40 protein-coding genes, 1 pseudogene and 1 riboswitch (1 of these 42 running past the window's edge) are annotated in these 51,446 nt (G+C 68.0%); of the genes and pseudogenes, 14 read left to right on the top strand and 27 right to left on the bottom strand.

Annotation, left to right across the window (positions count from 1 at the left end; all coding sequences use genetic code 11):
• A protein-coding gene (locus EX88_RS0101880; RefSeq protein WP_031370323.1) for an efflux RND transporter permease subunit crosses the window boundary here: on the top strand, positions 1–83 show its 3' end. Its footprint begins 3,082 nt before the window's first position; only the last 83 of its 3,165 coding nucleotides appear in the window; its start codon lies off the left edge, out of view; the stop codon is at positions 81–83.
• Positions 84–148: 65 nt separating this feature from the next.
• Here EX88_RS0101880 and glpK read toward each other — a convergent pair whose 3' ends face one another.
• From glpK to EX88_RS0101975, 18 genes are all read right to left on the bottom strand, one after another.
• Positions 149–1,654, bottom strand: a complete 1,506-nt coding sequence (gene glpK, locus EX88_RS0101885; protein ID WP_031370324.1) for a glycerol kinase GlpK — start codon at positions 1,652–1,654, stop codon at positions 149–151.
• A 185-nt stretch (positions 1,655–1,839) separates the two neighbouring features.
• Entirely contained in the window at positions 1,840–2,559 is a 720-nt protein-coding gene (locus tag EX88_RS0101890; protein ID WP_305067585.1) for an MIP/aquaporin family protein, read from the bottom strand.
• 63 nt (positions 2,560–2,622) lie between these two features.
• Entirely contained in the window at positions 2,623–4,194 is a 1,572-nt protein-coding gene (gene glpD, locus EX88_RS0101895) for a glycerol-3-phosphate dehydrogenase (RefSeq protein WP_081930547.1), read from the bottom strand.
• 265 nt (positions 4,195–4,459) lie between these two features.
• On the bottom strand, positions 4,460–5,548 hold the full coding sequence (gene leuB, locus EX88_RS0101900) for a 3-isopropylmalate dehydrogenase (protein WP_031370327.1): 1,089 nt from the start codon (positions 5,546–5,548) through the stop codon (positions 4,460–4,462).
• Positions 5,538–6,194: a 3-isopropylmalate dehydratase small subunit gene (gene leuD / locus EX88_RS0101905; RefSeq protein WP_051884316.1), complete on the bottom strand. Its 657-nt coding sequence runs from the start codon at positions 6,192–6,194 to the stop codon at positions 5,538–5,540. The genes leuB and leuD overlap by 11 nt, the downstream gene beginning before the upstream one ends.
• A complete protein-coding gene (gene leuC, locus EX88_RS0101910; protein ID WP_031370329.1) occupies positions 6,194–7,627 on the bottom strand; it encodes a 3-isopropylmalate dehydratase large subunit in 1,434 nt (477 codons plus the stop codon). Before leuC ends, leuD begins: the two co-directional genes overlap by 1 nt.
• 213 nt (positions 7,628–7,840) lie before the next feature.
• Positions 7,841–9,427: a 2-isopropylmalate synthase gene (locus EX88_RS0101915; protein WP_031370330.1), complete on the bottom strand. Its 1,587-nt coding sequence runs from the start codon at positions 9,425–9,427 to the stop codon at positions 7,841–7,843.
• On the bottom strand, positions 9,424–10,596 hold the full coding sequence (locus EX88_RS0101920; RefSeq protein ID WP_031370331.1) for a threonine dehydratase: 1,173 nt from the start codon (positions 10,594–10,596) through the stop codon (positions 9,424–9,426). Before EX88_RS0101920 ends, EX88_RS0101915 begins: the two co-directional genes overlap by 4 nt.
• 4 nt (positions 10,597–10,600) lie before the next feature.
• Complete coding sequence (locus EX88_RS0101925) at positions 10,601–11,389, bottom strand: aminotransferase class IV (protein WP_051884317.1); 789 nt, start codon at positions 11,387–11,389, stop codon at positions 10,601–10,603.
• A 323-nt stretch (positions 11,390–11,712) separates the two neighbouring features.
• Positions 11,713–11,949, bottom strand: a complete 237-nt coding sequence (locus EX88_RS0101930; protein WP_031370333.1) for an ACT domain-containing protein — start codon at positions 11,947–11,949, stop codon at positions 11,713–11,715.
• Complete coding sequence (gene ilvG, locus EX88_RS0101935; RefSeq protein ID WP_036147827.1) at positions 11,933–13,702, bottom strand: acetolactate synthase 2 catalytic subunit; 1,770 nt, start codon at positions 13,700–13,702, stop codon at positions 11,933–11,935. The genes EX88_RS0101930 and ilvG overlap by 17 nt, the downstream gene beginning before the upstream one ends.
• A complete protein-coding gene (gene ilvC, locus EX88_RS0101940) occupies positions 13,702–14,730 on the bottom strand; it encodes a ketol-acid reductoisomerase (protein ID WP_051884318.1) in 1,029 nt (342 codons plus the stop codon). Before ilvC ends, ilvG begins: the two co-directional genes overlap by 1 nt.
• A gap of 58 nt (positions 14,731–14,788) precedes the next feature.
• Complete coding sequence (locus EX88_RS0101945; RefSeq protein WP_036147829.1) at positions 14,789–16,519, bottom strand: dihydroxy-acid dehydratase; 1,731 nt, start codon at positions 16,517–16,519, stop codon at positions 14,789–14,791.
• A 576-nt stretch (positions 16,520–17,095) separates the two neighbouring features.
• Positions 17,096–18,391, bottom strand: a complete 1,296-nt coding sequence (gene thrC, locus EX88_RS0101955; RefSeq protein ID WP_031370337.1) for a threonine synthase — start codon at positions 18,389–18,391, stop codon at positions 17,096–17,098.
• Between the two features lie 190 nt (positions 18,392–18,581).
• Complete coding sequence (locus EX88_RS0101960; protein ID WP_031370338.1) at positions 18,582–19,574, bottom strand: homoserine kinase; 993 nt, start codon at positions 19,572–19,574, stop codon at positions 18,582–18,584.
• Positions 19,571–22,195, bottom strand: coding sequence for a bifunctional aspartate kinase/homoserine dehydrogenase I (gene thrA / locus EX88_RS0101965; protein ID WP_081930549.1), 2,625 nt, complete (start codon positions 22,193–22,195; stop codon positions 19,571–19,573). The genes EX88_RS0101960 and thrA overlap by 4 nt, the downstream gene beginning before the upstream one ends.
• A gap of 362 nt (positions 22,196–22,557) precedes the next feature.
• Positions 22,558–23,106, bottom strand: a complete 549-nt coding sequence (locus EX88_RS0101970) for a YbhB/YbcL family Raf kinase inhibitor-like protein (protein WP_031370340.1) — start codon at positions 23,104–23,106, stop codon at positions 22,558–22,560.
• Between the two features lie 142 nt (positions 23,107–23,248).
• A complete protein-coding gene (locus EX88_RS0101975) occupies positions 23,249–23,917 on the bottom strand; it encodes a hypothetical protein (RefSeq protein WP_051884319.1) in 669 nt (222 codons plus the stop codon).
• An 84-nt stretch (positions 23,918–24,001) separates the two neighbouring features.
• Positions 24,002–24,110: riboswitch (TPP riboswitch) on the top strand.
• 66 nt (positions 24,111–24,176) lie between these two features.
• Between EX88_RS0101975 and thiC the strand changes: the two genes are divergently transcribed.
• Positions 24,177–26,069: a phosphomethylpyrimidine synthase ThiC gene (gene thiC / locus EX88_RS0101985; protein WP_031370342.1), complete on the top strand. Its 1,893-nt coding sequence runs from the start codon at positions 24,177–24,179 to the stop codon at positions 26,067–26,069.
• A gap of 411 nt (positions 26,070–26,480) precedes the next feature.
• Complete coding sequence (locus EX88_RS0101990) at positions 26,481–27,167, top strand: ion channel (protein WP_031370343.1); 687 nt, start codon at positions 26,481–26,483, stop codon at positions 27,165–27,167.
• A gap of 96 nt (positions 27,168–27,263) precedes the next feature.
• Here EX88_RS0101990 and EX88_RS26405 read toward each other — a convergent pair whose 3' ends face one another.
• Complete coding sequence (locus EX88_RS26405) at positions 27,264–27,434, bottom strand: hypothetical protein (protein ID WP_161786062.1); 171 nt, start codon at positions 27,432–27,434, stop codon at positions 27,264–27,266.
• On the opposite strand from EX88_RS26405, the gene EX88_RS0101995 reads away from it, so the two are divergent.
• The 3 genes from EX88_RS0101995 (at position 27,433) to EX88_RS0102005 (ending at position 34,329) form a co-directional block, all read left to right on the top strand.
• A complete protein-coding gene (locus tag EX88_RS0101995; RefSeq protein WP_051884320.1) occupies positions 27,433–29,745 on the top strand; it encodes a winged helix-turn-helix domain-containing protein in 2,313 nt (770 codons plus the stop codon). The two genes, EX88_RS26405 and EX88_RS0101995, sit on opposite strands and share 2 nt — an antisense overlap.
• Before the next feature lie 143 nt (positions 29,746–29,888).
• A complete protein-coding gene (locus EX88_RS0102000) occupies positions 29,889–30,809 on the top strand; it encodes a helix-turn-helix domain-containing protein (protein ID WP_031370345.1) in 921 nt (306 codons plus the stop codon).
• 592 nt (positions 30,810–31,401) lie between these two features.
• The gene (locus tag EX88_RS0102005) at positions 31,402–34,329 is read left to right on the top strand and encodes a TonB-dependent receptor plug domain-containing protein (RefSeq protein ID WP_031370346.1); all 2,928 of its coding nucleotides are present in this window, start codon (positions 31,402–31,404) and stop codon (positions 34,327–34,329) included.
• Between the two features lie 163 nt (positions 34,330–34,492).
• On the opposite strand, the gene ppa is transcribed toward EX88_RS0102005, so the two are convergent.
• Positions 34,493–35,047 (bottom strand): inorganic diphosphatase, encoded by a 555-nt coding sequence (gene ppa / locus EX88_RS0102010; protein WP_031370347.1) that lies wholly within the window; start codon positions 35,045–35,047, stop codon positions 34,493–34,495.
• 340 nt (positions 35,048–35,387) lie between these two features.
• On the opposite strand from ppa, the gene EX88_RS0102015 reads away from it, so the two are divergent.
• The 4 genes from EX88_RS0102015 to EX88_RS0102030 all read left to right on the top strand — a co-directional run bounded on the left by EX88_RS0102015 (position 35,388) and on the right by EX88_RS0102030 (position 39,418).
• The gene (locus EX88_RS0102015; RefSeq protein ID WP_031370348.1) at positions 35,388–36,380 is read left to right on the top strand and encodes a sterol desaturase family protein; all 993 of its coding nucleotides are present in this window, start codon (positions 35,388–35,390) and stop codon (positions 36,378–36,380) included.
• Positions 36,377–36,877 carry a discoidin domain-containing protein gene (locus tag EX88_RS0102020; protein WP_031370349.1) on the top strand — a complete coding sequence of 167 codons (501 nt, stop codon included), beginning with the start codon at positions 36,377–36,379 and terminating at the stop codon, positions 36,875–36,877. Before EX88_RS0102015 ends, EX88_RS0102020 begins: the two co-directional genes overlap by 4 nt.
• 134 nt (positions 36,878–37,011) lie before the next feature.
• Positions 37,012–38,550 (top strand): M91 family zinc metallopeptidase, encoded by a 1,539-nt coding sequence (locus tag EX88_RS0102025; RefSeq protein WP_051884321.1) that lies wholly within the window; start codon positions 37,012–37,014, stop codon positions 38,548–38,550.
• Between the two features lie 313 nt (positions 38,551–38,863).
• On the top strand, positions 38,864–39,418 hold the full coding sequence (locus tag EX88_RS0102030) for a hypothetical protein (RefSeq protein ID WP_152566054.1): 555 nt from the start codon (positions 38,864–38,866) through the stop codon (positions 39,416–39,418).
• A gap of 99 nt (positions 39,419–39,517) precedes the next feature.
• Here the strand turns inward: EX88_RS0102030 and EX88_RS27010 are convergent, their stop codons facing one another.
• Together EX88_RS27010 and EX88_RS0102035 are read right to left on the bottom strand one after the other, a co-directional pair.
• Positions 39,518–39,976, bottom strand: a complete 459-nt coding sequence (locus EX88_RS27010; RefSeq protein WP_235186181.1) for an OmpA family protein — start codon at positions 39,974–39,976, stop codon at positions 39,518–39,520.
• A 12-nt stretch (positions 39,977–39,988) separates the two neighbouring features.
• A pseudogene (locus EX88_RS0102035) lies at positions 39,989–42,013 on the bottom strand (sodium-translocating pyrophosphatase); the annotation flags it as partial.
• Positions 42,014–42,620: 607 nt separating this feature from the next.
• On the opposite strand from EX88_RS0102035, the gene EX88_RS0102040 reads away from it, so the two are divergent.
• Together EX88_RS0102040 and EX88_RS0102045 are read left to right on the top strand one after the other, a co-directional pair.
• The gene (locus EX88_RS0102040) at positions 42,621–42,812 is read left to right on the top strand and encodes a hypothetical protein (RefSeq protein ID WP_152566055.1); all 192 of its coding nucleotides are present in this window, start codon (positions 42,621–42,623) and stop codon (positions 42,810–42,812) included.
• Between the two features lie 177 nt (positions 42,813–42,989).
• The gene (locus EX88_RS0102045; protein ID WP_031370354.1) at positions 42,990–43,514 is read left to right on the top strand and encodes a hypothetical protein; all 525 of its coding nucleotides are present in this window, start codon (positions 42,990–42,992) and stop codon (positions 43,512–43,514) included.
• Between the two features lie 135 nt (positions 43,515–43,649).
• On the opposite strand, the gene EX88_RS0102050 is transcribed toward EX88_RS0102045, so the two are convergent.
• The 5 genes from EX88_RS0102050 to EX88_RS0102070 all read right to left on the bottom strand — a co-directional run bounded on the left by EX88_RS0102050 (position 43,650) and on the right by EX88_RS0102070 (position 48,662).
• Positions 43,650–44,453: a hypothetical protein gene (locus EX88_RS0102050; RefSeq protein ID WP_031370355.1), complete on the bottom strand. Its 804-nt coding sequence runs from the start codon at positions 44,451–44,453 to the stop codon at positions 43,650–43,652.
• Between the two features lie 313 nt (positions 44,454–44,766).
• Entirely contained in the window at positions 44,767–45,207 is a 441-nt protein-coding gene (locus tag EX88_RS0102055; protein ID WP_031370356.1) for a VOC family protein, read from the bottom strand.
• Between the two features lie 99 nt (positions 45,208–45,306).
• Positions 45,307–46,137: a helix-turn-helix transcriptional regulator gene (locus tag EX88_RS0102060; protein ID WP_031370357.1), complete on the bottom strand. Its 831-nt coding sequence runs from the start codon at positions 46,135–46,137 to the stop codon at positions 45,307–45,309.
• A gap of 90 nt (positions 46,138–46,227) precedes the next feature.
• On the bottom strand, positions 46,228–47,286 hold the full coding sequence (locus EX88_RS0102065) for a hypothetical protein (protein ID WP_031370358.1): 1,059 nt from the start codon (positions 47,284–47,286) through the stop codon (positions 46,228–46,230).
• A gap of 119 nt (positions 47,287–47,405) precedes the next feature.
• On the bottom strand, positions 47,406–48,662 hold the full coding sequence (locus EX88_RS0102070) for a 6-phosphofructokinase (RefSeq protein WP_031370359.1): 1,257 nt from the start codon (positions 48,660–48,662) through the stop codon (positions 47,406–47,408).
• A 185-nt stretch (positions 48,663–48,847) separates the two neighbouring features.
• Between EX88_RS0102070 and EX88_RS0102075 the strand changes: the two genes are divergently transcribed.
• Positions 48,848–49,426 carry an adenylate kinase gene (locus tag EX88_RS0102075; RefSeq protein ID WP_031370360.1) on the top strand — a complete coding sequence of 193 codons (579 nt, stop codon included), beginning with the start codon at positions 48,848–48,850 and terminating at the stop codon, positions 49,424–49,426.
• Positions 49,427–49,682: 256 nt separating this feature from the next.
• Positions 49,683–51,071, top strand: a complete 1,389-nt coding sequence (gene mpl, locus EX88_RS0102080) for a UDP-N-acetylmuramate:L-alanyl-gamma-D-glutamyl-meso-diaminopimelate ligase (RefSeq protein ID WP_031370361.1) — start codon at positions 49,683–49,685, stop codon at positions 51,069–51,071.
• Positions 51,072–51,446: the final 375 nt, after the last annotated feature.

The raw sequence follows: 51,446 nt of genomic DNA on the forward strand, positions 1-51,446 counted from the left end.
TGGTCGCGACCGCGCTGACCTTGTTGTTCCTGCCGGCGCTGTACGCGGCGTGGTTCCGGATCAAGGTGCCGAACGAGGCGTGAGACCTGCCCTCACCCCAACCCCTCTCCCATGAATGGCAGAGGGGCCAAGGCAGAGCCGTATTGCCTCAGGCGTGCTCGACGCTGAAGGCCAAGGTCGCCTCGATCGCCCGCTTCCAACCCGCATACAAACGCTCGCGCTCGGCTTCCAGCATCTGCGGTTCGAAGCTGCGCTCGACCTGCCATTGCTGGGCGATCTGTTCGCGGCTTTCCCAGAATCCGACCGCCAAACCCGCCAGGTACGCCGCGCCGAGCGCGGTGGTCTCGCTGACCCGCGGGCGCTTCAAGGGCACGTCGAGAATGTCGGCCTGGAATTGGGCGGTGAAATCGTTGGCGATGGCGCCACCGTCGGCGCGCAGGGATTTCAGTTCGATGCCCGAATCGGCCTGCATCGCGCTGAGCACGTCGCGGGTCTGGTAGGCCAGCGATTCGAGCACGGCGCGGACGAAGTGCTCCTTGCTGGTGCCGCGGGTCAGGCCGAACATCGCGCCGCGCACGTCGCTGCGCCAGTACGGGGCGCCCAGGCCGACGAAGGCCGGCACGAAGTACACGCCTTCGGTGGAGCGCGCGCGTTCTGCATAGGCCTGCGAGTCCCCGGCCTTGCCGAGCATGCGCAAACCGTCGCGCAGCCACTGCACCGCCGAACCGGCGACGAAGATGCTGCCTTCGAGCGCGTACTCGACCTTGCCGTCGATGCCCCAGGCGATCGTCGTCAGCAGGCCGTTGTCGGAACGTACCGCCTTGTCGCCGGTGTTCATCAGCAGGAAACAGCCGGTGCCGTAGGTGTTCTTGGCCATGCCGGCCTCGAAGCAGGCCTGGCCGAACAGCGCCGACTGCTGGTCGCCGGCGACGCCGCAGATCGGTACCGAGTTGTTGAAGAAATGGCGAGCGCCAGTGTGGGCATAGACCTCGCTGCTGGAGCGTACCTCCGGCAGCATCGCCGCCGGCACGCCGAGCATCTTCAACAGGTCCGGGCACCATTGGCGCTTGTGGATGTCGTACATCAGCGTGCGCGAGGCGTTGCTGTAGTCGGTGACGTGGGCCTTGTTCTCCGACAGGTTCCAGATCAGCCAGGTGTCGATGGTGCCGAACAGCAGGTCGCCGCGTTCGGCGCGTTCGCGCGCGCCTTCGACGTGGTCGAGGATCCACTTGACCTTGGTGCCCGAGAAATACGCGTCGATCAGCAGCCCGGTGCGTTCGCGCACCAGTTCCTCATAGCCATCGGCCTTGAGCTGGTCGCAGATCGCCGCGGTCTGGCGCGACTGCCAGACGATGGCGTTGTGGATCGCCTGGCCGGTGTGGCGGTCCCAGACCACCGTGGTTTCGCGCTGGTTGGTGATGCCGATGCCGGCGATCTGCGAGGCGCTGATCTGGGCCTTGGTCATGACCTCGATGGCGGTGGTCTGCACGCTGGCGAGGATCTCCCGCGGGTCGTGTTCGACCCAACCCGGGCGCGGGAAGATCTGCTCGAATTCGCGCTGGGCCACGCCGACCACGGCGCCATTACGATCGAACAGCATCGCGCGCGAACTCGTGGTGCCCTGGTCGATGGCGAGGATGTAGGTTTTGGTCATGGCCTTGATGAGGAATGAGTGGAGAGGAGGGAGAAGCTAGGAACTAGTACAGAGGAGTGAGTAAGAGCGGCTCTCGGCTGGTTTGAAGATGGTGGCTGTGCGAATTGCGAAGGAACTCGGATGACGACGTCAGCCGCTTCTACTCATTCCTCACTCCTCTTCACTCGTTCCTGGTCCTCTTGCCATCAACCGTAAACCGCCTGGAACGCAAAGGCGCCGAGTAAGGCGCCGATCACCGGCGCGACCACCGGCACCCAGGCATAGCCCCAGTCGGAGCCGCCCTTGCCGGCAATGGGCAACAGCGCATGGGCGATGCGCGGGCCGAGGTCGCGCGCCGGATTGATCGCATAACCGGTCGGTCCGCCAAGCGACATGCCGACCACCACCACCAGCAATCCGACGCCGAGTGGGCCCATGCCGGGCGCGAGCGTGTTGGCGCCGATCGCGAGCGCGCCGAAGGTCAGGGCGAAGGTGCCGATCGTTTCGGTCAACAGGTTGGCCTTGGTGTCGCGCACCGCCGGTGCGGTGCAGAAGATCGCGAGTTTGGCCGCCGGGTCGTCGCTGATCCGCCAATGGGCGAGATAGGCCAGCCACACCAGCACCGCGCCGGCGAAGGCGCCGGCGATCTGCGCGGCGATGTAGCCCGGCACCACTGCCCACGAGAGCTTGCCGATGCTCGCCAGGGCGATGGTCAGCGCGGGATTCATGATCGCGCCGCTGGTCGGTCCGGCGATGAAGATGCCGATCAGCACCGCCAGGCCCCAGGCCGCGGTGATCACGCCCCAGCCGGCGCCTTGCGCCTTCGACCGATTGAGCAGTGCGCCGGCGACCACGCCGTTGCCGAGCAGGATCAACATGCCGGTGGCGATGAACTCGCTAAGGTATTGCGACATCGGTGTGACCATTGCGATGACTCTCCTGATGCTGGGCTGTCGCTGGTGGTGTCGTCCTGTTCGCTGGCCGTTGCCTTAGGTGCCGGCGACGCGGCGGGCGAGGTAATCCTGCAATCTCCGATGCCCCGCCGCATCGATGCGCAGCCCGAGCTTCGAGCGCCGCCACAGAATGTCGTCGGCGCTGCGCGCCCACTCGCAATCGATCAGGTAATCGACCTCGGCCGTGTACAGGTCGGCGCCGAAACATTCGCCCAGCTCTTCCAGATGCGAGCAGCTCTCGACGATGCGCAGCGCCCGGCTGCCGTAGTTGCGGCACAGGCGCAGGGCCAGCGCGTCCGGCAGCCACGGCCGGCGCAGGCCGAAGTCTTCGTGGAAGGCGTCGAAATCGGCATCGGGCAGATCGCCGCCCGGCAACGGCGCGGTGCCGGTCCAGGCCGGACGCAGTCCGCCGAACAGCGGTGCGAGCCGGTCGCAGGCTTCCTCGGCCAGCTTGCGCGCGGTGGTCAGTTTGCCGCCGAACACGTTGAGCAGCGGCGCGCCTTCGCGGTCGAGGGTGAGCAGGTAATCGCGGGTGATTTCCGAGGCGGCGTCGCTTTCGTCGTCGAGCAGGGGCCGCACGCCGCTGTAGGTCCAGACCACATCGCTCGCTTGGATGGCGCGCTTGAAATAGCGCGAGGCGGCCTCGCACAGGTATTGGGTTTCGGCCTCGTCGATGTGCGGCGCCGAAGGATCAGCGCGGTAGTCGACGTCGGTGGTGCCGATCAGGGTGTAGTCGTGTTCGTAGGGGATCGCGAACACGATGCGGCGATCGGGTTGTTGGAAGATGTAGGCGTGATCGTGTTCGAACAGCCGCGCAACGACGATGTGGCTGCCCTTGATCAGGCGCAGGTTGTGCCGGTGCGGCACCTGCGCGACTTCGTCGAGGAAGCGTACCGCCCACGGGCCGGTGGCATTGATCAGGACGCGCGCGCGCACTCGCCGCGACACGCCGTCGGCACTGCGCAGCTGCACGTCCCAGGCCTCGGCGCCGCGCTGCGCCGCGACGCAGGCGGTGCGGGTCAGCACGGTCGCGCCGCGTTCGGCCGCATCCATCGCATTGAGCACCGCCAGGCGCGCGTCCTGCACCCAGGCGTCGGAGTAGACGAAGCCGTGGACGAAGTCGTCGCGCAACGGCCGCCCGGTGATGTGCTTGCGCAGATTGACGGAGCGCGAACCGGGCAGTCCGCGTCCACGCCGGCCGCCGAGCCGGTCGTACAGAAACAGGCCGATGCGAATCATCCAGGCCGGGCGCAGATGCGGTTGATGCGGCAGGACGAAGCGCAGCGGCCAGATGATGTGCGGCGCCATGCGCAACAGGCGCTTGCGTTCGGCCAGGGCCTTGCCGACCAGGGCGAACTCGAACTGTTCGAGATAGCGCAGGCCACCGTGGATCAGCTTGGTGCTGGCGCTGGAGGTGTGCGAGGCGATGTCGTCGCGTTCGCACAGCAGCACCGACAAGCCGCGGCCGGCGGCGTCGCGGGCGATGGCGACGCCGTTGATGCCGCCGCCGACGACCAACAGATCGACGTCGGGCAGGACGGCATCGGACGGGTTCGCGACGGGCGATTCGTGGGCGGGTCGGTCGGGAGAGGATGCGGGTTCGGTCATGCGCTCTCGCGAATGCTGCGGGCCGCGGCGTCGACCCAGGACACGTCAGGATGATGGCATACGGTGACGAATCGATTGTGGCCGGGGTTCACATCAACGACGGGTGACGGCGGTGTTGCGGTGCGGCCGGGCGAAGGGCAAAAAAAACCCGATGCACGAGCATCGGGCTAGGAGTTACCAGAACTTTGGAGAGAGCGGTCTTGCGCTTGTCGCAGGCCGCCGGGGCGGCCTGCGGTGGATGGAGCTAGCCAGATGGAGCCAGGCGTCAGTCGCGCAGTTCGGGGATGTGACAGGGCAGTTCGAGTTGCGCCAGCACCGCGTCGGTGACCGCACGGGTGCCGACGGCTTGGCCGGCCGGGGCGAGGTCGGCGGTCAGCACGCCGGCTTCGAGCACCGCTGCGACCGCCTGCTCGATGCACTCGGCCTCCGCATTCAGGCCCAGCGAATGACGCAGCAACAGCGCTGCGCTGAGGATGGTGCCGCAGGGGTTGGCGATGCCGCGGCCGGCGATGTCGGGCGCCGAGCCATGGATCGGCTCGTACAGACCGACCTTGCCTTCGCCGAGCGAGGCCGACGGCAGCAGGCCCAGCGAGCCGGCCAGCATCGAGGCCTCGTCGGTGAGGATGTCGCCGAACATGTTTTCGGTGACGATGACGTCGAACGCGCGCGGCTTGGCGATCAGATGCATCGCCATCGAATCGACCAGTTGATGTTCCAGGGTGATGTCGGGGAACTCGTCGCGGGCGACGCGGCTGGCGACTTCGCGCCACAGCCGCGAGGTTTCCAGCACATTGGCCTTGTCGACCGAGACCACGTGCTGGCGGCGGCCGCGGGCGAGCTGGCAGGCGCGGCGCACGACGCGTTCGATTTCCTCGACGCTGTATTCGCACAGGTCGCTGGCGCTGGTCTCGCTGCGTTGCTTCTGGCCGAAATAGATGCCGCCGGTGAGCTCGCGCACCACGATCATGTCGACGCCGGCCAGCAGATGCGGCTTGATCGGCGAAGCGCCGAGGGTGGCCGAGTGCGGCTGCACCGGGCGCAGGTTGGCGTACAGGCCCAGGCCCTTGCGCAGCGCCAGCAGGCCCTGTTCGGGACGCACTTTCGCCTTCGGGTCCGACCACTTGGGGCCGCCGACCGCGCCGAGCAGCACCGCATCGGCGCGTTGGCAGGCGCTCAGGGTCGCGGCCGGCAAGGGCTCGCCGCTGGCGTCGATGGCGGCGCCGCCGATCAGGTGCTCGTTGAGGATGAACTGATGGCCGTAGCGGCGGCCGACCGCGCGCAGCACTTCGACCGCGGCGGCGGTGACTTCCGGACCGATGCCGTCGCCCGGCAGAACGACGATGTCAGCGCGCATGTTGATTCTCCTGGCGAGGGTTCAGCGCCGTCGCGCGGCGCTGTTCGTATTGGTTGATGGTGTCGAGTTGGCGCAGCAGATAACCGAGCTGGTCCACGCCTTCGATCAGACAGGTCTGGGCGAAGGCGTCGAGGGGGAACTCGATCGCGCGGCCGTCGGGCAGGTGCAGGCGGCGTGTGCGTACGTCGATGCGCAGCTCGATGCCGGGCTGTTCGAGCAGTTCGTCCAGCAGTTCCTGCGACACCACGATCGGCAGCAGGCCGTTCTTGAGCGAGTTGCTGCGGAAGATGTCGGCGATCTCGCTGCTGATGACCGCGCGCAGACCCAGGTCGGTCAGCGCCCACGGCGCGTGTTCGCGCGAGGAGCCGCAGCCGAAGTTGCGGCCGGCGACCAGGATCGCGGCACCGGCGTTCTCCGGACGGTTGAACACGAACTCCGGGTTCGGCGAGCCGTCCGGCAATGCGCGCCAATCGTTGAAGGCGAACCGGCCCAGGCCCTTGCGCTCGGTGGTGGTGAGAAAACGCGCGGGGATGATCTGGTCGGTGTCGATATTGCGTTCGCGCAGCACCACGGTGCGCGCGATCAACTCGACGAAGCCGTCGCCGGACTGCGGCGCGGCGTGGTTGGGGGACTGGGACGCGGACATTACGCGACCTCCTTCACGGCAGTGAGATAAGGACGCGGGTCGGTGACGTGGCCGGCTATGGCGCAGGCGGCGGCGGTCAGCGGCGAGGCCAGCAGGGTGCGCGAGCCCTTGCCCTGGCGGCCCTCGAAATTGCGGTTGCTGGTCGACACCGCGAGCTGGCCGGGACCGACCAGGTCGCCGTTCATGGCGATGCACATCGAGCAGCCCGGCTCGCGCCATTCGGCGCCGGCCTCGCGCACGATGCGGTCGATGCCTTCGGCTTCGGCGTCGCGCTTGACTTGCTCCGAGCCCGGCACCACCAGCATGCGCACGCGCGGATGGATGTGGCGGCCGCGCAGCACCTCGGCGGCTTCGCGCAGGTCCGACAAGCGCGAGTTGGTGCAACTGCCGACGAAGACCACGTCGACCGGCCGGCCGGCCATCGCCGCGCCGCCGTCGAAGCCCATGTAGGCCAGGGCCTTGGCTTCGTCGGTATCGCGCGCCTGCGGCAGGTGCGCATCGATCGCCGCGACCTGGCCGGGGTGGGTGCCCCAGGTCAGGGTCGGCTTGATCGCGCTGGCGTCGATATGCACTTCGCGATCGAATACCGCGCCGTCGTCGGTCTTGTAGGCGCTCCAGCGTTCGACGGCGCGATCGAAGTCGGCGCCGCGCGGCGCGCGCGGGGTCGCGGCGAGGTAATCGAAGGTGGTCTGGTCGGGCGCGATCAGGCCGGCGCGCGCGCCGGCTTCGATCGACATGTTGCACACGGTCATGCGCTGGTCCATCGACAGCGCGCGGATGGTCGAGCCGCGGTATTCGATGACCTGGCCGGTGCCGCCGTTGACGCCGATCTCGCCGATGACGTGCAAGATCAGGTCCTTGGCGCCGACACCCGGCGCCAGCTCGCCCTCGACGTTGATCGCCAGGGTCTTGGGCTTGCGTTGCAGCAGGCACTGGGTGGCCAGGACGTGGCCGACCTCGCTGGTGCCGATGCCGAAGGCGAGCGCTCCGAAGGCGCCGTGAGTGGCGGTGTGGCTGTCGCCGCAGACGATGGTCATGCCGGGCTGGGTCAGGCCGAGCTCCGGGCCGATCACGTGGACGATGCCGCGGTAGGCGCTGTCGAAATCGAACAGCTCGACGCCGTGGCGCGCGCAGTTGCGGCGCAGGGTGTCGACCTGGCTCTCGGCCTCGGCGGTGAAATAGGGCAGGCGGCCGTCGGCGCCGGCCGGCAGGGTCGGGGTGGAGTGGTCGAGCGTGCCCTTGGTCAGGTCCGGGCGGCGCGGCGCGAGCCCGCGCGATTCGAGTTCGGCGAACGCCTGCGGTGAGGTGACTTCGTGGATCAGGTGCAGGTCGATGTAGAGGACCGCGGGCACGGCATCGCTTTCGGGCGATACCAGGTGCGCGTCCCACAGTTTGTCGAACAAGGTGCTGGGAGGAGCCGAGGTGGTAGTCATGGAGTCCGGTGTTCTGTCTGGCTGCTATGGCTGGAGTGGTTCGTAGTGGCGCCGGAGTTCGGTGGTTTCGTCCCTAGCCGAGTCTTTCGGCTGTCGTCCCCGCGACGGCGGGGACCCAGGGCTCTATCGCAGCAGCACTCTGAAGTCTCTGGATCCCCGCCTTCGCGGGGATGACGACTTCGGGAAGACGCGACGGCCGGAGAGGGGCGAGATTCATGCCGTAGCCGTCAGCCGCTGCGGCGCCTGTTGCGTGCGGCGAATGCGATTGGCGACATCGAGCCAGGCCAGGGCGCTGGCCTCGATGATGTCGGTGCTGGTGCCCGAGCCGGTCATCTCGATGCCGTCGATGCGCGCGGTCACGCTGGCCTGGCCCTGGGCGTCGTCGCCGGTGGTTACGCTCGACACGTTGTAGCTGTCGATACGCAAGGCCACGCCGGTCGCGCGCGCGAGCGCGGCGAACAAGGCGTGCACCGGGCCGTCGCCGATCGCCGCCTCGCTGACCGCGGCGCCATCGGGGTCGAGCAACTGCACGCTCGCGGTCGGCAGGCTGCCGTCGGCGACGCCGGTGCTGACGTGGGCGCGCACCAGGCGATGGCCGCGGGCGGCCTTGGCGTCGGCGCCGAGCACCAGCGATTCCAGGTCGGCGTCGAACACCTCGCGCTTCTTCTCGGCCAGGGCCTTGAAGCCGGCGAACACCGCATTCAAGCGCGCCTCGTCCAGGGCGAAACCCAGGGTCTGCAGGCGGTCGCTCAAGGCGGCGCGGCCGCTGTGGCGGCCCATCACCATCTGCGACTGCGCCCAGCCCACGTCTTCCGGATGCATGATCTCGTAGGTGCCGCGGTGCTTCAGCATGCCGTGCTGGTGGATGCCGGATTCGTGGGCGAAGGCGTTCTGGCCGACGATGGCCTTGTTGCGCTGGACCACCATGCCGGTGATGCGCGACAGCAGGCGCGAGGTCGGCACCAGCCGGCGCGTGTCGATGCGGGTGCCGACGTTGTAATAGGCGTTGCGCACCCGCAGCGCCATCACCAGTTCTTCCAGGGCGCAGTTGCCGGCGCGCTCGCCGATGCCGTTGATGGTGCACTCGACCTGGCGCGCGCCGCCTTCGATCGCGGCCAGGCTGTTGGCCACGGCCAGTCCCAGGTCGTTATGGCAGTGGGCGCTGAACACGGCGCGGTCGGCATCGCGCACGTTCGCGCGCAGGTACTCGAACAGGCTGCGGATTTCGCTCGGCGTGGTGTAGCCGACGGTGTCGGGGATGTTCAGGGTACGCGCGCCGGCGGCGACGGCGGCGCTGCAGATCTGCGCCAGATAGTCGTGTTCGGTGCGCAGCGCGTCCTCGGCCGAGAATTCGACGTCGTCGACGTACTTGCGCGCCTGCTCGACCGCGGCGATCGCGCGTTCGATCACCTGCTCCTTGTCCAGGTTGAGCTTGTGCTGGCGGTGCAGCGGGCTGGTCGAGATGAACACGTGGATGCGCGGCCTGGCGGCGCCCTCCAGCGCGCGCGCGCAGGCTTCGATGTCGCCGGAATGGCAGCGCGCCAGGGTGGCGAGGGTGGAGCCGCGCACCTCGCGCACGATCGCGCGGGTGCCTTCGAGATCGGCTTCGGAGCTGGCCGGGAAGCCGGCTTCGATGACGTCGACGCCGAGTTCGGACAGGGCGTGGGCGAAACGGAGTTTTTGCGAGGCGGTCATGCTGCAACCGGGCGATTGCTCGCCGTCGCGCAGGCTGGTGTCGAAAATGGTGACGTGTTGAGGCGCGTCGGTAATCGCTACTACCGGTCCTGGCGAGTCGTTCATGCGGGGACTTCCTCTGTTACAGCTGAATGGCGGATGGAATACGGGGCGTCGGTGGCCGGGCGGGAGTCGGGGCCGCTCGGGCCCCGGCTAAGTCGCAGCGCGGGAGGAAGATTGGCCAGCGTATAAATGTCCGCCTCGATGGTTGCGGTCTCGCGACCGAGCGCTTCGCGAGTGCGGCGGCGCGGGCGCCGCGGCGCGCGCGGGCGCACTTCCGAGAGCAGGCGCGCCAGCACGCCGGCATCCAGGTTGCCGCCGGAGACGACCGCGCATTTGCGCTTGCCGACGATGCGGCGGCCCGCGGCCAGGGCCAGGGCGCCGGCGCCTTCGGCGATGATGTGTTCTTCCAGGGCCAGGCGGACCAGGGTCTCGCGCAGCTCGGCTTCGCGGACGATGACGATGTCGTCGAGCATGCTCTCGAGCACGCGTTCGGTCAGGCGGCCCGGGTCCTTGACCCGCACGCCGTCGGCCAGGGTCGCGACCGGTTCGATCAGGCGGCGGTCGCCCTTGAGCGCGCGCGCCATCGAGTCGACGCCTTCGACCTGGGCGCCGATCACGCGGATGCGCCGCGCCGCGGGGGTGCGCGCCAGCAGTTCGGACTTCAGCGCCAGGACCACGCCGGCGGCCAGGCCGCCGCCGCCGATCGGCACCATCACCACGTCGGGCGCGAACGCCGCCAGTTCCAGACCGACCGTGCCCTGGCCGGCGATCACGTCGGGGTCGTCGAAGGCCGACAGCAGGCGGTAATCGTGCTGGTCGGCCAGTTCGATCGCGAAGGCCTTGGCCTCGTCGTAGGTCTCGCCGTGCAGGCGCACGGTGGCGCCCCAGTGGGCGACGCCGGCGATCTTGGTCTGCGGCGCGCAGCGCGGCATCACCGTGATGACGTTGATGCCCAGGCGATAGGCCGCCCAGGCCAGGCCTTGCGCATGGTTGCCGGCGGAAGCGGCGATCACGGTGCGGTGATCGCCGCGTTCGCGCGCCGCCAACAACGCGTTGAGCGCGCCGCGCACCTTGTAGGAGCCGGTGCGCTGCAGGTTCTCCAGCTTCAGCCAGCAACCGAAACGTTCGGCGTGGTGCAGCGGGGTGGGTTCCAGATAACGCCGCAGCCGCGCCTGCGCCGCCAACAGATCGGCGGCGCTGACTTGGGCCAGGCTGGCTACGTCGCAGTCCACGGCGTCAGACCGGGGTCAGCCACGAGGCGTAGCGCGATTCCTCGCCCCGCACCACGCGTGCATACAGGGCGGCGAGCTCGCGCGTGACCGGGTTGTCGCCGAACTCGCGGCGGTCGAGCACGGCGATCGCGGTCGCTTCGGCGGCGGTGCCGCAGACGAAGACTTCGTCGGCGTCGAGCAGTTCGTGCAAGGTCACTTCGCGCGACTGCGCGCCCGACAGCTCGATCATGGTGTCGCGGGTGATGCCGGGCAGGGCGTCGCGATGGTCGACCGAGGTGATCGCGCCGTTCTTGACCATGAACACGTTGGCGCCGGTGCACTCGACGACATAGCCCTTGTCGTCGGTGAACAGTGCTTCGTCGAAGCCGCGTTGCTTGGCTTCGCGCTTGGCCAGGATCGAATTGACGTAGGCGCCGCTGAGTTTCAGCGCCGGCAGCGAGGTGGCCGGGTTGCGCTTCCACGGCGACACCGTCAGGCGGGTGCGCGCGCCGCCCAGGTGCACGACCTTGGCCAGAGTCGCGATCATCAAATGCTGGGTCAGCGGATCGACGTCCAGGCCGATGGTGCCGGTGCCCATCCAGGTCAACGGACGGATGTAGGCATCGCGATGGCCGTTGGCGCGCAGGGTCGCCAAGGTCGCCTCGCTCGCGCGTTCGACATCGAAGTCGATGCCGAACATCTGCGCGCCCTTGCGCATGCGCTCCATGTGCTCGGGCAGGCGGAACACCGCCGCGCCGCCGTCGGCGGTGGCGTAGCTGCGGATGCCCTCGAACACCGCGGTGCCGTAATGCATGGCGTGAGTGGTCAGCGGCGCTTCCGGAGTGTCGCCGGAGATGAAGTTACCGTCGAACCAAATGAGCGGTTGCTGCGAAGAAGTCGGGACTTCACTGCGAGCGCGGGACTCAGAGTTTTCAGCAGAGGTCGGCGCTTCGACTTCAGCACGGGGGACTTCGCTCCGAGCATGGGACTCAGAGCCACGAGCTGCGCTCGAACCATCGACTTCCGCGCTCGGGGCTTCGCTGCGAGCCGGCGCATAAGCCCGCTCGCGCATCGTCGAGGCGGCCTGTGCGGGCGATTGCGCCTCGGCTTGCGCCGGACGCTCCAGGATTTCGGCATTCAGGTGCATGGGGAAACCTCGACAGCAAGACAGTCGTAAAGCTTGGCGAGCTGGCTCTGCAGGGCGGAGTCGGCGCGGTCGCCCTCCACCGTCATGCGCAGATGCCAGCGATCGCCGTCGGGTTGCGCCTCGCCGTCCACAGACAGGGGACGGAAGCCGCGACGTTCGGCGGCGCCCAATACGCGAGCCAGCGCACCTTCGGCCTGGCGCAGGGTCAGTTCAAGCTGGTATCGCATGGGCGTCCTCCTTCTCGGCGGTGGTGGGGGGCGTCAGGCTGACGATCGCGTCGGCGTCGTTGGCCTCGGGGTCGAGCATCTGGGCGTTGTTGTGGTTCGGCGGCACCAGCGGCCAGACGTTGGCGGCCTGGTCGATGGCGACGTGCAGCAGCACCGGGCCCGGGGTGTCGAGCATGTAGGCCAGCGCCTCCTCGACCGAGTCGGCGCGGTCGACGTACATGGCCTTGATGCCGAACGCGGTGGCCAGGGCGCAGAAGTCCGGGTTGTCGGACAGGTCGATCTCGGAATAACGGCGTTCGAAGAACAGTTCCTGCCACTGCCGCACCATGCCCAGGGCCTGGTTGTCGAGCAGGACGATCTTCACCGGCAGGCGGTAACGCGCGGCGGTGGCCAGCTCCTGCACGTTCATCAGGAACGAGCCGTCGCCGCTGACGCAGATGACCTGCGGCTCCGGCTCGCCGTCGCGGCGCAGCGCCAGTTGCGCACCGATCGCCGCGGGCAGGCCGAAGCCCATCGCGCCGAGGGCGCCACTGGTCAGGTGCTTGCGCGGGTCGTCGAAGCGCCAATGCTGGGCGACCCACATCTGGTGCTGGCCGACGTCGCAGCTGACCACCGCTTCCGGTGCCAGCTCCGACAGACGCTTGAGCAGCGACGGCGCGTACACGCTTTCGCCGGGTGCGTCGTAGCGCGGCGTGCAGTCGCGCTTGCGTTGCAGGCAGGTGTCGCGCCAACTGCGGCGTGCGTTGCCGTTGCGGCCGCGCAGTTGCGCGGTGCACGGCGGGGTCAGCGCATCCAGCGCGCGGCGCAGGTCGCCGTTGACCGCGGCATCGGCGTGACGCAGCTTGCCGATTTCGCAGGCGTCCAGATCCATGTGGACCACGCGTGCGTTGGGTGCGAACTCGGCCAGCTTGCCGGTGGCGCGGTCGTCGAAGCGCGCACCGACCACGATCAGCAGATCGCATTCCTGCACCGACATATTGGCGGCGCGGTTGCCGTGCATGCCCAGCATGCCCAGGTTCAAGGGATGCGCGGCCGGCAGGGCGCCCAGGCCCTTCAGGGTCAGCACCGCCGGGATCTGGCAGCCGTCGACGAAGGCGCGGAAGGATTCGACCGCATCGCCCAGAGCGATGCCGCCGCCGCCGTAGATCAGCGGCTTCTGCGCATGTGCGATCAGCGCCGCGGCTTCGTGATACGCCGCGTCCGGCGCGCTAGGCACCGGATCGGTCGGCAGCGGCACGTGCGCGGCCAGATGGGTGGCGTCGGCGTTCTGCACGTCCTTGGGCAGATCGATCAACACCGGGCCCGGACGGCCCGAACGCGCCAGCCGGAAGGCTTCGGCGACCATGCCCGGCAGATCATCCACCCGGCGCACGATGAAGCTGTGCTTGACGATCGGCATGGTCATGCCGAACACGTCCAGTTCCTGGAACGCGTCGGTGCCCATCAGCGAGGTCGCGACCTGACCGGTGATGGCGACCATCGGCACCGAGTCCAGCATCGCGTCGGCGATGCCGGTGACCAGGTTCGACGCGCCCGGACCGGACGTGGCTACGCATACACCGACTCGCCCGCTGGCACGGGCATAGCCGTTGGCCGCGAAAGCCGCGCCTTGCTCGTGACGGACCAGCACATGCTTGAGGTCCGACCCGTGCAGGGCATCGTAGAAAGGCATGATCGTGCCGCCCGGATAACCGAACAGCGTGTCCACGCCTTCTGCGGCCAGTGCTTGCACCAGCCAGCGGGCACCGTTCATCAGGCGGCCTCTTCCTGTCGTTCGCCGCGGGGCGCGGCGGGTGCGGCGGTCTGCGCTTTGGGCGCGGTGTCCAGCCACTTCATGTTGGCGCGCAGCTTCTTGCCGACGGCTTCGATCGGATGATCGAGGTCGCCCTGCTTGAGCTTCTTGTAGTTGGCGTTGCCCGAGGCGTATTCGGCGATCCACTGGCGGGCGAAGGTGCCGTCCTGGATTTCCGCCAGCACCTTGCGCATCTGCGCCTTGGTGTTGTCGTCGACCACGTAGGTGCCGCGGGTCAGAGCGCCGTACTGGGCGGTTTCGCTGATGAACTCGTGCATGCGGGTCACGCCGCCTTCGTAGAACAGGTCGACGATCAGCTTCAGTTCGTGCAGGCACTCGTAGTAGGCCACTTCCGGCTGATAACCGGCCTCGACCAGGGTTTCCCAACCGGCCTGGACCAGCTTGGTCGCGCCGCCGCACAGCACCGCCTGTTCGCCGAACAGATCGGTCTCGGTCTCTTCCTTGAAGGTGGTCTTGATCGCGTTCTGGCGCGCGCCGCCGATGCCGCCGCAATAGGTCAGGGCGAACTCTTCGGCGCGACCGCTGGTGTCCTGGTGCACGGCGTAGACGCTCGGCACGCCGCGGCCGATTTCGTATTCGCGGCGGACCAGCGCGCCGGGGCCCTTCGGCGCGACCAGCACCACGTCGAGGTCGGCGCGCGGGGCGATCTGGCCGTAGTGCACGTTGAAGCCGTGCGCGAACAGCAGGCAGGCGCCCTGGGCGATGTTGGGTTCGATCACGTCGCGGTAGAGCTGCGCCTGGACCATGTCCGGGGTCAGTACGGCGACCAGCTCGGCGCCGGCGACGGCTTCGGCCGGCGACTTGACGGTGAAGCCGTCGGCCTTGGCCTTGATCTCGGTCGGGCCGCCCGGGCGCAGGCCTACGGTGACGTCGAAGCCGGAGTCGCGCAGGTTCAGCGCATGGGCGCGGCCCTGGCTGCCGTAGCCGACGATGGCGATCTTGGGGCGGGAGGCGGTGCTGGTGGTCATGACGGATCTCGGTAGGAAGGAGTGAGTGCGGAGGAGTGAGGAGTGAGCGGAGGTGCGGTCACGCGGGTTCTGGAAACGGGGTGTCGATCAATGCCGCGTCGATCTTTTTCGGGGTCGGCGATTGCAGTGGGCCGGGCGCGGTAACCGCGCCCTGCGAGGCCGAGCCGACCAGGCGCGCGTACTTGGCCAACACACCGGTGGTCACGCGCGGTTCGATACGCGCGGGCTCGCGCGCGGCGAGGTCGGCGGCGACGTCGAGACGACGCGTCTTGACGTCGATGCTGACCACGTCGCCTTCGCGCAGACGCGCGATCGGGCCGCCGTGCGCGGCTTCCGGCGAGATATGGCCGACCATGAAGCCGTGGGTGGCGCCGCTGAAACGGCCGTCGGTGATCAACGCGACGTCGTTGCTCAGGCCCTGGCCGACCAGCGCGGCGGTGACCGCCAGCATTTCGCGCATGCCGGGGCCGCCGGCGGGACCCTCGAAGCGGATCACCACGATGTCGCCGGCGTTGATCCGGCGCGCCTGCACCGCAGCGAACGCGGCTTCTTCGGAATCGAACACGCGCGCCGGGCCGGCGAAGTGTTCGCGGCCGTGACCGGCCAGCTTGAGGATGCAGCCTTCGGGCGCCAGGTTGCCGTACAGGATCGAATAGCCGCCGCGCGGCTTCAGCGGGTCGGCGATCGGGCGCACCACGTCCTGGGTGTCGGCCATCCGGGCCTCGGCCAGTTCCTGGAAAAAGGAACGGCCGGTGACCGTCGGAATATCCTCGATCAAACCGGCCGCTTTCAATTCGCGAGCCACCAGTGCCGCACCGCCGAATTCGAACATCTCCGCGGCGGTGTAGCGGCCGCCCGGTTTCAGGTCGGCGATGACCGGCGTATGCGCGGCGGCTTCGAACTCTTCCAGGTCGAAGGCGACGCCGGCTTCGTGGGCGATCGCCAACAGATGCAGGGCCGCATTGGTGGAACCGGCGGTGGCCGAGACCGCGCGCGCTGCGTTGCGCAACGCATGGGGAGAGAGAAGCGCTCGCGGTCTCGGCCCGCCATTGCGCAACTGTTGCATGACCATTTCGCCGCAGGCGCGCGCGGCCTCGGGCTTGTCGGCGTGGATCGCCGGGATGTCGTTGAGGCCCAGCGGCGACAGGCCCAGGAAGGTCAGCACCATCGCCATGGTGTTGGCGGTGAACTGGCCGCCGCAGGCACCGGCGCCGGGGCAGGCATGCGATTCGATGCGATGCAGCTCGGCGTCGTCGATGCGCCCGGCCGAATGCGCGCCGACCGCCTCGAACACGTCCTGCACGGTCAGCGGCTTGTCGTCCTGGCCGGCCTTCGACGGGCAATGGCCCGGCATGATCGTGCCGCCGTAGAGGATCACGGTCGGGATATCCAGACGCGCTGCGGCCATCGCCGCGGCCGGGATGGTCTTGTCGCAACCGACCAGCAGCACCATCGCGTCCAGGCAATGGCCGGACACCGCCAGCTCGATCGAGTCGGCGATGGTTTCGCGCGAGGCCAGCGAGGCGCGCATGCCGTCGGTGCCCATCGCGATGCCGTCGGTGACGGCGATGGTGTTGAACTCGATCGGCGTGCCGCCGCCGTCGTGCACGCCGCGGCGCACGTGCTGGGCCAGGTCGCGCAGGGTGATGTTGCACGGCGAAACGTCGGACCAGGTGTGGACGACGGCGACCAGCGGTCTGGCGATGGCCGCGTCGTCGAGGCCGGTCGCACGCAACATCGCGCGTGCGGGGGCTCGGGCCGGGCCTTGCTTGATGGCGTTGCTTCTCACGAACAGGTGTTCCTAAGTCGTTGGCGACAGGAACCCAGGGCCTTAAAACGAAAAACCCCGCGCCTTTCGGGCGCGGGGTCTAGGTTCTTTCGACCTGGGTTGTGTGGTTTTGCTACACGAACCCGACTCCCGCGCTGGTAAGCGAGGTAATAAGTACGAGGACGAGAATAATCGTGGCGATGGCCGGACCGTGTCGGAGCGCAACGCGCGCGGCGTCGTTCGAGGCCTGCTGGGCCTGGACCGAAGTCGTCTGCGAGTGGTTGTTGCGCTGCGTCATGTCAGCGAGAAGAACATGCCCGTTCTGGGCTTGTCAATAGTTTCTGGAAAAACCATCCGGACGCGTGCGAGCGGTCACAGCCCGCCTGGTCCGGCGAATGTGTCTTGCCGACCATTGCCGGTCCTTCTACTCCAAAGAGGGCGATCGCTGGCTGCCCCACTTTGGAGAGGGGGGATTTGCTTTGGCTTCGATCTCAGCGGTGGAAGCAAATCCCCTCGCGTCGGCGCGTTCAGACTTCATGTTCACGCGCCAGGCGTGGCCCCGTCTTCAAAGGGGTACATAGACCGCGGGCGATCCCTTTAGGCGCCATCCGCCAACAAGCGCTCCCGCAGCGCCGCATAGTCGGCCGCCAATGGCTCCGCGCTCGCCGGCCGGGCCAGCGATTCGGCCAGCGCCGGCGGCGGTTCCACGGCATGACCGATCAAGGGCTCGACGATGCTGTCGAACTTGGCCGGGTGCGCCGTCGCGACCACCGCCCAGGGGCGTTCGTCGCCTTGCGCGCGCAGGGTCTCGAGCAAGTGCAGGCCAGTCGCGGTGTGCGGGCAGGGCACGATGCCGTGGCGCTGCGGCGCGTTGCGGATGGTCTCGGTGATGGTGGCGTCGTCGACGCCGACCGCGCGCACCGCGGCACGCAGTTCGGCATCGTCGCGGTGCCAATGGCGCAGGCGCTCGAAGTTGCTCGGCGCGCCGACGTCCATCGCGTTGGCGAGGGTCGCCCGGGTCGGCTGAGGAAGATAGTCGGCGCCGGCGAAATAGCGCGGCAAGGTGTCGTTGGCGTTGGTCGCCAGCACGATCTCGCCGATCGGCAGTCCCATGCGCTTGGCCACGAAGGCGGCGCAGGCGTTGCCGAGGTTGCCGGTGGGGACGATGAAGTTGAGCGGCTCGCCGCGTTCGGCGTAATGGCGTGCGGCGGCATGCGCGTAATACGCCGCCTGCGGCAGCAGCCGCCCGAGGCTGATGCTGTTGGCCGAACTTAGCGGCCGTTGCGCGCGCAGGGCTTCGTCCGACAGCGCTTGCTTGGCCAGGCGCTGGCAGGCATCGAAATCGCCGTCGACGCGCAGCGCGCGGACGTTGTCGCCCCAGCAGCCCAGGCCGTGCGCCTGGCGCGGCGAAACGCGGCCATCGGGATAGAGGATCACCACCTCGAAACCGGGGCGGCGATGGAAGGCGGCCGCGACCGCGGCGCCGGTGTCGCCCGAGGTCGCGACCAGAATCGTGGTCGGCGGCGCATCGGCCTCGCGCAGGCCGGCGAGCGCTTCGGCGAGAAAACGCGCGGCGTAGTCCTTGAACGCGGCGGTCGGGCCATGGAACAACTCGAGCAACCAGTCGTCGGGCCGCGACAGCGGGCGTAGCGGCGCATCGAAGGAGAATGCGCGCTCGCAGATCTCGGCAAGTCGTTCGCGCAGGCGCGAGTGCTCGAAATACGGTGCCAGGACTGTCTGCGCCGTGTCGGTGAGGCGTTCGGCTTTAAGCGGCTGCGACAAAGGCGGGATGCGTTCGGGCACGTAGAGCCCGCCGTCGGGCGCGAGACCGGCGACGAGTGCCTGGTCGATCGCGGTCGGCGGGGTGTTGCCGCGGGTGCTGAGGAAGTTCATGCGATGTCCGGAAGTGATGGTGTTGCGCTTGCAGGGAGAGCAGTCCCCCTCGGTCCCCCTTTATCAAAGGGGGAAGACAAGCACGTCGAATAGGTGGAGGCGGGAAGTAGGTGAAAGCCGGAAGCCGGAAGCTCTTGCCGTTGCTGTCCCCTCCCTTTTTGAAAGGGGCAGGGGGGGCTCTGCTTTTCCGCTACCCGATCACCTCCGCGCGCGGTCCCGCCACCGGCGTGACGTAAGCGCGCGAATCGAAGCCGGCATCGGCGAAGGCTTGCTGCATCGCCGGTGCCGCCGCAGCGGCTTCGGCGCGCGAAGCGAACCAGGCGAAGCAACTCGGGCCGGCGCCGGAAATGCTCGCGCCGAGCGCGCCGTGATCGAGCGCCGCCGCCTTGACCGCGGCGAAGCCGGGGATCAACGGTGCACGGCGCGGTTCGACCAGCAGGTCGACCAAGCCTTCGCGCAGCAGGCCGGCGTCGCCGCGCTGCAAGCCGGTCAGGAACAGGGCCAGGTGCGCGCTCTGCTTCACCACCAAGGGCAGCGCATACGGATCGGCGAGCACGGCGCGGGCGCGCCGCGTTTCCAGCACCTGGTCGGGATGCACGACGACTGCGTACAGCCAGTCGGGCACCGACAGCGGAATCATCCGCGTCGAGGTCGCCATGACCACACCGCCCAGCAACATCGGCGCGACGTTGTCGCCGTGGCGGCTGCCGCTCGACACCGATTCGCCGTCGAGGGCGAATTCGTACAGCGCATCGCGCGACAGCGGTTGCGCGAGCACCGCATTGGCCGCGACCAACGCGGCGACGCAGGACGCCGCCGAGCCGCCGAGCCCGGAGCCGAGCGGTATGCCTTTGTCGAGTTCGAGTTCGAAGCCGTGCTCGAGACCGAGTTTTTCGCGCAGCGCGATCAAGGCCTGGCCGGCGGTGTTGCGCGCGGCTTCCAGCGGCAGCGAGTCGGCGCCGGGCACGTCGCCGCGGATCGCGCGGATGCGTACTTCGGGCGCCTCGATGCGCCGCACCGTGGCGACATCGCGCGGTCCTTCGATCGAATGGCCGAGCAGGTCGAAGCCCACGCCGATGTTGCCGACGCTGGCCGGCGCGAACGCGCTGGCCTGGCGCCGCTGCGCGGCTGCGTCGGCGGCCGACGGAGCGGAAGAGGAGGCGGAAGAAAAAGCGGCGCTCATGCACGGGCTCCAAGGGTTTGCGCGATCGTCAGCAGGTCGCCGAATACGCCGGCGGCGGTGACGTCCGGGCCCGCGCCGGGGCCTTGCACCACCAGCGGATTATCGGCGTAACGGCGCGTGCGGAACTGGATCAGATTGTCGGTGAGCGCGCCGTGCAAGGCGGCATGGCCCGGCGGCGGCGAGACCACGCCGACGCTGGCGCGGCCTTCGCGATCGAGACGGGCGAGGTAGCGCAGGCTGAGGCCGGCGGTGCGCGCGGCGTCGAAGCGCTGCTGCAGCGGCGCATCGAGTTCGTGCAGGCGCTCGAAGAATTCTTCCTTCGATACGCTGCGCAGCGCTTCCGGCACCAGGCTCTCGACCTCGATCTGGTCGAGCGACAAGGCGCGGCCGGCTTCGCGGGCGAGGATCACCAGCTTGCGGGCGACGTCGGTGCCGGACAGGTCGTCGCGCGGATCGGGTTCGGTATAGCCCAGCGCATGCGCTTCGCGCACGAGTTCGGAGAACGCGGTCTGGCCGTCGTAGCGGTTGAACAACCAGGCCAGCGTGCCCGAGAGGATGCCTTCGACTTCGGTCAGTTCGTCGCCGGTGTCGAGCAGCGAGCGCAGGGTCTGGATCACCGGCAGGCCGGCGCCGACCGTGGCTTCGTAGCGGAACTGGCCGCCGCTGCGCTCGGCCTCGCGGATCGCCTCGTAGCGCGCCAGCGGGCCGGAACCGGCGTGCTTGCTCGGCGTGACGATATGAATGCCGGCGGCGATCCATTGCGGATAGAACGCGGCGACCGCGTCGCTGCCGCTGCAATCGACGATCAAGGCATGCGGGATGTGCTCGGCGCGTACGTGCGCGGCGAAGCGTTCCAGGTCCAGGGTTTCCACGCCATCGGCGGCCAGCGCCTCGTGCGCATCCTCGAAGGCCATCGCGCGCGGCGCCAAGTGCATGCGGCGGCTGTCGGCGATCGCGCGCAGGCGCAGGTCGACCTTGTTGTGGCGGCTGTCGCGCTGGAAACGCGATTGCGCTTCGTGCAGTTGCGCGAGCAGGGCGCGGCCGACCTTGCCGGGGCCGATCAACCCGATCGACAGGCAATGCGGCGACAGCCAGAACGCCGAGTGCGCGGCGCGCAGGGCGCGGGTGGCGTCGCGCGCGGCGATGGCGACCGAGATGTTGCGCTCGCCGGCGCCCTGGGCGATCGCGCGCAGGTTGATGCGCGCCTTGGCCAGGCCGTCGAACAACTGCGCGGCGACGCCGGGCGTGCCGACCATGCCGTCGCCGACCGCGGCGAGCACGCAGATGTCCGGGGTGACGGTGACTTCCTGGGCCTGGCCGTCGGCCATGGCATCGGCGAAGGCGGCGACGATGGCGTCGCGGCCGCGTGCGGCCTGGTTGGCGCGCACCACGCAACAGATCGAATGCTCGGACGAGCCCTGCGAAATCATCGTCACCGACACGCCGGCGCTGCGCAGCGCGCCGAACAGGCGTTCGGCGGTGCCGGGCACGCCGACCATGCCGTTGCCGATCAGTTCCAGCACCGCCAAGTCGTGGACCAGGCTCAAGCCCTTGACCGGCGCCGCATCGGGTTCCGACACCAGGCTGATCAAGGTGCCGGGCGCCTGCGGATTGCGGGTGTTGCGGATGCGCAGCGGGATGCCGCGTTGCTGCACCGGCGCCAGCGTTTGCGGATGCAGGACCTTGGCGCCGAAATAAGCGAGTTCGCAGGCCTCGGCATACGACATCGTCGGCAGGCACACCGCATCGGGCACCAGGCGCGGGTCGGCCGACAGCACGCCGTCGACGTCGGTCCAGATCGTCAGCGCATCGGCGTCGAACAGGTTGGCGAAGATCGCCGCGGAATAATCGCTGCCGTTGCGGCCGAGCGTGGTGTCGTGGCCCTGGGTGTCGCGGGCGACGAAACCGGTAACGACGACGTCGTTGTCGGCATGGTGTTTGCGCCAGTCGGCGAGGCGCGCGCGGCTCAGCGCCCAATCCACGCCGACGCCCATCTCGCCCGGATGCACCACCAGCACCTCGCGCGCGTCGAGCCGCGTCCAGCCCGCGCCATCGCTGCCGAGTGCGGCATGCATGAGGTAGGAAGACAGAACTTCGCCGAGGCCGGGCAGGGCATCGGCGTAGGCGCCGTCGGAGGCGGTCGCGAGCGCTTCGAGCGCCGCGCGCAGGCCATCGAAGTCGGTCTCGATCGCCGCGTGTGCACCGTGACGGTGTTGGCCGTCGAGTGCGTCGGCGGTGTCGAGATGACGCTGGCGCAGCTCGGACCAGGCCGGTACCCAGTTCTGGCCGGCGCGGGCGTCGGCGACCAGGGCGACCAGCGCATCGGTGACGCCCTGCATCGCCGAGACCACCACCACCCGTTGCGCTGCGCCGTCGTCGAGCAGGCCGGCGGCGACGCGGTAACGGCCGGCGTCGGCCAGGCTGCTGCCGCCGAATTTGTGAGCATGGCGTGCGGGCGCGCGTACCGGGGCATAGGCCGATTCCTGCGCCGGTGACGCGGCGAAGGCTTGCGCGGGTTTGGACGGTTCGGCGTCGGACCCAGCCGCTTCGGGCGGGTCGTCGGGGCCTTGTTGAGCGAGGCCTGGCTGAGCGAGGGCGGGCTGAGGTTGAGCGGACGACATGGAAAACTCCTGATGGAGCTCCGTGTCCCGGTTCGGGTGAGGCTGGCAGCCCGCACCCTGGTCGGGTGCGGAGCGGCGTGGTCGATTAGCTGGACACGCCCGTCCGCACCTTGTGAGAGGTGGTACCGGTACCGGTGGTGGTAATCGACATCGGCACAATCGCCGATACCCCGCCTTGCGGCTGGGTCGAGACGTTGTGGGCGATGGCGAAGGCGGGGTGCATGGGGCTAGCAATAACCCGTCGTTGTGCGGCGCGTCAAGTGGGGGGCGGCAGGAATGTGGCGAACGGCGGAATCGGCCGCCGCCCGGGCCCCTGTCCCCAGCCGGACGCGGACCCGGGAGGGGGACGCGCCGGCGCGGACTCAGCGGCCGTAGTTCGCGGTGATCCGGGCCTGGCCGATGACGTGATCGCGCAGCATGAAGGCGGCCAGGGCGCCGCCGGCGTTGGCGTCGACCTTGAGTTTGTCGACCTTGAGCGCCCACACCGTGAATTCGTAGCGATGCGTGGTGCCCGCCGGCGGGCAGGGCCCGGCATAACCGGGCTTGCCGAAATCGTTGCGGGTCTGCACGGCGCCCGGCGGGAAGGCCTTCGCAACCGCGCTCGCGCCGCTGTCGAGAAACGTGGCCTTGGCCGGGATGTTGACCACCACCCAATGCCACCAGCCCTTGCCGCCCGCGGCGTCGGGATCGTGCACGGTGACCGCGAAACTGCGGGTGCCGGCCGGTGGGTTGTGCCAGGCCAGCGCCGGCGACTGATTGGCGCCCTTGCAGCCGAAACCGTTGAACACGTAGCGCGCGTCGATCGTGTCGCCGTCGCGGATGTCGGGGCTTTCGACGACGAAGTCGGCGGCCGATGCCAGCGGCGAAGCGAGCAGCAAGGCGATGGACAGAACATGGCGCAACAGGTTCATGGCGTGGCATCCGTGTGGGCGATGGACCGAGGCGAAGGCATCGGCGGGTCATGGGCGCGCAAGCAGCACGATCATGAAAGGAGCGGCTGTGCATTATCGCCAGCCGGCGTGGCCTGGCGAGTGTCGGCGCGTCAGGCGTGGCTCAGCTGCCCCACGGCGGCGGAGGCGCCGGCACCGGTTGGGTCAGGTCGAATTCGACCCGGAACAATCGCCCCGGGCGGGCGAGTTCGTAGACGAAGCGGCGCTCGTCGATCTCGATCGCCCAGACATTGGGAATCGAGACCGCGCGGCCGAGCTTGCCGAACAAGGCCTTGCTTTCGTCGTCGGCGGGAAACTCGTAGCGGCCGGCGCGCGGCGACTCGCGCCAGTCGCCGCCGTATAGCGTCATGGCGTCGCCGCTGCCGTCGGCGTGGCGATGATCGTGCTTGAGATTGAAGCGCACGCCATCGTCGCGCAGCACCCAGGTGCGCGAGCGGTCGTCGCCGACATGGAACGGCACCCGGATTTCGTTCGCGCCGCATTCGCGCACGTGCATGACCAGCGGCTTGCCGGCGAACGGGTCGTCGGCGCTCTTGGGGGTGTCGACGACGACGCGCCCGGCGAAGGCCTGGCCGCACAGCGGGCGCAGGCGGTCGAGCAGGTCGGAGCGATGGCTCGCCGCGGTGGCGGCTGGCGCGGCGACGCCGGGGGCGGGGCCGGGCTTCGCCGCCGGGCCGGCACAGGCGGACAGGGCGATGGCCAACGGGGCCACGACCAGCGCGGCGAGGGTGGGCAGAACGTGGGCGCGTCGGCGCGGCAGGGTCGGTTTCATCGCCGAACCCTAGCCGGCCCGGTCATCGCGGGCAATCGCCGCCGTCGCCGGATTGGCGCCGTCGCCGGTTTCCATGTCTAATGCGCGTTGAAGCGGGGGTACCGCCGATGGCCTGAACGGCCCGGTGGTTGAGACAGACCCTTCGAACCTGATGCGGTTTAGACCGCCGTAGGGAAGCTTCGCCGGAGGCGCCTTCAGCGCGTCCGCGCGCCGCCCGCTTCGTCCCGGCTCGAATGAGCGAACTACAGGACGAATTCCGATGAATGCGGTGCCCTCCGAACTGATCCAGCAAGCCGAGAAGCTGTCGGCCGACGTTACCCGCCCGATCCCCGGCTCGCACAAGATCCACGTGCAAGGCTCGCGTCCGGACCTGCAAGTACCGATGCGCGAGATCGCGCTGGCACGCACCCCGACCATCTTCGGCGGCGAAGACAACGCGCCGCTGGCGGTCTACGACACCTCGGGCATCTACACCGACACCGGCGCGGTCATCGACCTGGCCGCCGGCCTGGCGCCGCTGCGCGCCGGCTGGATCGCCGAACGCGGCGACACCGAAGCGCTGACCGGCCTGTCTTCGGAGTTCGGCCGCAAGCGCGAGCACGATCCCAAGCTCGCCCATGTGCGTTTCGGCAACCGGCCGCTGCCGCGTCGCGCGAAAAACTTCGGAACGGCCGGCGCCGCCAACGTCACCCAGATGCATTACGCGCGCCGCGGCATCGTCACGCCGGAAATGGAATACATCGCGATCCGCGAGAACCAGCGCCTGGAAGCGATCCGCGAAGGCCATCTGCTGACCCAGCACCCGGGCCAGAGTTTCGGTGCGAACATCCAGAAGATCATCACCCCGGAATTCGTCCGCGACGAAGTCGCGCGCGGCCGCGCCATCATCCCGAACAACATCAACCACCCGGAAAGCGAGCCGATGATCATCGGCCGCAACTTCCTGACCAAGGTCAACGCGAACATCGGCAACAGCGCGGTGTCCTCGGGCATCGCCGAAGAAGTCGAGAAGCTGGTGTGGTCGATCCGCTGGGGCGCCGACACGGTCATGGACCTGTCCACCGGCAAGCACATCCACGAAACCCGCGAGTGGATCATCCGCAACTCGCCGGTGCCGATCGGCACGGTGCCGATCTACCAGGCGCTGGAAAAGGTCGACGGCCGCGCCGAAGAACTCAACTGGGAGATCTTCCGCGACACCCTGATCGAACAGGCCGAGCAGGGCGTGGATTACTTCACCATCCATGCCGGCGTGCTGCTGCGCTACGTGCCGCTGACCGCCAAGCGGGTGACCGGCATCGTCTCGCGCGGCGGCTCGATCCTGGCCAAGTGGTGCCTGGCGCACCACAAGGAGAATTTCCTCTACACCCACTTCGAGGAAATCTGCGAAATCATGAAGGCCTACGACGTGGCCTTCTCGCTCGGCGACGGCCTGCGTCCGGGCTCGATCGCCGACGCTAACGACGCGGCCCAGTTCGGCGAGCTGGAAACCCTGGGCGAGCTGACCAAGATCGCCTGGAAGCACGACGTCCAGACCATGATCGAAGGCCCCGGCCACGTGCCGATGCAGCTGATCAAGGAGAACATGGACAAGCAGCTCGAGGTCTGCGGCGAAGCGCCGTTCTACACCCTCGGGCCGCTGACCACCGACATCGCCCCGGGCTACGACCACATCACCTCGGCGATCGGCGCGGCGATGATCGGTTGGTTCGGCACCGCGATGCTCTGCTACGTCACCCCGAAGGAGCACCTGGGCCTGCCCAACAAGCACGACGTGCGCGAAGGCCTGATGGCCTACAAGATCGCCGCGCACGCGGCCGACCTGGCCAAGGGCCACCCGGGCGCGCAGGCGCGCGACAACGCGATGAGCAAGGCGCGTTTCGAGTTCCGTTGGGAAGACCAGTTCAACCTCGGCCTCGATCCGGAGCGCGCCCGCGAGTACCACGACGAGACCCTGCCGAAGGACGCGCACAAGGTCGCGCACTTCTGCTCGATGTGCGGCCCGCACTTCTGTTCGATGAAGATCACCCAGGACGTGCGCGACTACGCCAAGGAACACGGCGTCGAAGAAGTCGCCGCGCTCGACGAGGGCATGGCCGAAAAGGCCGCCGAGTTCCGCGCCCAGGGCGCGGAAGTCTATCGCCGCGCCTGATCGTCGCAGGCCGTCGAGAAAATCCGGCGCGACGCGGCTGCGTCGTGCCGGATTTCCAACATCGCGCCGCTTCTCCTGTAGGAGCGGCATAAGCCGCGACCAACCGAAGCGTCGTACGAAAGCGTCGCAGCCGAAGTTCCGATGCGCGGATGCCCGATCTTTTGCCGTTGGGTAGGAGCGGCGCAAGCCGCGACTAACCAAAGCGTCGTACGAAAGCGTAGTAGCCGAAGTCCCGAACTCCCGAAGCCCCACGGCTCTGATCGAATGCGATCCGGATGCCTGCCGCTTCGGAGGCTTGCGTGGTATTCGGCCTCCTCGGCTGATCGCGGCTTGCGCCGCTCCTACTCTTGAAGCGGTTGCGAGGCTCACCCCTCTGTGCGCCGTCCGCCAAGTCCTGCACACTCTCGCCGCATGAGCGACCGTAGCTACACTTCCCTCAAATGGCGCGTCCACGCGCGACGCCATCCCTCGGCCTTCCTGCTCGCGGCGCAACTGCTGAGCATGCTCGCCTATCCCCTGTTCGAGCCGTCCGGCGGCGGGCGGGTGGTGTTCGGCGCCTTCGGCGTGCTGGTGCTGGCGCTGGCGGTGTGGGTGGTCAACCGCAGCCCGGCGATCAAGTGGATCGCCTGGATCATCGCGGTGCCGGCGTTCGTGCTGTCGGTATTGTCGGTGCTGTTCGCCAGCCCGGACCTGCTGATCGCCTCGTCGGCGCTGGAGGCGGCGCTGTACTTCTACGCCGCCGGCGCCCTGATCGCCTACATGATGAGCGACCATCGGGTGACCGCCGACGAACTGTTCGCGGCCGGGGCGACCTTCACCCTGTTGGCCTGGGGCTTCGCCTACGCCTTCCTGGTCTGCCAGGCCTGGTACCCGGGCAGTTTCACCGGTGCCGAGCGCCCGGGCGAGCCGCGTACCTGGCTCGAACTGTTGTTCCTGAGCTTCACCAATCTGTCGGCGGTCGGCCTCGGCGATATCTTGCCGATGAGTCCGGCGGCGCGGGTGCTGACCATGTTCGAGCAGTTCGCCGGGGTGGGGTATATCGCCGCGGTGGTGTCGCGCCTGATCGGCCTGACCATCCTGCGCAACGAGCGGCAGTGAGGCTGTAACACCCCCGGGTTACAGGACAATGCGCGGGCCCGGAGCCCTTTTGGAACGATACGTTCCGGGGTTTTGGCCGGTTTGGGGCCGCCTGCGTCACTCGAACAGGTCCGGCTCAGCTTCGCGGACGCTAGAATAGGCGGTTCCAACGCGCTTTTCCGATTGCGCCATCGCGCCATGCCGGATATGTCGGTTTGTCGTTTCGCCGCCCATGCGTTCAGGCACATGACCGGCGGCGGGCGAGTGCGCATCATCAGCAGGATTCATGCCGCGAATTCACGAGCCATCGTTACCGACTCCGCCCGCCGAGCAGCTGCGGGTGGGGGAGTGCCTGGTCGACATCCCCTTGCGCGAGATCCGCGCACCGGGCGCCCGTCGGCCTCGCCGCATCACGCCCAAATCGATGGGCGTGCTGCTGGTGCTCGTCGAACACGCCGACCGCGTGGTCAGCCGCGATGCGCTGCTGACCGAGGTCTGGCCCGACACCTTGCCTACCGACGACGTCGTCACTCAGGCCATCACCCAACTGCGCAAGGCCTTCGACGAAGACCGCGGCAATCCGCGCTACATCGAGACCATCGCCAAGAACGGCTACCGCCTGCTGGCTGAGGTCGAATGGCTGCCGCAGGAGAGCGCGGCCTCCACCCACCACGAGCCGGCCGACGACGTTGAAATATCGACCGCGCCGGCGGCGCTGATCGACGAGCGTGTCGAACCGGTGCCCTTGCCGAACCACCCGCGTCCGCGCGGCACCTGGCGTTCGATCGTCGGCGTGATCGCGCTGGTGATCGGCCTGGTCGGCGGCCTGGTGTGGTGGTCGCTCGCGCGCCAGCCGCAAACGCAGGCGGCCGTGCCGGCGGTCGACCCGGCGCGCGCGACCAATACCCCGCGCCCGTATCGCCTGATCACTTCCATGCCCGGCTTCGAGCTCGCCCCGACCTTGTCGCCGGATGCGGCGATGGTGGCCTACGTGGCGATACCCGAAGGCCAGCGCGGCACCGCCATCCTGGTGCAGACCACCGACCAGACCCCGCCGCGCCAGCTCACCCAACCCAATGGCCAGGCCGAGGACAGCGCCCCGGCGTGGTCGCCGGACGGTCGTTCGATCGCCTTCCTGCGCCTGGAACCCGGGGTGTCGTGCCGGGTGCTGGTGATCGCCGCCAACGGCGGCGCCGAGCGCGAAGTCGGCACGTGCGACTCGCGCAACCCGCCGACCTTCGACTGGACCGGCGACGGCCGTGGCCTAATCTTCGGCAGCATGTGGACCCCGCAGGGCATCGTCGGCATGCGCGTGCTCGACCTCGCCAGCGGCGAGTGGCGCGCGGTGCCGTATCAGCCCGGCGCCGGCAACCTCGACCTGTCGCCGCGGTTTTCGCCGGACGGGCGTTGGCTGGTGTTCGTTCGCAACAGCCCGCAGGGCGATTTCTGGCGCCTGCCGGCCGAAGGCGGCAAGGCCGAACGGCTCAGCCACCTCAGCGCCGACGTGCGCGGCTGGGACTGGCTGCCGGACAGCCGCAACATTCTGTTCGGGCGGATGATCGACGGCGACACCCGCATGTTCCGTCTCGACCTGGACACCGGTCAGGCCCGCGACCTCGGCATCGAGTCGGCGCAGGCGCCGGCGGTGGCGGCGGCGCGGCCGGCCGCGGCCTTCGTCCAGCGCAAACCTTATTTCGGCCTGTTCCGGGTGGTGCTCGGCGACACCTCGCAAGGCGCGGTGCATGTGGTCGACCCGCTGTTCCCGTCCTCGGCCCGCGACATCCTGCCCACCATCGCCCCCGACGCGCACCAGATCGTGTTCGTCTCCGACCGCTCCGGCAGCACTCATTTGTGGTGGGCCGACATGGACCAGCCCGATTCGTTGCGCATGCTGCAGGGCGTGCAACCCGGCACGCGCTATGCGCCGTCGTGGTCCAACGACAGCGCGCGGGTGACCGTGGTCGGGCCGGACGCCGAAGGCCGCAACGTGGTCCACGAGATCGTCCCGGCCAGCGGCCGCGTGACCCGCCTGCCGGTGCCCCTGCCGGACCCGATCCAGGCCGTGCAACTGCCCGACCCGCATCGCCTGCTGGTCCTGGCCGGCACCGGCGACGGCCGCCTGAGCCTGAATCTGTTCGACCGCCGGCTGACACCCTGGCGCCTGTTGAGCCAGTTGGCCGACGTCTCCGAGGTTCGCGTCGACGGCGCCCGCAACCGTCTGCTGTTCACCCGCCAGACCGAGGCCGGGCTGTGGCAGTCGGATCTGGGCCTGACGCCGGCCAGCGTCCGTCGCATCGGCGACGGCGAACCGGTCGCCGACCGCTACCGGCTTTGGGACGTGGCGACCGAGACCGGCGAGCTGCGCTATCTCGACCAGCAGCCGACCTGCCTGTCCCTACTGCGCCGGATCGCCTCGCCGGAGTTGCCGCCGTCGGTCCTGTGCCTGGACCAGAGCCGGCGCTCGGCGATCAACGGATTCAGCCTGAGTCCGCGCGGCGACGCGGTTTATCTGGCCCTGGCCAAGTGGGACGGCGCTGATATCGGTTACATGGACCTGCCCGAAGAGCCGAAGACCTTCGTGCCCGGCTGGCTCAACTGATTGATTCTGCAAACAAATGTGCTTTCGGAAAAGCTTCGGTTGTGACGTCGTTCCGAATTCGCCTAACTCTCCGTCAAATTTCTGAAGTCGCGCGCCGGACTTAGGCAAAACAACACCTCATTCTCGGCACATGAGGTGGACCAATGGAGCAAGCATTGTGGGCGGATCGCGGACAGCTGTTGCAGCTGGACGCTCAGGATCCCGCCATTCAGGCCAGTTGCGTCGGCGTCTCCCGTCTCGGCAGCGCCCAGCTGTCGGGCACGCATTTTTCGATCTGGGTCCAGCTGCGCGGCAGCTCCTGGGTCGAAGCCAAGGAAGGTAAGTTCCGCCTCAAGCGCGGCGACTGGATCGCGTTCGAACGCGACTCCAAGCCGGTCCTGCAGGCCGACCGCTACGGCGTCTGCGTCGGCCTTAACCTGACCGCCGACGCGATCAAGGCCATGACCCGGCTCGCCGAGTGCAGCCTCTATGCCGGCCGCGGCCGCATGAGCCGCCACGACGCCCGCATCGCCCTGCGCCTGTGGCGCCAGGCCCATGCCCGCAACGGCGAGGCCGACGGTGGCCTGGACATCAACGCCCTGCGTCCGATCCTGCTGCACCTGGCAGGCGTCCAGCGCGAGCTGACCGCTCGCATCCAGCGCTGCCCGGGCCGCTCGCGCAGCCGCAAGCGCCAGGTGTTCGGCCGTCTGCAGCGCGCCCGCCTGTACCTGGAAGGCAACTGCGACCGCGTGGTGCGGATCAGCGAACTGGCCGAACTGACGAGCTTCTCGAGCTGGTACTTCTCCAAGACCTTCCACAGTCTTTATGAGGAGAGCCCGCAGGCGGCGTCGGCGCGCATGCGTCTGGAGCACGCGGCCGATCTGCTCAAGAACACCTCGATGATGATCGGCGAAGTCGCCGCCGCCAGCGGCTTCGACAATTGCTGCAGCTTCGCCCGCGCCTTCCGCGCCCGCTTCGGCACCTCGGCGACGCGTTACCGCAGCGCCGCGGCCAGCGCCAAGCTGGAATCGGCCCAATCGGCATCGGCGAAGCCGGCGGCCGCACCGCTGCGCAAGGCCGCATAAGTCGAGTCGAGTACTGCGACAGGCATCGATCGCGATACACGGGTCGGCGCACGCGTCGTACGCAACACCTGCAATAGGCAAACAGGACGACCGCTGAAGTTTCGAATGCGCGCCGCGCGCGCATCGAAACTTCGGCGACGATCGTGGCCCCGGCCACGAGCGCAGGGCCAGCCCGGCACGATCGCCGCACGCGATCTCCCAGCACGCAGCGCCATTGCGATTTCTTTCTCCAGCAACCTGCGCTGAATCGTTGCGCAGCCATGCGCGGTGCGATGCCGCGATCGCCGCCGTTTCGATTTATCGGTCGTTCATGCCGAGCGCATCGACAGCATCGGCAAACTTTCTCGTCTTCGCGCGCAAACCTGCGCATCGCCTGAGTGCGTCGTCGCATCGACTCGCTGTCGAGGTTCGATCGCGACGCGCGCATAGCGTTTTCATCGGCGCTTGATTGCATCGTTGCGTTGTGACCACGACCGCGACGACTCAATCGGCAAAGTCTCCCGGCCTCAAGGGCAAAGCAGCATCGGCTTGCGGGTCGTACTTTTGCAAAGCGTTTTAACACGCCCATAACGAGATTACTGGAGAGAGATAGATGAACCATCGCAGTCTGCGCCCCGCGGCGCGGTACGGCTTGCTGCCGTCCGCCATCGCCACGGCGTTAGTGACGGCCCTGATTCCGGCGATCGCCGGCGCACAGGAAGCCGACGCCTCCAATCAGGCCACCACCACCCTCGACCGCATCGAAGTCACCGGTTCGCGCATCCGTCAGGCGAATCTGGAAACCTCGCAGCCGGTCGTCACGATGACGCGCGCCGACATCCAGAAGCAGGGCTTCACGAGCGTCGCGGACATCGTCCAGAACATCACCGCCACCGGTTCGCCGGCGATCTCGCGCGCCGACGCGCTGGCGTCGGGCGAAGACGTGGGCGGCCAGTACGTCGACCTGCGCAACCTCGGCCCGCAGCGCACGCTGGTGCTGATCGACGGTAAGCGCATGGGCATCAGCTCCAGCGGTTACTCCGACCTGGCGTCGATCCCGAGCTCGATCGTCGAGCGCATCGAAGTCCTCACCGACGGCGCTTCGGCCCTGTACGGTTCGGACGCGATCGCAGGCGTGGTCAACATCATCACCCGCAAGCGTTTCGACGGTCTCGAAGCCAGCGCCTACCTCGGCCAGTACGGCCAGGGCGACGGCAACAAGGAAGTCTATAACTTCGTCGTCGGCCAGACCGGCGAGCGCGGTTCGGTGACCCTGGGCGCCGAGTACAGCAAGGAAGATCCGGTCATGGCCCGCGATCGCGCCTTCACTCGCTACCCGAACGGTCGTGGCCATCCGTTCCCCGATCAGGGCGGCGCCAACGGTGGCGTGCGCACCAACGGTTGGAGCGCCATCAACCAGTGGGGCACCCTGTTCGACAACGCCGATAACGCGCTGACTGCGAACCGTGGCACCACCGATACCTCCAAGCTCGCGAACTTCCACGCGACGAACCCGCTGACCGACTACACCAACGCCAACGAAGAGATGTATCTCTCGACCGGCCTGGAGCGTCGTTCGGTGTTCGCCAACGCCGAGTTCGACATCACCGACAACCTGCGCGCCAAGGCCGACGTCCTGTACACGGACCGCGAAGCCACCCAGCAGATCGCCGGTTATCCGTTCCGCTCCACCGGCTTCAGCGATCGCTATGAAGGCGACCTGAGCCTGAAGGCCGGCAGCGCGTTCAACCCGCTGGGTTACGACGCCGACTTCTACCGCCGTGGCTGGGAAGTGCCGCGCCAGACCAAGTCCGAGCTGACCACCTACCGCTTCAGCGGCGGCCTCGAAGGTTCGTTCGAACTGGCCGGCAAGCCGTGGGATTGGGACGCTGGTTACATGTACAACCAGAACAAGGGCGTCAAGACCGGCACCGGCAATCTGTACCTGCCGCACGCCGAGAAGGCCCTGGGCCCGTCGTTCATCGACGCGAGCGGCGTGGCCCGTTGCGGCACCGCGGCCAACCCGATCGCCGGCTGCCTGGCCTGGAACCCGCTGCTGGGTCCGGACGTCAACGCACCGGGTTCGTTGAACAACAAGGATCTGCAGAAGTACCTGTACCTGCCGACCCACGACACCTCGACCACCAAGACCGAGGTCTACAGCCTCAACCTCAGCGGCGTGCTCGCCACGCTGCCGGCGGGCGACCTCGGCCTGGCGGCCGGTTACGAGCACCGCAAGGAATCGGCGCACTACTCGCCGGACGCCCTGCTGCAGTCGGGCCTGAGCACCGACCTGGCCGGTAGCGAAACCCAGGGCGGCTACTCGCTCGACGAGTTCTACGTCGAACTCGCCGTGCCGGTGCTGGCCGACGTGGCCTTCGCGAAGGAACTGTCGTTCAGCCTCGCCGGCCGTTACTCGGACTACAACACCTTCGGCGACACCACCAACGGCAAGTTCAGCCTGAAGTGGAAGCCGATCGACGACCTGCTGGTGCGCGGCACCTACGCGACGGGCTTCCGCGCCCCGACCGTGGCCGATCTGTACGGCGGCGTCAGCGAGAGCTTCGACAACTACACCGACCCGTGCGACACCTCGTTCGGCTCGGCCGTGCGTAACCCGCAGGTCGCTGCGCGTTGCGCAGGCGTGGTCCCGGCGAACTTCCGCCAGGTCGCTTCCGGCGGCCGTCCGGCCACCGGCCCGAACGCTCAGTCCGACAGCGCTTTCCTGTCCGGTTCGAACCCGAACCTGATGCCGGAAACCTCGAAGTCGACCAGCATCGGTTTCGTCTACAGCCCGAGCTACGTCAGCGGCCTCGACGTCAGCCTGGACTGGTGGAAGATCAAGATCGACGACGTCATCGCGGCTGAAACCGTCACCTCGATCCTCAACAACTGCTACGTGCTCGGTATCGATTCGGCCTGCGGCCGCTTCGTGCGCGACACCGACGGCCAGGTCGTGGGCGTGACCCGCAACCTGATCAACGGCGGTTACCAGGAAACGGCCGGTTACGACCTCGGCATCGCCTACCGTCTGACCGACACCCGCTTCGGCAACTTCTCGTTCACCTGGAAGACGACCTACGTCGACTACCTGGAATACAAGCGCGACGGCGAGTCCACCACGCCGGTCGAGCAGCGTACGAGCTGGGTCGCCGATGGCCTGAGCAACTTCCGCGTGCGTTCGAACTTGAACGCCGACTGGAGCCGCGGCGACTTCGGCGCAAGCTGGGGCGTGCGTTACTACTCCGGCCTGAAGGAAGAGTGCGCGTATGACCTGAACGGCGGCGCGGAATGCGACAAGCCGAACTACCAGTCGGGTTACAAGGGCATCCAGCCGATCCGCGAAGTGGGCGCCAACACGTTCCACGACGTGCAGGTTCGCTACAACACCCCGTGGAACGCCACGGTGGCGGTGGGCGCGAACAACGTGTTCGACCACGTCGGCCAGACCATGTACAGCCAGCCGAACAGCAGCTTCGCCTACAACGGCAGCTTCGACATCGGTCGCTTCGTGTACATGAAGTACACCCAGCGCTTCTGATAAGCGTCAGGTAGTACCGCAATACGACTACGGCCCCGAAAGGGGCCGTAGTTTTTTGTGGTGGCGGCCGGCGAGGTTGTGGGCGTTGGTTCTGGCCGATTAGCCAGGGAAACAAAAAGCCGCCCGAAGGCGGCTTTTTGTTGTTATGCCGATCTATCGAAGATCAGAACTTCGGCTTGTCTTCTTCCGAGGTGGCCGCGTAGCGCTCGATGGCTTCGACCAGGATCTTCTTGGCTTCCTCGGCGTTGCCCCAACCGTCGAGCTTGACCCACTTGCCCTTCTCCAGGTCCTTGTAGTGCTCGAAGAAGTGGCCGATGCGCTCGAGCCAGTGCGGGCTGACCTGTTCGATGTCGTGGATGTGGCTGTAGCCGGCGAAGACCTTGTCGACCGGCACGGCGAGCAGCTTTTCGTCGCTGCCGGCTTCGTCGGACATCTTCAGCACGGCCACCGGACGGCAGCGGATCACCGAGCCCGGGATCAGCGGCAGCGGCAGGATCACCAGCACGTCGGCCGGGTCGCCGTCGCCGCAGACGGTGTGCGGGACGTAGCCGTAGTTGCAGGGATAGCGCATCGGGGTCGACAGGATGCGGTCGACGAAGATGGCGCCGGAGGACTTGTCGACCTCGTACTTGACCGGCTCGGCATCCTTCGGGATTTCGATGATGACGTTGATCTCGTGCGGCGGATTCTTGCCGGTGGAAACGAGGTCCAGACCCATGTGTGCTCCGACTGCTGAGGCCCGCCGGAAGGCGGGCGGTGAAAGAAAGAGGGCCATTCTACGCGGCTGGGTGCTGCGTTGCAGCACGGGGGCAGGCGGGCTCGGCCGGGAGCCGCGGCCCGCGTAAATGTCCAATCGGCGGTAAAACAACGGCTTCGTGCGCGCATCGGCGGCCAACCGCCTCCGAGCGACGCGGCCATCGAACGCCGGTGGCGATCGTGTCAAAAAGCGTCCAGGCGCCGTCCAATACGAGGCGGGCAGGGTTTCGGCCGGTGCCCTTGCCGCTCTCCGCGTGGGGTGTTAATCCTGCATTTAGATCGATACAAATGCGAGGGCGGCGATGGCGTGGTGGGGCTATGTCGAGCAAGAGCTGATCGGTTTCTTCGGCCTGGGGGCCTTGCTGCAGCTGTTGGCCGAGCAGGGCTACCGGGCGCTGCTCAGCGCCGACGGGGCCGCGGCCTTGTTGTACCCGGTCATCCCGATCCTGCTGGTGTACGAACTGTTGCGTACCGTCGCCCAGCGCCGCTTCAAGCTCGAGGACTACAAGCTCCCGTTCCTGACCCTGCTGGCCAACCGGCTGATCTCGACCTTCCTGACCTTCGGCGTGGTGACCTTGTGCATCGGCCTGTTCCAGCCGTATGCGCCGTTCCAGGTCGGCATCAGCGCGCCCGGGCTGATCTACGGCTACCTGGTCTGGGAGTTCGCTCATTTCGTCTACCACTACCTCGCCCACAAGGTGCGCTTGCTGTGGTGCCTGCACTCGACTCATCACGCGCCGGTGGCGATGAATCTGTCGGTCAACTACGCGCATTTGTTCCTGGAAGCGCCTTACGCGGATCTGGTGCGCACTACGATCTGCATCCTGGCCGGGGTCGAGCCGCCGCTGCTGTTGCTGATCATGTTCGTCGACGGGCTGTGGGGGCAGTTCATCCACCTGGGCGAGCACGCGCTCAAGGACGGGCGCCTGGGGTTGCTGCATCGGGTGATCCTGACGCCGGCGCACCACCGCGTGCATCACGCGCGCAACGCGGTCTACATGGACACCAATTTCTGCAATCTGCTCAATGTCTGGGACCGCGTGTTCCGCACCTATCAGCCGCAGCGCGAGGACGTGCGGATCGAATACGGCATCACCCGGCCGCTGAAACCCGGCAGTTTTCTCGATGCGTATCTGGGCGAATTCGCGGCCTTGCTGCGCGACGTCGCCGCCGCGCCCGGATGGAGGAACAAGTTGCTGTATCCGATCATGCCGCCGGGTTGGAGCCACGACGGCGAGCACAAGACCGCCGAGGTCAGCAAACGCGCCTGGCTGGCGCAGCAGGGGGCGCCATGAACCGCTGGCCGATCGTGTGGGTAGTGCTCGCCGTGTCCTGGCCGACCGCCCTCGCATACGCGGGCGAGCCCGCGCGAGCCAATCTCGCCTTGCATCGCCCGGCCACCGGCTCGGCGATCTGCAAGCCCGGCGAGGAAGCGGAGAAGGCGGTCAACGGCTTGCTCGCCAGCAAAACCCACGACAAGTTCTGTTCGCTGCAGCGGCCGGCCTGGCTGCGCATCGATCTGCAAGCCGAGCGCGAGCTGCGCGGCTTCACCGTCAAGCATGCGCAAGCCGGCGGCGAAGCGGCTGCGATGAACACGCGTGCATTCGCGCTGTCGGTGTCGAGCGATGGCGCGAGCTGGCGGCAGGTGGCGAAGGCCGGCGACAACGTCGACGGCGTCAGCGTGCATCGCATCGCCCCGACGCGGGCGCGTTATGTGCGCCTGGACGTGAGCCAACCGGCGCAGGACCCGGCCGATCCGGCGACCCGCATCTACGAAGTCGAAGCCTGGTAACTCCTCGTCGCGCGCCGTCGGGCCGGCGTTCGGGCGCTCCTGGGGTCGACCCTAGCGTGGGTACGCCCTAGCTTGGATGCGGCCATACGTCTGCGTATCTAGGAGGCTCGTACTCCGTCCATCGCAGGCTTGCCATGTCCGTACAGCTCGACGCCACCCGTTCCGCGCCGCCGGCCGATTCTTACTGGAACGATCCGATCGCCGCCGCCCCGAACCGCCTGGCCGAGCCGCAGCCGCCGGTGACTGCCGAAGCGGCGGTCGCCGAGCTTGCCGAGCCGGACCGCCCGGCGCTGGACGGTGCGGTGGCGATCGACGGCAACGACACCAATCCTCAGCAGCGCAGCGAGGGCCGCACGCCGGACGGCAAGACCGTGCAGATCGATCCGCTGCACCAGGGCGCCGAAGTGTCGATAGCGCGCGAGCAGACCCTCGCCGACGCCGGCCTGGGGCGTACCTATGTCAGCACCGATCAGGTCGTGCTGACCACCGGCGCCAAGAACGACGACGTGCAGATCACCCAGCGCGACGACGGCACCCTCGATGTCGGCATCAACGGCGAGAAATACGAGGTGCGCCTCGGCGAGAACCAGGAGCTGACCATTCGCAGCGGCGCCGGCAACGACACCATCAACGTCGCCTCGAACGTGAAAGTGAACATCGTCGTTGACGGTGGCGCCGGCGACGACAAGATCGCTACCGGCGCCGGCAACGACCGCATCGACGGCGGCCTCGGCAACGATGTCGTCGCCACCGGCGCCGGCCGCGACGATGTGTTCGGCAACCGCGGCGACGACCGTCTCGATGCCGGCGATGGCGACGACGTGGTCTATGGCGGCGACGGCACCGACACGCTCGGCGGCGGCAACGGCGTGGACTTCCTCGAAGGCGGCCAGGGCCAGGACACGCTCGACGGCGGCGCGGGCAAGGACATGCTGTCGGGCGGCCTCGACGACGACAGCTTGCGCGGCGGCGACGGCGACGATGCGGTCTACACCGGCGCCGGCAAGGACACGGTCGACAACCGCTCCGGCCACGATACGGTGTATGCGCAGCAGGCCAGCGACCTCATCAACGCCGCCACCGGCGCCCGCAACACGGTGATCAACGTCGAGATCAGCGCCAGCAAGGGCGTGACCATCGAGGGCTCGGACGCGTTCAGGCAGCGCGTCGGCGCCGAGATCGAGTTCCTGCGCAGCTCGCCGAACGGCCAGCAGATGCTGGCCGAGTTCGATAAGGCGGCCGCGCGCGGCAACTCCGTCACCATCAAGGAACTGGCGAACGAGCAGAACGGCTACGCCCAGACCTTCAGCAACGACGCCGACATCGTCAACGGCAAGCCCGGCGCCGGTGGCGACGTGCAGATCAGCTACAACCCTTCGTTCCACATGGCCGAGTTCCCGGCGCCGGTGGTGGTGCTGTATCACGAGATGTCGCACGCCTATAACGGTGTCACCGGCACCTTCCAGCCGGGCACCTATCGCGGCACCGGGCCCGACAACGGCGAGGTGCCGAACGCCGAACGCCAGGCGGTCGGCCTGGAGACCAGTGCGCCAGCCTACGATTTCGACGGCGACCCCAATACGCCCAAGACCACCGCCAATCCCGATCACCTGACCGAGAACGGCATCCGCGGCGAGCTCGGCTTGCCGGACCGGCCGAGTTATTCGCTCTGACGGCGCGCCATTCATCGCGCATCGCGACGACGGTCTCAGGAGCAACGAGCGGCAGCCCGCGTTCATCGCGGGCTGTCCGACTTTGTCTAGGATCGCTGGATAGTCGTTCTGATTCCCGGATGAGGCGTGCGCCGAGGCAGTTGCCATCCTCCATCGCGTGCGCCGATCCTCCGTATCCGAGACGAGCCCTGGCATGAAGTCGACGCAGTACCCTCGTTACGCCTGCATTCGCCGCCTGCTCGTGTGTTCGATGGCGCTCGCCGCGAGCGCCTGCGTGCATGCGCAACCCTCTTCATCCGCGGAGTCCGTCCCCATGCCTGCTGACCGCGCTTCGGCTGCCGCCCATATCGCGAGGGTGCAAGGCCGCGGCGTCGCGCTCGAAGCCGAGTTCGCTTATGCGGCGTCGAAACGCGTGTTGACGGTGGGCTATCGCCTGCACAACCTCGGCGATGGACCGCTCGCGGTGTTCGATCGCGGCGACCGCCACGCCGTGGCGACAGGGCGACAGAAGGCCGGCGCGATCGCGGCGCCGACCGTGCAGACCGAGAGCGGCGATGTTTCGTTGAGCCATGCGGCACCGCCCCTGCCGCGACCTGCGCCGACCTTGCCGCCGACGCCGTTGGCGATTCGTGTACCGGCGGGCGCGGAGACGGCAGGGCGTTTCGAGTTCGCGATACCTGGCGCCGATGCGCCGAAGCGCTTGCGCTGGTGTCTCGGTGTGGCGACGTTCGAAGACGGCGATTTCATCGCGCCGGAAAGCGTCGGCGAGGTCGAAATCTGGCGCGCCTCGTTTGCGGTCGCCGAACGGCAGCAACTCGTGTGCACACCGTGGTTCGATATCGCGGCGAATGCATTCGCGGGACAGTGAGTTGGGTGGTGGGAAGATAGTCAAAAGAAAACGGCGGCCCAGGCCGCCGTTTTCCGGTTTTGCGAAGCGGCATCGGCTGTCGGGCCGATGCCGGTGCGCTCACTCGACTTTCACTTCCACTCGCCGCGCTTCTTCGGCGCTGCCGCCGCCGGTGGTGACCATCGGTTTGTCGAGGACGATGCGGTCGGCGCCGATGCCCTGCGATTCCAGCCAGCCTTGCACCGCTTGCGCGCGCTCCTTGGCCAGCTCGGCATTGGTCGCCGCGCCGCCGGACTCGTCGTGGAAGCCGGAGATGCGGGCCTTCGTCGACGGCTCGGCCTTCAGTGCGGCGACCACGCCGGCCAGATCGGCCTCGGCGCTGGCCGGCGGGGTGGCCGAACCGACGTCGAAGTAGAGCTTGGCGCTGCCTGACGATGCCGGCGTGGATGCTGCGCTGTCGACGGCCTCGGTCGGACCCGATGCATCGATTGCGCCCGAGTCCACCGGCCCGCCGACGTCGGTCGCCGGCGCGGTCAGCGCGGCTTCGCTGACGCCGTGGGTGGCGGAAGCATCGCCCATTCCCGTCACCGGCAACAGCGGCACCAACAGCAAGGCGACGATGTTGATGATCTTGATCAGCGGGTTGATCGCCGGGCCGGCGGTGTCCTTGTACGGGTCGCCGACGGTATCGCCGGTGACGGCGGCCTTGTGCGCTTCCGAGCCCTTGCCGCCGTGGTGGCCGTCTTCGATGTACTTCTTGGCGTTGTCCCAGGCGCCGCCGCCGGTGGTCATCGAGATGGCGACGAACAGGCCGGTGACGATGGTGCCGATCAGCAAGCCGCCGAGCGCCTTCGGCCCGAGCAACAGGCCGACGACCACGGGCACCGCGACCGGTAGCAGCGAAGGCACGATCATTTCCTTGATCGCCGACTTGGTCAGCATGTCGACGGCGCGGTCGTATTGCGGCTTGCCGGTGCCTTCCATGATTCCGGGAATGTCGCGGAACTGGCGCCGCACTTCCTCGACCACCGCGCCGGCGGCGCGGCCGACGGCTTCCATCGCCATCGCGCCGAACAGGTAGGGGATCAGGCCGCCGATCAGCAGGCCGATGATCACCATGTGGTCGGACAGGTCGAAGTTGAACACCACGCCCGGATGCGCGGCCTGCAGGTTGTGGGTGTAGTCGGCGAACAACACCAGCGCGGCCAGCGCCGCCGAACCGATCGCATAACCCTTGGTCACCGCCTTGGTGGTGTTGCCGACGGCGTCGAGCGGGTCGGTGACCGCGCGCACGTCCGAGGGCAGCTCGGCCATTTCTGCGATGCCGCCGGCGTTGTCGGTGATCGGCCCGTAGGCGTCGAGGGCGACGATCATGCCGGCCATCGACAGCATCGAGGTGGCGGCGATGGCGATGCCGTACAGGCCGCCGAGCGCGTGCGAGCCCCAGATCGCCACGCACACCGCGATCACCGGCAGCGCGGTCGACTTCATCGACACGCCGAGGCCGGCGATGATGTTGGTGCCGTGACCGGTGGTCGATGCGGCGGCGACGTGCTTGACCGGTGCGTACTGGGTGCCGGTGTAGTACTCGGTGATCCAGACGATGGCGCCGGTCAGGATCAGGCCGATCAGCGCGCAGCCGTACAGGTTCGTCGCGCCGTGGCTGGCATCGCGCATCAGCTCGGTGGTGATCGGATAGAACGCGATCGCCGCGAGCACTGCCGAGACGATCACGCCCTTGTACAGAGCGCCCATGATCGAGCCGCCGGCCTTCACCTTGACGAAGAATGCGCCGATGATCGAGGCGATGATCGACACGCCGCCGAGCACCAGCGGGTACAGCACGCCGTTGGCGCCGACCGTGCTGGCCATCAGGCTGCCGAGCAGCATCGTCGCGATCACCGTGACCGCGTAGGTCTCGAACAAGTCCGCGGCCATGCCGGCGCAGTCGCCGACGTTGTCGCCGACGTTGTCGGCGATCACCGCCGGGTTGCGCGGGTCGTCCTCGGGAATACCGGCTTCGACCTTGCCCACCAGGTCGGCGCCGACGTCGGCGCCCTTGGTGAAGATGCCGCCGCCGAGTCGGGCGAAGATCGAGATCAACGACGAGCCGAAGGCCAGGCCGACCAGGGCGTGCAGCGCTTTTTCGCCGGTCACGCCGAGCTTGGCCAGCGCGAGCCAGTAACCGGCCACGCCGAGCAGGCCCAGGCCGACCACGAGCATGCCGGTGATCGCGCCGCCGCGGAAGGCGACGTCCATGGCCGGGCCGATGCCCTTGCGCGCGGCCTCGGCGGTGCGCACGTTGGCGCGCACCGAGACGTTCATGCCGATGTAGCCGGCCGCGCCCGAGAGCACCGCACCGATCAGGAAGCCGATCGCGGTCGGCCCGCCGAGCGCGAACCAGATCAACACGAACAGGACCGCGCCGGCGATGCCGATGGTCATGTACTGACGGTTGAGATAGGCGCGTGCGCCTTCCTGGATCGCGCCGGCGATCTCCTGCATTCGTTCGTTGCCGGCGGGTTGAGCGCTGATCCAGCGCGCGGACACGATGCCGTAAAGGATCGCGATGACGGCGCAGCCCAGCGCCAAGGTCAAACCGTACTGCTCCAGCATGAACCCCTCCCCAAGTGTAGAAGTGGACATCACAGGACAACGGGTCGATCGTGTTGTGCCGCGGAAAGCTGTTGGCCGGTGTGCCGCGGAATCGCTTCTTGCGCTGATGCGTGTTGCATTGCAGCGACGCCGTGCTGCGAACACGGCGGTGTCGCGACTATCGCACACGCACTGGGCCGGTGAAACCTCGCGACCGCGGGCTGGCGCAAGGGCCCAGCGGCCATCGGCGGGGCTGCGACTGCAGTCACGGATCGGCTCCGGTTCGTTCCCGGGATCGACCCCGTTATCGCCTTGACCCGTGCACGCGCGCGCTGTGACTCAGCAGCTGAATACGCGCGGTGCGCAGCGACCGGCGCAGCGGCATGCATGGGCGCGCGGACGCTCGCACGGCGCCGACAGGCCATCGGTTTGACACTGCCTGCGCTGCGCCGCTTAGATCGATGGCGCGCATCGTGCCGGCCAGGGAATCGCCACGGTCTGCCGATGCGCACTGCGGGCACGGCCCGCAGGGGGAGCCACGGGCGGACGCGTCGTTGCGGCGCCGATGCCGGTGTGCGCTTGAGTACAGGAAAGGGTTTTCCATCGAACCTCAAGTCAGGAGATGTCCATGAGCAAGAAGCTGATCGCATGTTGTGTGTTCGTGTTCGGTATGGGGCTGGGGCTGACCGCCGCGGCCGGTGGGTCCAGCATCACGCCGGAAATGGCTCAGTGCATCTACGACTGCAAGCTGTCCGGCAACACCCAGGCCTATTGCTGGTCGTGCTGCGTGCAGAAGCAGTGCCCCATCCCGCTGGAATGAACCCGGCCGGTTGAACCCCGGGTAGTGTCGACCCGCGCGTCGGCCGCCGCTTGCAGGCGGCCGGCGCGTTCGCGGTTAGGGCCTGTGAGCGCCGTCGGCCGGGCTTCCGCCCCCGGCGGGCGAGGGTTCAGCCAATGCGTGCCAGTCTGCGCCGGCCTTGTGAGACCGGAGCCGACGATGCGATTCGTTCCCGTTTTATTCGTTTCGATGCTGTGCGCGGGCCTGCCTGCGCTCGCGACCGCCGCCGACCCGGTGCCCGAGATCAAGCGCGGGCCGATCCCGGCCCAGGCGGTCGCCCGCCTGCACACCCTGCGCCAGATTCCCGAAGCCTGCGCGCGGGTCGAGGGGATATTCACCGGTCAGGCCGCCGATCCCTACAAATTCGCGGTCGTGCGCATCAGCCCGAACTGTCAGCCCCGTGCGCGTTTCGTCGACGCCGCCAAGGCGCAGCCTTCCGAAGCCGGCGGCTGGAAGTTCAACGATCTGATCCGCGTGCCCAGCGCCGCCTGCCCACAGCAACAGGCGGTGGTGCGGATCTGGCGTAAGCCGGCCGCGGCCGCGGTGCCGCCGACCCTGGATGCGCAGGGCAAGTCGCGCTTGTACCTGCAGGACGAAAAGGAAAAGGCCGCGGCCAACAAGCTCGCCGCGATTCCGATGTTCGCTGCCGAAATGAAAGTCGAAGGCCAGGGCTGCGGCGGCTGAGCGAAGGCCTGCGCGCCTGCCGGACTTCAGCCGAAGAATCGTCGCGCGCCACGGCGCGCATAAAGAAAGGGCCGCAATGCGGCCCTTTCTTTCGTCCCGCTTCAGTGCGGCGGCTTCGTTGCGAAGCCGCTGCGCTTACTTGGCGACCCGGCAGTTGCCGATATGGATCAGGCGGGTGTCGGCCTGGTAGGAGTCGAAGGTGCCGACCAGGTCGAGCTTGTCGCCCTTGCGCAAAGTCATCGAATAACCGCGCTGGTCCGAGGCCATGTGGCACATCACGCGGGTGAAGACGATGGCGTCGCGGCTGCTCGGGATGAAGCCGGGCAGCAACGAGGGCTTCATGTCGTAGAACACGCTCAGGCCGCCGCTTCCGGATTCGGAACCCAGGAAGTAACCGCTGACGCGGTAGGTCTTGCCCTTGTTGCGCACGTCGATCATCGCGACGTTGTCTTCGACGGTCTTGGAGACTTCGTCGGCCAGCTTGATCGCCGAGATCGAGATCGGCTTGGCGCCGCCGGCGGCCTTCGGCGGTGCCTTGCCGGGCTTGAGCTGGTACAGCATCTTGCACATCGAGGTCTTGATCGAGTCGGCGTTGGCGAGCGCGCCGCGGCGCGTCTTCATCAACATCGTCACGGTGCCGTCCGGCACTGCGGTCACGTAGACCTGCAGGCCGCGATGGGCGACGTTCGGCGACACTTCGAGCAGCAGCGAGCCGGTCTGGCTGTTCGCGTCGATCACGTTCATGCCGTCGGACACGGCGATATTGTTCATCTGGCCGACCGCGCTGGCGACGCTGAGGCCCGGCACGGTTACCGAGGTCGAATACTCGGTGCCCTTGAGCGGGTTGCCGGACTTGGTGAAATTGTCTTCGCACTTGCCGGCCAGGGCCGAAGCCGAGGGCAGCAAGAGAATGAGCAGCGGTAACAGCTTGCCTTTCATGAAGGCCTCCTTGATGTGTCGAAACTCAGCGTCCGTGCGTCCGCCATTAGGTGCATGAACGCGCGCGATGGCAGAGTGCCGCAATCGCCCAGGCGATTCAACGGGTTTCGCCGCATGGTTAATGTGCTGTGTGCCTATTCCTGACGCAGCGCACAGCTTGCGGCGTCCGCGAAAACTGAACTCGCGCCCGCACGGGCGTCTGCAGCATCGCCTGCGCGCCAAGCCTCGATGGGCACGCGCCGCTGCGAGCGGCCCGTGCGCGCAGATATGCAGGCCGCGCGGGACGCGGCCTGCCGTCCTAGGTTCGCCGTCCTCAGCAATCCGGGTCCTGCTCGTAGCGGCGCTGCATTTCGTCGGGCTCGATCTGCTCGATGCTGTGGCCGATGTTCCAGCGATGTCCGAACGGGTCGATGACGGTGCCCGAGCGTTCGCCGTAGAAGTGATCGCGCGGCGCCATCGCCAGGTGCGCGCCGGCGGCGACCGCGCGTGCGACCACTTCGTCGGCATCGTCGACATGCAGGTGCAGGGTGTGGCTGTGGCCGCGCTCCGGTTCGGGACGGCGGATCTCGACCTCGGGGAATTCCTCGCACAGCATCAGGGTGGTGCCGCCGAGGTCGAGTTCGACGTGGCCGATGCGGCCGCCGGGTTCGACCAGGCGGAATTTTTCGGTGGCGTCGAAGACCTTGCAGTAGAACGCGATCGCGGCCTGGGCGTCGCCGACGCACAGATAGGAAAACAACTCGTGGACGGCCATGGCGGGCTCCGTGGTGGATGTCGGCGCCAGCATGGCTGCGGGCCGCTCGCGAGGATTGGAGAAAATTGACCGACGTCGTCGAGTAGGAGAACCGCGTGCCTAGCCCGGTCCGACCGGCAGATGATGCGGCGCGGCCAGCGGTGCGGCCAGGTACTCGCGCGGGCTGACCCCGGCGAATTCGCGGAACTCGCGGATCAGGTGCGACTGGTCGAAATAACCTTGCTCGAGCGCGAGCTGCGCCCATGCGGGCCGCGGCGTCGCCGACAAGGCCGCGAGCAGGCGGCGGAAGCGCTGCACGCGCGCATAGCGCTTGGGCGCCAAGCCCACCGCATCGCGGAAGCCGGCGATGAAGTGGCGATGGCTGCGGCCGCCGGCTTCGGCGATCGCGGCGATGGTGTCGTCCGTGCCGGAGGCTCGTTCGAGCCGGGTTGCCGCCCGCGCGATCTGCGGGTCGAGGCCGCGCAACGGGCGCAGACGCTCGTGCAGGAAACGCTCGAACACCTGGCGACGACGGTGCGGATCGTCGGTTACGGCAAGACGCTCGTACAGCAGCTCGGCGGCATTGCCGCACAGATCGCCCAGCGCTACGTGTTGGCCGGCGAGCTCGGCCGCGGACACGCCGAACAAGGCCAGCGCCGCGCCGGGGCGCAGCACGGCACCGACCGATGCGGCCGGAGTCGAGGTGTCCTTGATGCAGTACGTGGCGCGGATGCCGGCGACGGTCGCGGCGGCGTGGCGACGGCCGATGCGATCGTCGGCATCGGCGTACAAGCGCAGCGGCGGTCCGTCCAGGCGCACGACCAGATGCATCGCGCCGTTCGGCAAGGAATGCTCGCGCTGGGCGCGCGCTGGCTCGGCCGGACGCGCCTGCACCCAGATGCGTTCGATCCAGGGATGCAGCGAAGCCGGCACGGGGCGTTCGGCAGTCATGGCGTACGGGATAGGGGCGACAGGTCGCGGCGGCGGCAATGCACGATCATGCGCTCTTATCCGATAACGGTGCTCGATGCCGGCGCGCATTCATATCGAAGCGGAGCGGACCGGGATGGCGGCGTTCTTGCACGATGCGCCCGCGCCGCTGGTGGTGTAGTCGAAGACGCTGCCGTTGCGGACCATGAACCTGACCGTGCAGCGGCCGGATTCCGTGGCCGGTGCCGATGGGGTCGCCTCGCGCATCGGCCCGGTCGCGCCGAGCACGTAGTGCAGCCAGCGGCTGTCGTCTTCTTCGCGGTAGGAGAGCGGATCGCCCCACGTGCCGACCAGCAATTGCAGCGGCGCGTCGATCCAGCTTTCCAGCGCCGGGTTCGGCGTGCGCTGGCGACGTTCGCTCGCGCGAGCGCTGCGCGCCGAGGCTTCGGCCTGGGCGCGGGCGTCGTCCTGCTGGTCGCGCAGTTCGGCGTGGACCTGGTTCATCGCGCCGGACAGGCGCGCGAGCGTGCTTTCGACCTCCTGCTGGCGCGCGGCGATCTGGGTCTTGGAACGGGTGGTGGTGTAGCGCGGCCGTTTGCCGTCGGTCCAGAAGCGCTGCCAGGACAGGTCGACCACGGTCAGCTGGTTCGCCGCGCCGTCGAGCGGGGTCATGCCGTGCTCGGGCTTGCGCGAGGCCGGCTCGCAGGCGAAGCGCTGCGCCTGGGTCATCCAGCCGGCCGGCGTCGCGGCCCATTGGCTCGGCGCCCGGGTTTCTTCGGTGTCGTTGCGCCAATACACCTCGACCGCGGTGCTGCGCGCCCGTCCGCGCGCGCAGTCGAACTGCAGGTGGTGGACGATCTTGTCCGGCGCGGACTTGTGTTCCATGACCTCGAACACCTGGATCGAACGCGGCGCCGCTTCGCGCGCGCTCATCGCCGCGTCGGGGCCGTCGGCGAACAGGATCCGGCTTTCCTCTTCCGGCGACAGAGCGGTCCCGATCCAGCTGCTGTCGGCATAGATCAGGCCGCGCGCGGGTTTGTCGCCGTAGCGATGCAACAGATAACCCTCGCCGGCGCAGGCCGGTGCCGCCGCCAGTACGAGGGCGGCGAGGCTGGCCGACAGTACGGCTTTTTTGGTGGCCTTCGTGGCGGCCTTCGTCCAACTGTCCATGATCGAACGCGGTCCTTGAGGCGGCGACCCGCCGCCGCCCGAGGATAGCGCCGCCCGTTGCGGGCGGCGCGCTCAGGCCGGTTTCGCGATGGCGTTAGCGGCCGGCCGTCGCAGTTCGCTCAGCCTTCGAAGGCCGGCAGCTTGGGTTTCACCGCGACGTTCTTCAGCGCCACGTACTTGGGCAGGCCGTCGCGGCCGTACGGCGGCGGGGCTTCGCCGCGGATCAGCGGCTCCAGATAGACGCGGGCCTTGGCGGTGATGCCGTAGCCGTCCTTGCGCAGGAACCCGGCCGGCATCTTCTTTTCGTGGTTGGCCACCTTGCTCAGCGGCGCGGCCTCGATCTTCCAGCGATACGGCGCGTCCGAGGTGCGCACGATCACCGGCATCACCGAATTCTGGCCCTTCAGCGCGAACTCGACCGCGGCCTTGCCGACCGCGCGGGCTTGCTCGACGTCGGTCTTGGAGGCCAGGTGGCGGGCCGAACGTTGCAGATAGTCGGGCAAGGCCCAATGCACCTTGTAACCCAGGGCGTCCTTGACCCGCCCGGCCAGGTGCGAGGCGACGCCGCCGAGCTGGGTGTGGCCGAAGGAGTCGTGGCCGCCGCCGGCATCGGCGACGAAGCGGCCGTCGGCGGTCTGGATGCCTTCGCTGGCCACCACCACGCAATAGCCGACGCGTTCGACCGTGGCCCGGACCTTGGCGAAGAAATCGGCCTCATCGAAGGGGCGCTCCGGGAACAGGATCAGGTGCGGCGCGTCGTCGGGGCCCTGGCCGGCCAGGCCGGCGGCCGCGGCCAGCCAGCCGGCGTGTCGGCCCATGGCCTCGTAGACGAAGACCTTGGTCGAGGTCTCGGCCATCGCCGCCACGTCGAGGGCGGCCTCGCGCACCGACACCGCGGTGTACTTGGCGGCCGAGCCGAAGCCGGGGCAGCAGTCGGTCACCGCGAGGTCGTTGTCGACCGTCTTCGGCACCCCGATGCAGGTCAGCGGATAGCCGAACTCGGCCGCGAGCCGGGACACCTTGAGGGCGGTGTCGGCCGAGTCGTTGCCGCCGTTGTAGAGAAACCAGCGCACGTCGTGGGCCTTGAGCACGGCCAGCAGGCGCTCGTAGCGGGCGCGGTCGGCTTCCAGCGACTTGAGCTTGACCCGGCAGGAGCCGAAGGCGCCGCCGGGGGTGTGACCGAGGGCGCGGATCGCCGCCGCCGACTCCCGGGAGGTGTCGATCAGCTCCTCGCGCAGGGCGCCGAGGATGCCGTTACGGGCCGCCAGCACCTTGACCTTGCGGGCCCGGGCGGTTTCGATCACGGCCGAGGCCGTGGCATTGATGACGGCGGTCACACCGCCGGATTGGGCGTACAGCAAAGTTCCGTTGGGCATGGGGATTCCAGGATTTCGGCCGGATTGCGGTAAGCTGCCAGCAATATTTTGCCCGGCGGGTGAATGGCGGCTCCGAGTGTAGCGCCGCCCCGCGGACTGGCCAGCCTCGTGCGGCCGGTGGGCTGCGAGGCTGGCGTGGCGAACGCCGGCCGCGACGATTTCGTTAGTTTTCAGGAGCGATGTTGATGCGATTGGTACTTCTGGGCGCGCCCGGTTCCGGCAAGGGCACGCAGGCTGCGCGGCTTAAGGAGCATTTGCAGGTGCCGCATATTTCCACCGGCGATCTGTTGCGCGGCGAAGTCGCGGCCGGTTCCAAGCTGGGTCTGGAAGCCAAGGCGGTGATGGACGCCGGCAACCTGGTCAGCGACGAGATCCTGCTCGGCATGCTCGAGGACCGTTTTTCGCGTCCCGACACCGCCGGCGGTTTCATTCTCGACGGCTATCCGCGTAACCTGGCCCAGGCCGATGCGCTCGACGTGCTGCTGAAGAAGATCGGCCAGCCGATGGACTTCGCCGTGCAGCTCGAAGTGCCGACCGAATTGCTGGTCCAGCGCATCGCCGGCCGCGCCGCCGAGCAGGGCCGCGTCGACGACAGCCCGGAAGCGGTGCGCACGCGCCTGAAGGTCTACGACGACGTGACCGCGCCGGTCATCGAGTACTACCGCCAGCATGGCCGCCTGACCGTGGTCGACGGCGTCGGCTCGCTGGACGTGGTGTTCACCCGCATCATCGAAGCGCTGGAACCGGCGCCGACGGTCGGTTGAGCCCCGTTTCTTCTGCGTCGCATTCGCGCCCCAGTTCTTCTCCCTCTCCCGCTTGCGGGAGAGGGTTGGGGTGAGGGCATTCGCCCTCCCAGCCACCGCACAGGTTTCGCGGTAGCGGGATCGGCAGCCGTGGGGCTTCTGCGCACGCCGACTCCCGCGGCCTCAGCCCTTGCCCTCTCCCGCAGGTGGGAGAGGGGCGTCGGTGCCGTGCAGGAGCCGCTCGCGTTGGACCTTCGACGTTAATCCAGGACCTCGGATCTTGAAGCTACATATCTTGGGCATCGCCGGTACTTTCATGGGCGGTGTCGCCGCGCTCGCACGCGAACTCGGCCATGAGGTCGAAGGCAGCGACCAAGCGGTGTATCCGCCGATGTCGACCCAGCTCGAACAGCTCGGCATCGCGCTCAAGCAGGGCTATCGGCCCGAACACATCGGCGCCGATTGCGACGAGATCGTGGTCGGCAACGCGTTGTCGCGCGGCAACGCCGCGGTCGAGCAGGTCCTCGACGACGGCCGCCGCTACACCTCCGGCGCGCAGTGGCTGTGCGAACAGGTGCTGCCGGGCCGCGACACGCTCGCCGTCGCCGGCACCCACGGCAAGACCACCACCACGACTATCCTGACCTGGCTGCTGGAAGCCGCGGGCCGCCAGCCGGGCTTTTTGATCGGCGGCGTCGCCGAGGATTTCGGCGTGTCCGCGCGTATCGGCGCCGGCCGCGAGTTCGTCGTCGAAGCCGACGAGTACGACACCGCCTTCTTCGACAAGCGCAGCAAGTTCGTCCACTACCGTCCGTTGGTGGCCATCCTCAACAATCTCGAATACGACCACGCCGACATCTTCCCCGACGTCGCCGCGATCCAGCGCCAGTTCCATCACCTCGTGCGCACCGTGCCGCGCCGCGGCCGCCTGATCGTCAACGGCGAAGACGAGCGCCTGGGCGAAGTGCTGGCGATGGGCTGCTGGACCCCGGTCGAGCGTTTCGGCCTGCACTCCGAATCGGCGGCACCGGCCTTCGAATGGACCGCGCGCTTGATCGAAGCCGACGGCAGCGCCTTCGCGGTGATCCACGACGGCGTCGAAGTCGGCGAAGTGCGTTGGCCCTTGCTCGGCCGCCATAACGTCATGAACGCCCTGGCTGCGCTGGCCGCCGCGAACGCGGTCGGCGTCGATGTCGCCAGCGTGCTGCCGGCCCTGGCCGCGTTCCGCAGCGTCAAGCGCCGCCTGGAAGTGATCGGCGAAACCGGCGGCGTCACCGTCTACGACGACTTCGCCCATCATCCGACTGCGATAGCCACCACGCTCGCCGGCCTGCGCGCACGCGTCGGCAACGCGCGCATCGTCGTGGCGATGGAACCGCGCAGCAATTCGATGCGCCTGGGCGCGCATTCCGACGCCCTGGCGCCGTCGCTCGACGGCGCCGACACCGTGGTGTTCCTGCATCGGCCCGAACTGGCCTGGGATGCCGGCAAGGTCGTCGCCGGCCTGCGCGGCGAGGGCGTGACCGTGCCCGACGCCGATGCCCTGATCGCCGCGTTGAGCGAACGCGTACGCGCCGGCGACCATGTCGTGTTCATGTCGAACGGTGGTTTCGATGGCGCCCCGCGGCGGTTTTTCGCCGCATTGCAGGACGCGCAGACGGCGTAATTAACGTTGCCCCCGAGACCCTGTAGGAGCGGCGTGAGCCGCGACCGCGCCGCTTCGATCTAACTTCGCAGCTGACCGGTGCCCAGGGGTAGGAGCGGCGCAAGCCGCGACCGCGACGCTTCGATTTAGCTAGCTGGCAGGTGCTCGGGGTAGGAGCGGCGTCCTACTGGATTTCCTTCGGTCACAAGCCGCGACCGCGCCCGTTCCTGAGCCGGCGCCGGTCACGACGCCAGGCAACACCGGCTTTCGCCTTTGTCGTAAAGATTCGGCTTCGGCTTCGGCTTCGGCTGTTGCTGTTGCTGTGCGTAGCCGAGCACTAGCGAAGGCAATCGAAGACCCGGAGGGCGGTCCGCATGGATGCGGGCCGTTTTTCAT

The sequence above is a fragment of the Lysobacter antibioticus genome, from assembly GCF_000731095.1.
In the GTDB taxonomy this organism is placed as follows: Bacteria; Pseudomonadota; Gammaproteobacteria; order Xanthomonadales; family Xanthomonadaceae; genus Lysobacter; species Lysobacter antibioticus_B.

Excerpts from the sequence above, each read along its gene's own strand:
- EX88_RS0102015 (WP_031370348.1), top strand. The coding sequence starts at position 35,388 with ATGGCGTGGTGGGGCTATGTCGAGCAAGAGCTGATCGGTTTCTTCGGC.
- thrC (WP_031370337.1), bottom strand. The coding sequence starts at position 18,391 with ATGAACTTCCTCAGCACCCGCGGCAACACCCCGCCGACCGCGATCGAC.
- EX88_RS0101930 (WP_031370333.1), bottom strand. The coding sequence starts at position 11,949 with ATGCGATACCAGCTTGAACTGACCCTGCGCCAGGCCGAAGGTGCGCTG.
- glpD (WP_081930547.1), bottom strand. The coding sequence starts at position 4,194 with ATGACCGAACCCGCATCCTCTCCCGACCGACCCGCCCACGAATCGCCC.
- ilvC (WP_051884318.1), bottom strand. The coding sequence starts at position 14,730 with ATGACCACCAGCACCGCCTCCCGCCCCAAGATCGCCATCGTCGGCTAC.
- EX88_RS26405 (WP_161786062.1), bottom strand. The coding sequence starts at position 27,434 with ATGAATCCTGCTGATGATGCGCACTCGCCCGCCGCCGGTCATGTGCCT.
- EX88_RS0102005 (WP_031370346.1), top strand. The coding sequence starts at position 31,402 with ATGAACCATCGCAGTCTGCGCCCCGCGGCGCGGTACGGCTTGCTGCCG.
- glpK (WP_031370324.1), bottom strand. The coding sequence starts at position 1,654 with ATGACCAAAACCTACATCCTCGCCATCGACCAGGGCACCACGAGTTCG.
- leuC (WP_031370329.1), bottom strand. The coding sequence starts at position 7,627 with ATGACTACCACCTCGGCTCCTCCCAGCACCTTGTTCGACAAACTGTGG.
- EX88_RS0102045 (WP_031370354.1), top strand. The coding sequence starts at position 42,990 with ATGCGATTCGTTCCCGTTTTATTCGTTTCGATGCTGTGCGCGGGCCTG.
- EX88_RS0102075 (WP_031370360.1), top strand. The coding sequence starts at position 48,848 with ATGCGATTGGTACTTCTGGGCGCGCCCGGTTCCGGCAAGGGCACGCAG.
- EX88_RS0102020 (WP_031370349.1), top strand. The coding sequence starts at position 36,377 with ATGAACCGCTGGCCGATCGTGTGGGTAGTGCTCGCCGTGTCCTGGCCG.
- EX88_RS0102060 (WP_031370357.1), bottom strand. The coding sequence starts at position 46,137 with ATGACTGCCGAACGCCCCGTGCCGGCTTCGCTGCATCCCTGGATCGAA.
- EX88_RS27010 (WP_235186181.1), bottom strand. The coding sequence starts at position 39,976 with ATGGGCGATGCTTCCGCCACCCACGGCGTCAGCGAAGCCGCGCTGACC.
- EX88_RS0102065 (WP_031370358.1), bottom strand. The coding sequence starts at position 47,286 with ATGGACAGTTGGACGAAGGCCGCCACGAAGGCCACCAAAAAAGCCGTA.
- EX88_RS0102025 (WP_051884321.1), top strand. The coding sequence starts at position 37,012 with ATGTCCGTACAGCTCGACGCCACCCGTTCCGCGCCGCCGGCCGATTCT.
- EX88_RS0101970 (WP_031370340.1), bottom strand. The coding sequence starts at position 23,106 with ATGAACCTGTTGCGCCATGTTCTGTCCATCGCCTTGCTGCTCGCTTCG.
- ppa (WP_031370347.1), bottom strand. The coding sequence starts at position 35,047 with ATGGGTCTGGACCTCGTTTCCACCGGCAAGAATCCGCCGCACGAGATC.
- EX88_RS0102030 (WP_152566054.1), top strand. The coding sequence starts at position 38,864 with ATGCCTGCTGACCGCGCTTCGGCTGCCGCCCATATCGCGAGGGTGCAA.
- EX88_RS0101925 (WP_051884317.1), bottom strand. The coding sequence starts at position 11,389 with ATGCATTACGGCACCGCGGTGTTCGAGGGCATCCGCAGCTACGCCACC.
- leuB (WP_031370327.1), bottom strand. The coding sequence starts at position 5,548 with ATGCGCGCTGACATCGTCGTTCTGCCGGGCGACGGCATCGGTCCGGAA.
- EX88_RS0101990 (WP_031370343.1), top strand. The coding sequence starts at position 26,481 with ATGAGCGACCGTAGCTACACTTCCCTCAAATGGCGCGTCCACGCGCGA.
- EX88_RS0102040 (WP_152566055.1), top strand. The coding sequence starts at position 42,621 with ATGAGCAAGAAGCTGATCGCATGTTGTGTGTTCGTGTTCGGTATGGGG.
- EX88_RS0101995 (WP_051884320.1), top strand. The coding sequence starts at position 27,433 with ATGCCGCGAATTCACGAGCCATCGTTACCGACTCCGCCCGCCGAGCAG.
- EX88_RS0101960 (WP_031370338.1), bottom strand. The coding sequence starts at position 19,574 with ATGAGCGCCGCTTTTTCTTCCGCCTCCTCTTCCGCTCCGTCGGCCGCC.
- EX88_RS0101915 (WP_031370330.1), bottom strand. The coding sequence starts at position 9,427 with ATGAACGACTCGCCAGGACCGGTAGTAGCGATTACCGACGCGCCTCAA.
- EX88_RS0102050 (WP_031370355.1), bottom strand. The coding sequence starts at position 44,453 with ATGAAAGGCAAGCTGTTACCGCTGCTCATTCTCTTGCTGCCCTCGGCT.
- EX88_RS0102070 (WP_031370359.1), bottom strand. The coding sequence starts at position 48,662 with ATGCCCAACGGAACTTTGCTGTACGCCCAATCCGGCGGTGTGACCGCC.
- EX88_RS0101975 (WP_051884319.1), bottom strand. The coding sequence starts at position 23,917 with ATGAAACCGACCCTGCCGCGCCGACGCGCCCACGTTCTGCCCACCCTC.
- EX88_RS0102055 (WP_031370356.1), bottom strand. The coding sequence starts at position 45,207 with ATGGCCGTCCACGAGTTGTTTTCCTATCTGTGCGTCGGCGACGCCCAG.
- leuD (WP_051884316.1), bottom strand. The coding sequence starts at position 6,194 with ATGTCCGCGTCCCAGTCCCCCAACCACGCCGCGCCGCAGTCCGGCGAC.
- thiC (WP_031370342.1), top strand. The coding sequence starts at position 24,177 with ATGAATGCGGTGCCCTCCGAACTGATCCAGCAAGCCGAGAAGCTGTCG.
- ilvG (WP_036147827.1), bottom strand. The coding sequence starts at position 13,702 with ATGAACGGTGCCCGCTGGCTGGTGCAAGCACTGGCCGCAGAAGGCGTG.
- EX88_RS0102000 (WP_031370345.1), top strand. The coding sequence starts at position 29,889 with ATGGAGCAAGCATTGTGGGCGGATCGCGGACAGCTGTTGCAGCTGGAC.
- EX88_RS0101890 (WP_305067585.1), bottom strand. The coding sequence starts at position 2,559 with ATGGTCACACCGATGTCGCAATACCTTAGCGAGTTCATCGCCACCGGC.
- thrA (WP_081930549.1), bottom strand. The coding sequence starts at position 22,195 with ATGTCGTCCGCTCAACCTCAGCCCGCCCTCGCTCAGCCAGGCCTCGCT.